General features: G+C 54.2%; 52 protein-coding genes. 12 read left to right on the top strand and 40 right to left on the bottom strand.

Features of this window, described 5'->3' with window-relative positions; translation table 11 throughout:
- Positions 1–152: 152 nt before the first annotated feature.
- From B4O97_RS17405 to B4O97_RS17355, 11 genes are all read right to left on the bottom strand, one after another.
- The gene (locus B4O97_RS17405; RefSeq protein ID WP_158084378.1) at positions 153–1,283 is read right to left on the bottom strand and encodes a uroporphyrinogen decarboxylase family protein; all 1,131 of its coding nucleotides are present in this window, start codon (positions 1,281–1,283) and stop codon (positions 153–155) included.
- A gap of 22 nt (positions 1,284–1,305) precedes the next feature.
- On the bottom strand, positions 1,306–2,595 hold the full coding sequence (locus tag B4O97_RS17400) for a TRAP transporter large permease (RefSeq protein WP_083052787.1): 1,290 nt from the start codon (positions 2,593–2,595) through the stop codon (positions 1,306–1,308).
- Positions 2,592–3,104: a TRAP transporter small permease gene (locus B4O97_RS17395; protein ID WP_083052786.1), complete on the bottom strand. Its 513-nt coding sequence runs from the start codon at positions 3,102–3,104 to the stop codon at positions 2,592–2,594. The genes B4O97_RS17400 and B4O97_RS17395 overlap by 4 nt, the downstream gene beginning before the upstream one ends.
- A gap of 127 nt (positions 3,105–3,231) precedes the next feature.
- The gene (locus B4O97_RS17390; protein WP_083052785.1) at positions 3,232–4,230 is read right to left on the bottom strand and encodes a TRAP transporter substrate-binding protein; all 999 of its coding nucleotides are present in this window, start codon (positions 4,228–4,230) and stop codon (positions 3,232–3,234) included.
- A 127-nt stretch (positions 4,231–4,357) separates the two neighbouring features.
- Positions 4,358–5,476, bottom strand: a complete 1,119-nt coding sequence (locus B4O97_RS17385) for a uroporphyrinogen decarboxylase family protein (RefSeq protein ID WP_083052784.1) — start codon at positions 5,474–5,476, stop codon at positions 4,358–4,360.
- Between the two features lie 103 nt (positions 5,477–5,579).
- Entirely contained in the window at positions 5,580–6,212 is a 633-nt protein-coding gene (locus tag B4O97_RS17380) for an SGNH/GDSL hydrolase family protein (protein ID WP_083052783.1), read from the bottom strand.
- Between the two features lie 66 nt (positions 6,213–6,278).
- Positions 6,279–7,478 (bottom strand): [FeFe] hydrogenase H-cluster maturation GTPase HydF, encoded by a 1,200-nt coding sequence (hydF, locus tag B4O97_RS17375; RefSeq protein WP_083052782.1) that lies wholly within the window; start codon positions 7,476–7,478, stop codon positions 6,279–6,281.
- A gap of 16 nt (positions 7,479–7,494) precedes the next feature.
- Positions 7,495–8,817 (bottom strand): lyase family protein, encoded by a 1,323-nt coding sequence (locus tag B4O97_RS17370; RefSeq protein ID WP_083052781.1) that lies wholly within the window; start codon positions 8,815–8,817, stop codon positions 7,495–7,497.
- A complete protein-coding gene (gene hydE / locus B4O97_RS17365) occupies positions 8,814–9,845 on the bottom strand; it encodes a [FeFe] hydrogenase H-cluster radical SAM maturase HydE (protein ID WP_083052780.1) in 1,032 nt (343 codons plus the stop codon). Before hydE ends, B4O97_RS17370 begins: the two co-directional genes overlap by 4 nt.
- A complete protein-coding gene (gene hydG, locus B4O97_RS17360) occupies positions 9,838–11,247 on the bottom strand; it encodes a [FeFe] hydrogenase H-cluster radical SAM maturase HydG (protein ID WP_233143108.1) in 1,410 nt (469 codons plus the stop codon). The genes hydE and hydG overlap by 8 nt, the downstream gene beginning before the upstream one ends.
- On the bottom strand, positions 11,222–11,503 hold the full coding sequence (locus B4O97_RS17355) for a TM1266 family iron-only hydrogenase system putative regulator (RefSeq protein ID WP_083052778.1): 282 nt from the start codon (positions 11,501–11,503) through the stop codon (positions 11,222–11,224). Before B4O97_RS17355 ends, hydG begins: the two co-directional genes overlap by 26 nt.
- Positions 11,504–11,748: 245 nt before the next feature.
- On the opposite strand from B4O97_RS17355, the gene B4O97_RS17350 reads away from it, so the two are divergent.
- The gene (locus B4O97_RS17350; RefSeq protein WP_083052777.1) at positions 11,749–12,780 is read left to right on the top strand and encodes a zinc-dependent alcohol dehydrogenase; all 1,032 of its coding nucleotides are present in this window, start codon (positions 11,749–11,751) and stop codon (positions 12,778–12,780) included.
- 28 nt (positions 12,781–12,808) lie between these two features.
- The gene (locus B4O97_RS17345; RefSeq protein ID WP_083052776.1) at positions 12,809–13,594 is read left to right on the top strand and encodes an SDR family NAD(P)-dependent oxidoreductase; all 786 of its coding nucleotides are present in this window, start codon (positions 12,809–12,811) and stop codon (positions 13,592–13,594) included.
- A 33-nt stretch (positions 13,595–13,627) separates the two neighbouring features.
- Here the strand turns inward: B4O97_RS17345 and B4O97_RS17340 are convergent, their stop codons facing one another.
- The 3 genes from B4O97_RS17340 to B4O97_RS17330 are packed head-to-tail and all read right to left on the bottom strand — an operon-like array spanning position 13,628 to position 17,055.
- On the bottom strand, positions 13,628–15,235 hold the full coding sequence (locus B4O97_RS17340) for a mannitol dehydrogenase family protein (RefSeq protein ID WP_083052775.1): 1,608 nt from the start codon (positions 15,233–15,235) through the stop codon (positions 13,628–13,630).
- Between the two features lie 21 nt (positions 15,236–15,256).
- Positions 15,257–16,267: an aldo/keto reductase gene (locus B4O97_RS17335; protein WP_083052774.1), complete on the bottom strand. Its 1,011-nt coding sequence runs from the start codon at positions 16,265–16,267 to the stop codon at positions 15,257–15,259.
- Positions 16,268–16,308: 41 nt separating this feature from the next.
- Positions 16,309–17,055: a phosphotransferase gene (locus B4O97_RS17330; protein WP_143305799.1), complete on the bottom strand. Its 747-nt coding sequence runs from the start codon at positions 17,053–17,055 to the stop codon at positions 16,309–16,311.
- A gap of 114 nt (positions 17,056–17,169) precedes the next feature.
- On the opposite strand from B4O97_RS17330, the gene B4O97_RS17325 reads away from it, so the two are divergent.
- On the top strand, positions 17,170–18,165 hold the full coding sequence (locus B4O97_RS17325) for an AEC family transporter (RefSeq protein ID WP_083052772.1): 996 nt from the start codon (positions 17,170–17,172) through the stop codon (positions 18,163–18,165).
- A 16-nt stretch (positions 18,166–18,181) separates the two neighbouring features.
- Here B4O97_RS17325 and B4O97_RS17320 read toward each other — a convergent pair whose 3' ends face one another.
- The 8 genes from B4O97_RS17320 to B4O97_RS17285 form a co-directional block, all read right to left on the bottom strand.
- On the bottom strand, positions 18,182–18,934 hold the full coding sequence (locus tag B4O97_RS17320; RefSeq protein WP_083052771.1) for a LytR/AlgR family response regulator transcription factor: 753 nt from the start codon (positions 18,932–18,934) through the stop codon (positions 18,182–18,184).
- Positions 18,931–20,223: a histidine kinase gene (locus tag B4O97_RS19545; RefSeq protein WP_158084377.1), complete on the bottom strand. Its 1,293-nt coding sequence runs from the start codon at positions 20,221–20,223 to the stop codon at positions 18,931–18,933. The genes B4O97_RS17320 and B4O97_RS19545 overlap by 4 nt, the downstream gene beginning before the upstream one ends.
- Before the next feature lie 812 nt (positions 20,224–21,035).
- Positions 21,036–22,103 carry a uroporphyrinogen decarboxylase family protein gene (locus tag B4O97_RS17310; RefSeq protein ID WP_083052769.1) on the bottom strand — a complete coding sequence of 356 codons (1,068 nt, stop codon included), beginning with the start codon at positions 22,101–22,103 and terminating at the stop codon, positions 21,036–21,038.
- Between the two features lie 52 nt (positions 22,104–22,155).
- Positions 22,156–23,436, bottom strand: a complete 1,281-nt coding sequence (locus B4O97_RS17305) for a TRAP transporter large permease (protein WP_083052768.1) — start codon at positions 23,434–23,436, stop codon at positions 22,156–22,158.
- Between the two features lie 3 nt (positions 23,437–23,439).
- Positions 23,440–23,943 (bottom strand): TRAP transporter small permease, encoded by a 504-nt coding sequence (locus B4O97_RS17300; protein WP_083052767.1) that lies wholly within the window; start codon positions 23,941–23,943, stop codon positions 23,440–23,442.
- 91 nt (positions 23,944–24,034) lie between these two features.
- Positions 24,035–25,033, bottom strand: a complete 999-nt coding sequence (locus B4O97_RS17295) for a TRAP transporter substrate-binding protein (protein WP_083052766.1) — start codon at positions 25,031–25,033, stop codon at positions 24,035–24,037.
- A 116-nt stretch (positions 25,034–25,149) separates the two neighbouring features.
- Complete coding sequence (locus tag B4O97_RS17290) at positions 25,150–28,878, bottom strand: hybrid sensor histidine kinase/response regulator (protein WP_233143104.1); 3,729 nt, start codon at positions 28,876–28,878, stop codon at positions 25,150–25,152.
- A gap of 135 nt (positions 28,879–29,013) precedes the next feature.
- Positions 29,014–30,423, bottom strand: coding sequence for an HD domain-containing phosphohydrolase (locus tag B4O97_RS17285; protein ID WP_158084376.1), 1,410 nt, complete (start codon positions 30,421–30,423; stop codon positions 29,014–29,016).
- A gap of 78 nt (positions 30,424–30,501) precedes the next feature.
- Here B4O97_RS17285 and B4O97_RS17280 point away from each other — a divergent pair, with 78 nt between their 5' ends.
- Positions 30,502–31,278, top strand: a complete 777-nt coding sequence (locus B4O97_RS17280; protein WP_083052764.1) for a hypothetical protein — start codon at positions 30,502–30,504, stop codon at positions 31,276–31,278.
- 12 nt (positions 31,279–31,290) lie between these two features.
- Here B4O97_RS17280 and B4O97_RS17275 read toward each other — a convergent pair whose 3' ends face one another.
- The 12 genes from B4O97_RS17275 to B4O97_RS17220 all read right to left on the bottom strand — a co-directional run bounded on the left by B4O97_RS17275 (position 31,291) and on the right by B4O97_RS17220 (position 37,655).
- Positions 31,291–31,692 (bottom strand): fibronectin type III domain-containing protein, encoded by a 402-nt coding sequence (locus tag B4O97_RS17275; protein WP_083052763.1) that lies wholly within the window; start codon positions 31,690–31,692, stop codon positions 31,291–31,293.
- A 1-nt stretch (position 31,693) separates the two neighbouring features.
- Positions 31,694–32,695, bottom strand: a complete 1,002-nt coding sequence (locus tag B4O97_RS17270) for a hypothetical protein (RefSeq protein ID WP_083052762.1) — start codon at positions 32,693–32,695, stop codon at positions 31,694–31,696.
- A gap of 148 nt (positions 32,696–32,843) precedes the next feature.
- Entirely contained in the window at positions 32,844–34,511 is a 1,668-nt protein-coding gene (locus B4O97_RS17265; RefSeq protein WP_083052761.1) for a complex I subunit 5 family protein, read from the bottom strand.
- Complete coding sequence (locus tag B4O97_RS17260) at positions 34,504–34,842, bottom strand: sodium:proton antiporter (protein ID WP_083052760.1); 339 nt, start codon at positions 34,840–34,842, stop codon at positions 34,504–34,506. Before B4O97_RS17260 ends, B4O97_RS17265 begins: the two co-directional genes overlap by 8 nt.
- Positions 34,842–35,258 (bottom strand): MnhB domain-containing protein, encoded by a 417-nt coding sequence (locus B4O97_RS17255; RefSeq protein WP_233143102.1) that lies wholly within the window; start codon positions 35,256–35,258, stop codon positions 34,842–34,844. Before B4O97_RS17255 ends, B4O97_RS17260 begins: the two co-directional genes overlap by 1 nt.
- Positions 35,236–35,538 carry a hydrogen gas-evolving membrane-bound hydrogenase subunit E gene (mbhE, locus tag B4O97_RS17250; protein ID WP_083052759.1) on the bottom strand — a complete coding sequence of 101 codons (303 nt, stop codon included), beginning with the start codon at positions 35,536–35,538 and terminating at the stop codon, positions 35,236–35,238. Before mbhE ends, B4O97_RS17255 begins: the two co-directional genes overlap by 23 nt.
- A complete protein-coding gene (locus B4O97_RS17245) occupies positions 35,535–35,768 on the bottom strand; it encodes a hydrogenase subunit MbhD domain-containing protein (RefSeq protein ID WP_083052758.1) in 234 nt (77 codons plus the stop codon). The genes mbhE and B4O97_RS17245 overlap by 4 nt, the downstream gene beginning before the upstream one ends.
- A complete protein-coding gene (mnhG, locus tag B4O97_RS17240) occupies positions 35,761–36,090 on the bottom strand; it encodes a monovalent cation/H(+) antiporter subunit G (RefSeq protein WP_083052757.1) in 330 nt (109 codons plus the stop codon). Before mnhG ends, B4O97_RS17245 begins: the two co-directional genes overlap by 8 nt.
- On the bottom strand, positions 36,087–36,353 hold the full coding sequence (locus tag B4O97_RS17235) for a monovalent cation/H+ antiporter complex subunit F (RefSeq protein WP_083052756.1): 267 nt from the start codon (positions 36,351–36,353) through the stop codon (positions 36,087–36,089). Before B4O97_RS17235 ends, mnhG begins: the two co-directional genes overlap by 4 nt.
- Complete coding sequence (locus B4O97_RS17230) at positions 36,344–36,856, bottom strand: Na+/H+ antiporter subunit E (protein ID WP_083052755.1); 513 nt, start codon at positions 36,854–36,856, stop codon at positions 36,344–36,346. The genes B4O97_RS17235 and B4O97_RS17230 overlap by 10 nt, the downstream gene beginning before the upstream one ends.
- The gene (locus B4O97_RS17225; protein WP_083052754.1) at positions 36,853–37,317 is read right to left on the bottom strand and encodes a PTS sugar transporter subunit IIA; all 465 of its coding nucleotides are present in this window, start codon (positions 37,315–37,317) and stop codon (positions 36,853–36,855) included. Before B4O97_RS17225 ends, B4O97_RS17230 begins: the two co-directional genes overlap by 4 nt.
- Positions 37,317–37,655 (bottom strand): hypothetical protein, encoded by a 339-nt coding sequence (locus tag B4O97_RS17220; RefSeq protein ID WP_083052753.1) that lies wholly within the window; start codon positions 37,653–37,655, stop codon positions 37,317–37,319. Before B4O97_RS17220 ends, B4O97_RS17225 begins: the two co-directional genes overlap by 1 nt.
- Positions 37,656–37,825: 170 nt before the next feature.
- Here B4O97_RS17220 and B4O97_RS17215 point away from each other — a divergent pair, with 170 nt between their 5' ends.
- The 5 genes from B4O97_RS17215 (at position 37,826) to B4O97_RS17195 (ending at position 41,645) form a co-directional block, all read left to right on the top strand.
- Positions 37,826–39,079 (top strand): ABC transporter substrate-binding protein, encoded by a 1,254-nt coding sequence (locus B4O97_RS17215; protein ID WP_083052752.1) that lies wholly within the window; start codon positions 37,826–37,828, stop codon positions 39,077–39,079.
- Positions 39,076–39,783, top strand: a complete 708-nt coding sequence (locus B4O97_RS17210) for a GTP-binding protein (RefSeq protein WP_083052751.1) — start codon at positions 39,076–39,078, stop codon at positions 39,781–39,783. The genes B4O97_RS17215 and B4O97_RS17210 overlap by 4 nt, the downstream gene beginning before the upstream one ends.
- Complete coding sequence (locus tag B4O97_RS17205; protein WP_083052750.1) at positions 39,770–40,792, top strand: ATP-binding cassette domain-containing protein; 1,023 nt, start codon at positions 39,770–39,772, stop codon at positions 40,790–40,792. The genes B4O97_RS17210 and B4O97_RS17205 overlap by 14 nt, the downstream gene beginning before the upstream one ends.
- 11 nt (positions 40,793–40,803) lie before the next feature.
- Positions 40,804–41,046 (top strand): hypothetical protein, encoded by a 243-nt coding sequence (locus B4O97_RS17200; RefSeq protein ID WP_083052749.1) that lies wholly within the window; start codon positions 40,804–40,806, stop codon positions 41,044–41,046.
- An 83-nt stretch (positions 41,047–41,129) separates the two neighbouring features.
- Positions 41,130–41,645, top strand: coding sequence for a hypothetical protein (locus B4O97_RS17195; protein ID WP_083052748.1), 516 nt, complete (start codon positions 41,130–41,132; stop codon positions 41,643–41,645).
- Positions 41,646–41,654: 9 nt separating this feature from the next.
- Here the strand turns inward: B4O97_RS17195 and B4O97_RS17190 are convergent, their stop codons facing one another.
- From B4O97_RS17190 to B4O97_RS17175, 4 genes are read right to left on the bottom strand one after another with little or no spacing between them, the layout of a single operon-like run.
- On the bottom strand, positions 41,655–42,497 hold the full coding sequence (locus tag B4O97_RS17190; protein ID WP_083052747.1) for an EamA family transporter: 843 nt from the start codon (positions 42,495–42,497) through the stop codon (positions 41,655–41,657).
- Positions 42,494–45,580 (bottom strand): efflux RND transporter permease subunit, encoded by a 3,087-nt coding sequence (locus tag B4O97_RS17185; RefSeq protein WP_083052746.1) that lies wholly within the window; start codon positions 45,578–45,580, stop codon positions 42,494–42,496. Before B4O97_RS17185 ends, B4O97_RS17190 begins: the two co-directional genes overlap by 4 nt.
- A gap of 6 nt (positions 45,581–45,586) precedes the next feature.
- Positions 45,587–46,501 carry an efflux RND transporter periplasmic adaptor subunit gene (locus tag B4O97_RS17180; protein WP_083052745.1) on the bottom strand — a complete coding sequence of 305 codons (915 nt, stop codon included), beginning with the start codon at positions 46,499–46,501 and terminating at the stop codon, positions 45,587–45,589.
- A gap of 17 nt (positions 46,502–46,518) precedes the next feature.
- Positions 46,519–47,712, bottom strand: a complete 1,194-nt coding sequence (locus B4O97_RS17175) for a pyridoxal phosphate-dependent aminotransferase (protein ID WP_083052744.1) — start codon at positions 47,710–47,712, stop codon at positions 46,519–46,521.
- Positions 47,713–47,918: 206 nt separating this feature from the next.
- Between B4O97_RS17175 and rbr the strand changes: the two genes are divergently transcribed.
- The 3 genes from rbr to B4O97_RS17160 all read left to right on the top strand — a co-directional run bounded on the left by rbr (position 47,919) and on the right by B4O97_RS17160 (position 49,713).
- On the top strand, positions 47,919–48,440 hold the full coding sequence (rbr, locus tag B4O97_RS17170; protein WP_083052743.1) for a rubrerythrin: 522 nt from the start codon (positions 47,919–47,921) through the stop codon (positions 48,438–48,440).
- A gap of 119 nt (positions 48,441–48,559) precedes the next feature.
- Complete coding sequence (locus B4O97_RS17165) at positions 48,560–48,976, top strand: outer membrane protein assembly factor BamD (protein WP_083052742.1); 417 nt, start codon at positions 48,560–48,562, stop codon at positions 48,974–48,976.
- Positions 48,976–49,713 (top strand): LysM peptidoglycan-binding domain-containing protein, encoded by a 738-nt coding sequence (locus B4O97_RS17160; protein WP_083052741.1) that lies wholly within the window; start codon positions 48,976–48,978, stop codon positions 49,711–49,713. The genes B4O97_RS17165 and B4O97_RS17160 overlap by 1 nt, the downstream gene beginning before the upstream one ends.
- Positions 49,714–49,758: 45 nt before the next feature.
- Here B4O97_RS17160 and B4O97_RS17155 read toward each other — a convergent pair whose 3' ends face one another.
- Positions 49,759–50,955, bottom strand: coding sequence for an anaerobic nitric oxide reductase flavorubredoxin (locus B4O97_RS17155; protein WP_083052740.1), 1,197 nt, complete (start codon positions 50,953–50,955; stop codon positions 49,759–49,761).
- Positions 50,956–51,240: 285 nt separating this feature from the next.
- A partial coding sequence (locus tag B4O97_RS17150; protein ID WP_083052739.1) for an SDR family NAD(P)-dependent oxidoreductase occupies positions 51,241–52,157 on the bottom strand: 917 nt, incomplete at its 5' end.

The raw sequence follows: 52,157 nt of genomic DNA, 5'->3' as shown, positions 1-52,157 counted from the left end.
CCGAGCTCTATCATGAACGGGACGACACCCGTCTCCTTCATGAGCCAGGTATCCCTGAGGAGGCTGCGTTTTTCTTCCGGGGTATAAGTGTTTTTCACGTACTGTCTCCTTTTATTAACAAATTATGAAGCGCGAAGGAAGGCTTTCCTGAACTAAGGTACGATCTTTGAATCGCGGTTCAGTTTTTCCTTCAGCCGGGAAAAAACTTCCCTGGTTGATTCAACAGGCTTACGAAAACTATCCGATGTGAGGGCGTGTTCCTGAATGGTCCTGTAAAGAGCCTGAATATTCCCCGTAGGGGTATCCTCCTGGAAGTGATGGGCCCCGCCCAGGATAAATCCGCCGTCTTTCCCGCATCCGCGCATGAGCCGCAGGACCTCGTCTTCAACATCCTTCGGATTCCCCTTCGGCATCAGGAGCTGGATATCCAGCCCCCCCATCAGGGTCAGACGGTCGCCGAAACGCTGCTTCGTCTCAATCGGATCGATAGCCTGGGGCTGGACAGGATGAAGCACATCCAGACCTATTTCTATCATCTCCTCCACGATGGCGCCGCAGTTCCCGCAGCTGTGATAGGCAATCTTTATTTCGGGATTGGCGTCCTTGAAATCCCTGAACAGGCTGGCATAGCGCGGTTTCAGATACTTTCTCCACAGTTCGGGAGATATCATCATCCCCTGCTGGGACGCCACATCGTCTCCCATCCACACCATATCGACGCCCATGCGGATGTATTCGAGCAGCACCGCCCGGGGGAATTCCATGATCTTGTCCAGAAGTGTGTTGACGTATTCTTCGTTCAGCAGCATGTCGAGCATGAACTGATCCAGTCCGCGCAGGTACCAGGCGGTTTCGAACAGGCTGCAGCGGCAGGAGCCTGCAATCCAGTACTCATCTCCGTACAGGTCCAGAATCCGCTCCATTTCGCCGTAGAGTTTTTTCTCCGACGGATCAGGGACACTCCATGTATCGAGCTTTGCTTCGTCACCGGCAAGCGGGTTCTCGATGATAGTTGTATAGTATCCGAAATTGTTTTTGATGTTGCGCCAGGTTATCCCCCAGGGACACACATATTCGGGGTCGGTGGAATAGTTATTGCTTTTTTCTATACCGATACCGACCTGGACCATATCATTTCCGAAATAAATCCCCACATCCTCCTCCCGGATACTCAACTCCCCTCGCAATTTCTGTGCCAGCCTGGGAGTGAAGGAGGAGAAGGTGGGGAGCTGCTCAGTTTCGATATGCGCTATGGCTGCACGCACCCGTTCTTTGGGCTTCATATACAGGTTCCCTGAGCAGCAGCTATCTGCCCGCATAAAGCAGGTTGGGAAGCCCGATTACCAGATCCGGAAAAATCACGATAAGAACAAGGACTATAAAAAGCGGCAGCAGAAAGGGTGCTGTCGCCTTCACAACCCGTCCGTAGGAGAGCCCTGAAACCTGCTGCATGACGAAAAGGACAATCCCGAAGGGCGGCGTCAGAAGGCCGATCATCAGGTTCAGGACCATCACGACCCCGAAATGAACCGGATCTATTCCGACTCGCTGGATAACGGGCATCAGGATCGGCGTAAGGATCAATATCGCTACGGTGGGATCCAGAAAGCATCCTATAACGAGAAGGAAGAGATTCACCACCAGAAAGATAATCAGGGGATTATCGCTCAGGGTCATTAAGGAGTTTGCTATACGAACCGTAAGCCCGGAGCGCATAAGTATCCAGCCGTAGAACCCGGAAGCAGCTACGATGATACCGATAACTGCCGTCTCCCGGGCCGTATCGATAAATACCTGCTTTATCTCCTTGAACCCGAGCTCCTTCAGGGCGATCTTACCGATTACCAGGGCGTAGAGGACGGCGATGGCCGCAGCTTCAGTTGGAGTAAAGGCACCCGACCAGATTCCGCCTAAAAGAATAACCGGCGTCAGAAGGGGGAGAATCGCATCCATGAGGCTCTTTGCCAGCCCCTTGACGGACAGCAGTCCCAGACGGGGGTAGCCTCTCCGGTGGGCATACCAGCTTACCAGCAGCATGAGTATCGCCGTCATTATCAGGCCCGGAACGACACCTCCAAGAAAAAGACGGCCCACCGATACCCCGGACATAAAACCGAATACAACCATGGGCAGACTGGGGGGAAAAATAGGCCCGATCGTTGAAGAAGCGGCTGTAATGGCAACGCTGAAATCCTTGTCGTACCCGCCGTCCTCCATGGCCTCAAGTTCGATCTGGCCAAGCCCGGCGGCGTCGACAACGGCGGCACCGGACATTCCGGCAAAGATAAGACTGGCCACGACATTGGCGTGTCCAAGTCCGCCGGGGAGAAAGCCGACGACAGAATGGGCGAACCCGAAAATCTTGGAGGTTATCTTTGAGCTGTTCATTATTTTCGCAGAGAGAATAAACAACGGAATAGCCAAAAGCAGAAAATTATTCAGGCCGAACATCATTCTGCGGGATATTACCGACAGAACCGCGTTGGGCCCAGCGTTGTATAAATATCCGAAAAGAGCTGAACCTCCCAGGGCAAAAGCAACGGGCACCCCCAACGCAAGCAGGCCGATCAATCCGAAGGTAATAAAAAAGATCATTCTGCATCCTCCTCACCCGCAGAATCGTGATGTGTAAGCTCATCAATACGAGTTATGGGTTTGTACAAACCGCGAATATCCAGTATCAGATTGTGCAGCAGGTAATAGGACATAATTATTCCGGAAATCAGTACAATAAGATAAATCACACCCATCCTGAACCATGGAACAGTGGGAAGATAGTTGTTCCAGGTCGCCCCGATATTGGGGAAACTGCCTGCAACCAGGACATACAGAAAAGGTGCAATCAAAAGACGACCGATTATCCTTACAATGCGCTGTGCCTTTTTCGGCAGCAGGATGGTTACCGTATCGATTCCGATGTGCTCCTCGTCCTTCATAACAGCTGCGGATCCAATGAAAACAATAAATACGAAAATGTACTCAGACAGTTCCTGCGACCACGAAGATGGAATCTCCAGAATATTTCTGAAGATTATGGTGGTCATTACAAGCAAAAACATTATCAGCAGGACGAGAGCGTTAACCAGTTCAAGCACCTTCTTCATTTTTCAGCTCCTCTTTGGACATTGCCTTAAGCGGCAACATCAAAAAAAGTACGCCACAGCCAAAAACCGTGGCGTACCAGAAAAGGTTCACAACATTACTGAATGGAACCGGACGATAAAGACGGCCCTACAGTTTCTGCAGCTGCTCGTAAAGTCCCGGTTTCCACTCTTCGCGGCCAAGTTTTTCCAGTACCGGCTGAACAGCTTTCTGGAAAGCATCCTTGTCGACTTCGATCAGTTCCATGCCGAGATCGTTTACAAGCTGTTTGACATACTGGGCATCGCCATCGCGGGTAAGATCGTTGGCATAGTCGGTGGCTTCCTTCATGGCATCCAGGAACATCTTCTGGTCTTCCGCAGACTGCCGGTCGAACCAGATATTGGACATCAGAAAACGGGCTGCAGAGAAGATATGCTCTGTTTTAACCAGATATTTCTGAACTTCGTAAAATTTGTAATTGAGAATGGTCTCGGGGGGATTCTCCTGTGCTTCCACCGTACCGGTCTGAAGTGCCAGGTATACCTCGGAAAAATTGATGGGTGTAGGAAGTGCACCGAGTTCTTCCCAGGCCATCATCCAGGACTCGAGCTGGGGAAGACGGATCTTCAGGCCCTGAACATCGGAGACCCTGCGGATGGGTTTGTTGGCGGTCAGATAGCGTGCACCCCGCAGAACGACACCTACAGTCTTGACACCCCGTTCCTTTTCGATAAGATCGGAGATCTCTTTTCCAAGAGGGCCGTTCCAGTAAGCCCAGAACTGATCAACATTCTTGAAGATATAGGGAACCTCGGAGCAGAAATATTCAGGATAGAACTGTCCGATATCGCCGGAGCCGTTGGCGCCGAACTCGACGGAGCCGTCGATCAGCTGTTCGAAGGTCTCGCGTTCATTACCCATTGCCCCGCCGGTGTGTATAATAACCTCAAAGCGGCCGTTGCTTTTCTCTTCCACGATCTTCTTGAAAAGATCGAGTCCCTTATCCTGGGGTGAATCATCCGGAAAGGTCGACGCAACGTTGACGATTTGAGTCTTCGCTGAACCTTCCTTGGCCCCTTCCGCCAGAACCGGAACGGCGGCGAGAAAAGCCACAATCACACACAGCAATAACAGTTTCTTTAACATCTTTTCCTCCCTCGATACTACAGTACAATCTTGCACTTCAAAAAATTGTACTATCGCTAATATCAGGTGTCAAGAAATAGTTCCTTCGATACAGCATATTGTATATAACAATAGGGAATATTGTTGATCAGTACTGTGAATGTTCACGATATGCTTCATACATGGCGATAACATTCTCCACCGGCACATCCGGCTGAATATTATGAACCTGGGCGAAAATGTATCCTCCCCCCTTCTTGAAGATTTCCATATTGCGCCGGACCTCTTCCCTAACCTTGTCTGGAGTAACGGCGGGGAGTACAGCCTGGGTATCGATTCCGCCGCCCCAGAAAACGATCCTGCCGCCGTACTCTTCCTTCAGCTCCCCGGGATCCATCCCTGCGGCGGAGATCTGAACAGGATTCAGCGCGTCGATGCCGATCTCAATAAAATCCTCAATAAGCGGTCGGACTGCACCGCAGGAATGAAGGAGTACCCTGCATCCGTATTTCTTTATCTCTTCCACATATCTGGCATGACGGGGTTTTATGAATTCCCGGTAGGTATCCGGAGATATCAGCAGGGACTCCTGGGTGCCCAGATCGTCCGCGAATTTGACGACATCGATGGAGTCGCCTATCCGGTCCATCACAAAACGCAGAACCTCCAGGTTCCATTCCAGCACGCGGTCGAGAAATTCGTGAGAGAATACCGGATCGGTAACCAGGTCCATGTAGAAGTCCGTGATTCCCCGTATCCACGACGGCAGGCCGAAACATACCTCCCTCAGTCCTTCCAGAACCAGGGTGTACCTGCCGGCATAGCTGCTGATACGCTCTTCCAGTCCCGCCACCCTGTATTCGGAACGGGGGTCAGGCCACTGATACAGGGACAAAGCCTCCCGGGGATTATCAACCCGGAGAGGATGGGTCTTCATGGTGTAGTATTGTCCGTCGAAAACCCTGCCGATTCCCCACTGATCGTAGAAGAGACCGTCGCCGCCCTCCTTCCACGGACCGGATTCCCGGATATAGATTGTACGCGTGTCAGCGCCGAAATATTCCAGAATACGTTCATCAGGCACGACTACCTGCTGATCAACGGCTATTATGTTGTTCCCGGCGCAGGGGAACCCCAGGGCTTCGCACAATTTTTTTTCAATCTTCCAGTGCATTGTGGAATTGTTTATACCGCCGATATCAAGGGGGACTCTGTCGGGAAGATCTCCGCTGAAGACCTTCTGAATACGCCTCTTTCCGTCTGACATATGACACTCTCAAAGTTAAACTGGCTGACTGTGTGCAGCTTCTTTTCAGAGTATCACCGTTTCAGGGCATCGTCAAAAAACTTCTTTATCCTTCCGGAAGGATTCAGGACTGAAGGATCTGCCCGATCTTCTGTACAAAGGCCTCAGCCAGAATCCCATGGGACTCCTTTTCCAGATGGATTCCGTCGACAGGGCTCGATTCGATCAGCTCCGCGGCATCCAGAAAATGACACCCCCGTTCAAGCGACACCTGACGATAATGCCTGCCCAGCAGCAATGACTTCTCCCGGGCCCCGGCAAACATCTCTTTAAAGTCCGATAAAGGGCCCACCCTTGCCGGACTCACAAGGAGCACCTGGGGGCTTTCTCCTGCAGGCCCTGCAGTGCTGCCAAGTACGGTTGCGACAAGCCTGTCCATTGCCCGTGCGATATCATAGGCGGACAGGGAAAAGCGCAGCTTCAGATCGTTTGTGCCCAGCATCATGATTACAAGGTCGATGGGTCTGTGGGTTTCCAGGCAGGGGATCAGATAGCTCAATCCTTTTTTACCGCCTCCGGAGACGTGATCATCGAAGGTGGTGGTCCGTCCGTTGAGGCCCTCCTCGATAATCTCATGCAGGGTTCCGAACATCTCCTGCAGTCTCCCGGTCCAGCGGGTCTCCTTTCCGTAGCGGGATTTGTCGTGAGGATTCCACCCCCAGGTATTTGAATCGCCGAAACAGAGAATACGAGCCATGGCATACTCCTCCGGTAAACCATACTCCATGGGATATGCGGGGTCAATCTTTACAGATACCCGGCCTTATTGCTCCAGGGGCTCCAGAGCCCGGGGGAAAAGCCCGTTTGCCCAGGCCAGAAACAGACCGTAATTCAGCACCGGAACTCCGGCATCCCTGAAGGCGTCGAGGCGTGTCATGACCTTCGTACGGGTGAGCATACAGGAGGCGCACATTATTACGAGATCCAGATCCTTCAGTTCATCTTTCTCCGGCATCCGGCGGCTGAAGATGAACTCCGCATCCCGGCGGACCATCTGGCGAAAGAGACGCGGAATTTTAACCGTTCCGATATCATCCGCCTGCCGGTGGTGTGAACAGCTTTCCAGCATGAGAATTCTGGGCGCCGGCTTCATCTTCTCGAGAGCCGCAAGTCCCGGATTGTACCTGTCCAGTTCCCCCTTTTTACGGGCGAAGAGGATGCTGAAACTGGTAAGGGGCTGGTCCTCGGGAATGTCCGCGGCTACTTTATGGAAGGCCTGGCTGTCGGTAATCACCAGCTTTGGAGGCTCCTTAAGAGCCTGATAAAAACGGAAAAGCTCCCGTTCCTTTACCACCAGGGAAGCGCAGTCCCGGTCCAGGGCATCTCTGAGGGTCTCCACCTGGGGCAGGATGAGGCGCCCTTTGGGGGCCGCCAGATCGATGGGGGTTACCAGGAGTATCAGGTCGCCCTCGCTGACAAGCCCCTCCAGGGGTGTCGGTTCGGCCGCCGGGGCGATTTTTCCGATGGCCGCAATCAGTTCGGCAATTCCCTTAGCTTCGGGGTTCTCCACGCAAAAGCCACCGGTGCTTTCAAGCCAGCCTCGTTTCTTTTTGTCAAGGTTTTCCCTGCCATGGGTCAGCACGAGCAGGGCCGGGGCCTTCCCATTTTCAGCTGCCCGGCCGAAGAGCCGGGAGTAGAGCTGCTCTTCTGCTTCCGTAGGGCTCAGGTGGCCCGGACTTACCATGATCACCATGTCGGCGCTTCTGGTCCGTTCCATGGCAGCCTTTATACGCAAAGTCCCCAGCTCTCCTTCGTCGTCGATACCTGCGGTATCCACTATCGCCGCGGGGCCAAGGCCGGGAATCTCGAAGCTTCGGGTCACCGGGTCGGTGGTGGTGCCGGGCTGCCCGGAAACGATGGCGACCTTCTTTCCGAAAAGGGCGTTCATCAGTGAGCTTTTGCCGGCGTTTCGGATTCCAAGAAGTACGATCCGGGACTGTTCCGCCAGGGGTGTTGATTTCATATTCCTGCCTCGTTCTTTAAAAGGATTGGCCGATAAGCTCTTCCGGACTGAGCCACCCGTCCAGAAGAGCCGGATCCAGGTCCAATACTGCAGCCGCCCGACGCCGGAATTCCTCAAAGTCCCGGGGCGGCTGAGCCGCAAACTCATTGATCAGGGGTTTCAGCCGGTGATAGCCCAGCTTCGGCAGAAGGGCGTTAAGAAGTGCCGGGGAGGAGGCGAGATTGGCTTCCATGCGTTGGGTGTTGATCTTCACCTCGTCCAGAAAGCGACAGAGGGCTTTCAGGGCGGCGGAAAGGGCTGACTCCTGGCGGAAGATGCTCTCTGCAAGAAAGGGAAGCATGGAGTTCAGCTGAAGCCGGGATTCCCGGGCATAGACACATGAGGTCCTCCCATCCCCTTCTACCCGCAGTGCAAGTCCCTGGACAAACTCCAGGAGCACCGGGTTCACCTTTACCGGCATTATGCTGGAACCCCACTGAAGATCCGGATGCTGAAACTCCCCCACAGGGCTGCTGGTGTAATAGAGAAGGTCTCCGGCAATCTTCAGCAGATTTCCGGCGGCCAGAGCGTAACCTGAAGCCAACTCCCCCAGGGAATCCTTGTGGGCCACCGCGTCGGGAAGGTTCTGACTCCGCGCCAGGGGAAGCCCGGTAATGGACCGCAGGGTCCGGAGGGCATCGTTCATGTAATCCCGGGGAGCATTGAAGCAGGTCCCGATGGCCGTTCCCCCCAGGGGGACTTCCCGTATCCTTTCTGCAAGCTTGGAGAGGCGCCAGCGGTCCCGTTCCGCCATTCCTGCCCAGGAACCGAAGAGCTGTCCCAGACCGAGGGGCAGGGCATCCTGCATCTCCGTACGGCCCGTCATCAGAACTGCGTCATATTCTGTCTCCATCCGGACGAGCTTTTCCTGCAGAGCGATCACCTGCTTTTCTATCTCCGCCAGTCCCCGGAGCAGGGCCACATTGACGGCTGTCGCAAAGGTATCGTTGGTGGATTGAAACCTGGCCAGATCCTCCAGGGGATCAAGACTGCAGCCGCAGGACTGTTCCACCAGGGAGGAGATAACCTCATTCACGTTAAGGTGAATACTGGTCCCCGCCCCGCCCTGGGACAGGGAGATGGGAAAGGCGTCATCGTGGTCTCCCCTTATAATCGCGGTACAGGCTCCGGCAATGGCTGCGGCGGCCTCTTCCGTCCAGAGTTCAGGATCATGGCGGTGTACCGCCGCCAGTGCAGCCCGCTTGACTTCGCCATAGGCCCGGATCAGCTGCCGGGGAAGCCCGCCGGGTCCGAAGTTCTCCAGGGCCTTCGCAGTTTCCTGTTTCCACAGCCTGCTCATACGGATGCAGATTCCTTTGCTCCGGCACGCTCATGGATAACACGTCCGTCCGCCCGGTCAAAATCCAGCTTCCGTCCCACCAAGGCCACTCGTCCTGCCAGACAGCCGATGCAGTGCAGGCCGTCCTCATCCAGACAGATCTTCCCCGGATAGAGCATATAATGGGGCTTTACCTCCACGGGGCTGATGTTCGGCATGAGCACGTTGGCGCCGCAGCGGAGCATTCTTTCCCTGCCGTCGGGTTCCAGGCTTCCGGCTGCGGTGGTGGCCGGAATGTGGGCTTTGGGGCAGGTTATGCGCAGCATCGCCGTGGCAAGGAGGGTCTTCTCCAGGGGAACCTGGGGAGACTCGGCCAGGGGTGTCTGGGGGTGAGGGATGAAGGGCCCGATACCGATCATGTCCAGCTCGAGTTCCCGGGCAAGGCGGATATTCCGCAGGACAAGCTCGTCGTCTTCTCCGGGGAGTCCCACCATAAAGCCGGAACCCGTCTGAAACCCGAGGTTGCGAAGGTCATCAAGAGCCTTCAGCCTCCGCTCCAGACTGACGCCATCCCTTAAGTTACGATGCAGTTCCGGATCCGAGGTTTCGAAGCGCAGCAGGTACCTGTCCGCCCCGGCGGATTTGAGGGCCGCATAGTCCTCCCGGGAGAGGATGCCGCAGCTCAGGGTTACAGCCGCCATCCCGCCGGTCCGCTTTTTTATTTCCCGGACAATGCGACACATCCGATCGGTACCGAACTCGGGGTCCTCCCCGCCCTGAAGTACGAAGGTGCGCAGTCCGCGCGAAAATCCTGAATCGACGGCGGCGTAGATCATCCGGTCATCCAGACGGTAGCGTTCAACCCGGGAATTGTCCCTGCGGATTCCGCAGTAGAGGCAGTTGCTGCTGCAGTGGTTGCTGTATTCCAGGAGTCCCCGCAGAAATACTGAATCGCCGAAGTGCGTCCGGGTCAAGTCCATAGCTGCCGCACTGAGCTCATCGAGCCTGCCCTGCAGGAACAGTTCCTCCCAGCGGGAGATATCAGACATAGATATCCCTCTCTCCGCCAGCAACCCGGGCGCTGTTCTCCCTGATCATGGAGGCTATGGATTCCTGCTGGTCCGCGGCTATTCTCTCGATAAGGGTGAGGCCCTTCTTTTTCAGCTCTTCCGGAGCATAGTCCTCCAGATACTCCGCGAAGGTGGCAAGTCCGTTGGGCAGGCAGAACTGCCTGATGAGCCCCGGCTTTGCCAGGTCCATAAAATCGCTTCCCGTACGCCCCATCCGGTAACAGCCGGTACAGAAGGATGGAACCAGCCCGTAATCCGCCAGGTTGTCCACCACCTCCGCCAGGCTGCGGTGGTCCCCCAGGGAGAACTGGCTGTGGCTGAACTCCTCTTCCCGGGTCTGTTCTTCGCCGTAGCCGCCTGGGTTGGTCCGGGACCCGGCAGAAACCTGGCTTACACCATAGCGGAAGAGTTCACTTCGCAGCTGTGCCGATTCCCGGGTGGAGAGAATAATCCCCGTATAGGGCAGGGTGAGCCGCAAAACCGCGACGAGCTTTTTGAAATCCAGGTCGGAAACGGGATACGGAACGGATTCGCTCACCGGGGCGCCCAAAGCCGGTTCAAGGCGGGGTACGCTCACGGTATGGGGTCCGCAGCCGAAGCGTTCCTCCAGATGGGCGGCGTGCATCAGCATGGAGAGAACTTCCTTCCGGTAATCCGCAAGCCCGAAGAGGACTCCAAGGCCCACATCGTCTATCCCCGCCTCCATGGCCCGGTCCATTACCTCGAGGCGCCAGTGGTAGTCTGCCTTGGGCCCCGCAGGATGGTACTGCCGGTACAGGTCCGGATCATAGGTCTCCTGGAAACAGGTATAGGTCCCGATTTTTCCTTCCTTGAGGCGCCGGAAATTGTCCACCGACATGGGGGCGAGTTCGACGTTTATGCGCCTGATGGAGGAACCCTTTCTGTCCCTGACCGAGTACATGGTCTCCAGGGCCATGAGGGTATAGTCCATGGTGTACTCGGCGGCCTCGCCGGTCAGAAGAAGGAGCCGCTTGTGACCCTGTCGCAGGAGTTCCAGGGTCTCTGCCGCAATCGCCTCCCGCGTAAGGGTCACACGGGTCAATTCTGTATTGCTTCTGCGAAAACCGCAGTAGAGGCAGTCGTTGCAGCACTTGTTGCCCGCATAGAGGGGGGCGAACAACACCATCCTTGGACCGTAGATCTCCTGCTTTACAAAGGCTGCCGCAGAAAGCAGGTCCTGTACCGCTTCCGGGCTGGAGCAGGCAAGCAGTTCTGCGGCTTCATCCAGATCGAGTCCCTTGAGCTCCCTGGCTTTTGAGATGATTTCCTGCCGCCTACCCTCGTCAGGCTCATTGAGAGAGCCCAGATGTTCAAGCTTTTTCCTGTCGATAAAATCAGGCTTTGTCTTCAGTTTCGTCACTATCGTCCTCCCGATACCTGGTGAGAACGGATTTTACCTGGACTTTTTCCAGACGCCCAAGCTTTCCCGTCAGCGCACCTATCTCGTCGGTTGTGCCTTCCACAACCAGAGATATGACGTGAATACCCTTGTGCCGCAGGGGAAGCCCCTGACGAGCCAGGATTAACTCGCCAAAGTCGGAGAGGATCGTGTTCATGGTCCGCACGGAATCTCTGGATTCAAGCAGAATAGAAACGACGCCCAAACGCTTTTCCATCAGATTAGTACCTCCGGATCAGGAATGGAAAGATTGGAAGCCTTGAAGGACCTGGGTCCGATCTCAGCATTCGATATATTTTTAGCGAATTATCCCTGCTCTGTCAATACCGGAATTTATTTTTTCCCGATATTGAGATTGTATGCTGCATCCATTAAACTTGTATGGTATCATACATATGATCGTATCTTTGTATGCAAGATCAACAGTTCATAGGTAATATCAGGATATAAAAGGAGCACAGAATGAAAGCCCTGCAATTGAAAGAGTACAATCATCAGGAAATAATCGATGCGCCGAAACCCTCCCCCAAGGCGGGAGAGGTCCTTATAAAGGTAAAGGCCTGCGGTATTTGCGGAAGCGACATCCACGGCCTTGACGGCAGCACCGGACGGCGGATTCCCCCGCTGATCATGGGGCACGAGGCCTCAGGTGTAATCGAAGAGCTCGGCCCCGGGGTAAAAGGGTATGCCAAAGGCGACCGGGTGACCTTTGACTCCACCCTCTTCTGCGGAGAGTGCCGCTACTGTCGGGAAGGAAACTTCAACTTCTGCGAAAACCGCCAGGTCCTGGGGGTCGCCTGCGACGAGTATCACCGGGATGGAGCCTTTGCCGAATATGTGGTGGTTCCCGCCATCGTGCTGTATCCAATGCCCGATGAGGTAAGTTTCGTCCAGGCCGCCATGATCGAACCCCTGGCGGTGGCTGTCCACGGGGTCAGCATAACCCCCATAACCATCGGTGACACTGCCCTTCTGATGGGCGCAGGTATTATCGGGCTTCTGACCCTGCAGGTCCTGCGCACCGCGGGCTGCGGACGCATATACGTGGCCGACGTGGATGAGGGGCGCCTGAAGCAGGCCATGGATTTCGGCGCCACCGGCACCTTCAATCCAAAAAAAGACGACATACCCGCAGAAATGAAAAAACTGACCGGCGGCCTGGGCGCCCAGATTGCCCTGGACGCGGTGGGTATGGAGAGTACCGTGCATGCCTGTCTCTACAGCGTCCGTAAGGGCGGCAACGTTACGGCCATCGGAAACCTGGCGCCTGAGATCAAGCTGCCCCTGCAGCATATAGTCTCCCACCAGATTACCCTGAGGGGTTCCAACGCCTCTTCCGGGGAGTTTGCCTCGTCTCTCCAGCTGATCCAGAGCGGACGCGTAGATGTGGATTCGCTGATTTCCAAGGTAGCACCTCTGGAAGAAGGGGCCGACTATTTCACACGGCTCTACAATCGGGAAGCCGGACTCATGAAGGTTATTCTGGAACCCTGAACCAAACACAACAAGGAGAACGCGGTTTATGACAACATCCATGTTTGATTTAAGCGGAAAAATAGCCCTGGTAACCGGCGCCAGCCGGGGACTTGGCCTGGCGATTGCGAAAGCCCTGGCAGAAGCCGGAGCGGACCTGGCGGTTACCAGCCGGAAGGAATCCTCCCTGGAAGGTACCTGCAGAGAGATAGAAGCCCTGGGAAGACGCGCATTGCCGGTGGCTCTGGATGTCCGGGACCTGGACAGCATCGACAAGGCCACCGACAAAGTGATGGCGGAATACGGACGCATCGACATCCTGGTGAACAACGCGGGCTGCAACGTACGGAAGCCCACCATCGAGATGAGCGGCGAAGAGTGGGACATGGTGCTGGACACCAACCTCAAGGGCGCTTTCTTCATGTGCGCCGCGGTGGCAAAAAAATCGATGCTGAAGCAGAAGTACGGACGCATCATCAACATCGGTTCCGGAACCAGCAAGTTCGGGTCCGGCGGCATCGGACCTTACTGCGCGAGCCGGGGCGGAATCCGCCAGCTGACCCAGAGCCTTGCGGATGAGTGGGGCAACGACGGTATTAACGTCAACACCCTGGGTCCCGGCTGGTTCAAAACGGAGCAGACCAGGGTCCTCTACGAAAACCAGGCCTGGGTGGACTACATCGTGGACCGCATCCCCAAAAAGCGGGTGGGAAAACCCGAAGACCTTGCGGGTATGGCGGTCTTCCTGGCCTCCGAGGCCTCGGAATATGTGACAGGACAGCTTATGATGGTGGACGGCGGGCTTACCACCGGAGCCATGAAGGTGACTGTTTAGAAAAAAGCCGGCGTCTTCGCGACGCCGGCTTTTTTATTCCCTGCAATACTTTTCAAGGGTCCGGGTCACAGCCCCCGGGCCTTTTACCATCTCCCCGAACATTACAGAGATCTTCTCGGCCAGACCGCTTTCAACCAGGTCGATGCCGAAGAGCTTTTCATCCGACAGAATCGGCTTGAGGTTTTCCGTATAGGGACCTGAATTCCCCAGGGAAATTCCGGCAAGCTTCTCCTGCAGCACCGGCCCCAGGGGGTCGGGACTGATCTCGAAGGGTTTTCCCTCATCATTGACCCCCAGCAGATAGCGCAGCCAGCCGGCAATGAAGAGGGGAATGTAGACCAGCCCCCCAAGGGCATCGGCGCCCCGTGCTGCGTAGGCCTTCAAAGTGACCCCGAAGCGCACCGGAACCTTCTGGGAGGTGTCCCAGGCGATACGCTGGGGCATATCCGGGACAAAGGGATTGGGAAAGCGCTTTGTCAAAACCTCGTGAACAAACTCTTCCGGATCGATTATCCCCGGATGGGCCGCCACCGGCAGTCCCTCATCATAGGCCAGGCGGGTGACAAAACGCCGCAGGAGGGGATTCTTCATCTCTTCATAGATTCTGTCGTAGCCCAGCAGGCAGCCGAATATGGCCAGGGTAGTATGCAGGGGATTCAGACCGGTGCAGACCTTCATGGTCTCCACCTTGTCCACGGTATCCCGGTCGGTAAAGATAACCCCCGCCTTATCCAGGGCGGGTCTGCCGTTGGGAAAAGAGTCCTCGATGACCAGGTACTCAGCCTCCTCGAGATTGACGAAGGTGGTGGCCTTTGAGCCCCTGGCCGTGGTGATGATATCGCCGCTCTCGTAGCCGTCATCAATCAGCATCTCCCTGACCTGTTCCGAAGGCTTCGGCACAATCCTGTCTATCATTGACCAGGGAAAGGAGACCCTTGCCGGGTCACCGATATATTCCAGAAAAGCCTTTTCCACACTCCCCGTCTTTACCCAGCTTTCTGCTATTTCGTGAACGGAACTGAAAAGCTTCAGGCCGTTATGGGAAAAGTTATCCATGCTCACCAGAGCGAGGGGAGCAGCCCCCGCCAGGTAGCGGCGGTACAGAAGGAACGCGATCAGTACCATCAGGTGCCCGGGTTGTCGAGGGGGGGCTTCCAGAGCGGAAGCGAGCTCGGGGGCATAGCCTCCGGAAGCATCCCTCAGGGAGTAGGCCTTCTCCGTAGCGGCCAGGCTGGCCATCTGCAGTGAGGGGTTCTCGAAAATCCTCAGCAGTTCAGGCAGTTCGGAATTCGTTTTAATATAGGCCGCCACGCTTGCCAGAACCTGCTTGTCCACACTCCCGTCGGCATGCAGGCTTACAGCCACATTCAGGTTGTCATGGGGCCGGAAGACCCTGTCCACCACCTCTTCGTCCCAGGATGAACAGATGATCATACCCCGGTCCGAGTGGCCGGCATCCAGCAGCCTCTGCTGCAGCATCGCCAGATACCCCCTGGCGATATTACCGGAACCGAAGTGAACCCAGACCGGAGAGGCCAGGGTTGCAGCCCTGACCTTCTCGATATCGTATTTCGGCAGCTGATACCCGCCGGCCTTCCATTGCGGGATATCCTTTGTAAGTCCTTCCAGAGTCAGCTTCATGTACTGCCCTCATTCATCTGTTTAGAGCTTCAGACCCGGCAGGTGTTTATCCAGAACCTGCTTCATAAGGCTCAACTCTTCCTTACTCAGGCTTACATCTCCGGCGGCGGCGTTTTCGGTAACCTGCTCTTCGTTTCTGGCCCCCGCGAGCACATGGGTACAGCCGTGCTGATGAAAAGTCCAGGCGATGGCGAGCTGGGCCAGGTTGATCCTATGGGCATCGGCGACAGGCCGGAACTCATCCAGCATGGCCATAACCTTTTTGCGGTTCTCAACACTGAAGCGGGGGTTGTCCAGGCGCTGGTCGCCCGGGTTGAACTGCCGGTCAGGACCAACCTTACCGGTGAGAAGCCCCTGTCCGATGGGAGAATAGGCCAGGTACGCCAGCCCCTCTTCGGCGGCGAACTGCCTCTGCTTAGCGGCGTGCTCCTGGTCGAGCATGGAGAACTTCTCCTGGTCGGAAGCCAGGGGACCCACGGACTGGTACTGTTTCATCTCCTCCGGGTCGGCATTACAGACCCCGATGGCCCGGATCTTTCCCTGATCCTTCAGTTTGATCAGCATCTCCATGGTGTCCTCGATGGGAGTGGAGACCCGTTCCTGCCAGTGTGTCTGCATCAGGTCAATGTAATCGGTCTTCAGACGCTTAAGGCTCTGTTCCACCTCGTTGCGAACCGATTCGGGATCAAGGTAGATGTGAATGTCCACCGGCTGAGGGCCCTGGGGGGTATCCATCTGGTGGGAGAAGAAGTAGCGTCCCACTTTTTCGTCCCAGCGCATACCGCACTTCGTTGCCAGAACAACCTTGTCACGGCGATCCTGGATTGCCCGGCCGACTACCTCTTCGGAATGGCCGAACCCGTAAATAGGCGCGGTATCAACAAAGTCCATACCCCGGTCAATGGCCGCGTGGATCGCCCGTACCGCGACATCGTCATCAGTCCCGCCCCACTTCCAGCCGCCTATGGCCCAGGCACCGAAGGCGACAACAGAGGCCTCTATTCCGGAATTTCCTAATGGTCGTTTCAACATATACATGACTCCTTATCTATGTATTCGTATATAACAGGATACTAACTTAGTCTCTCCTTGGCAAATCCGCGGAACCTGATGGCCGTTATTTCCATCCAGATTGTGATATCTTGCCGGGGAATTTCCTCTTTTCCGAAATACCCCTTCAGATACCAGCGAATCAGCCTGTCCCGCAACAGAGGCTCCAGAACGGGAGAGCGACGCCCGGCCCGGGAGGAGGAACGCAGATGATAGACGGTGGCCGCCACATCAGCCAGGGGGTCCCCGGAAAATGCATATTTCCAGTTGATCAGGCGCCAGCCGGAGTTTGTCTGGACTATGTTTCCCGGATGAAAACAGCCATGACAGAGTCGGTCATCCCGCCGCTCCCGTAGAAAGGAGAGGCAGTTTTTCCGTTTGCCTTCGGGAATACCCGGGGAATCCAGGATTACCGGTTCAAAAACACTCTTCGCCGGGGGCAAACCCTCGGAGGGCCGTACATGCAGGTCCCGATGCATTATACCGAGACTCATCCCGACTTCCCGGGCATCCCCGAAACGCAGGATTTTCGCCAGCCCCTGTCCTTGAATCAGTTCGAGGGGCAGGGTAATTCTGCCCTCCCGCTGTCCCGGCTCCTGTACCCAGGGAGCCTTTTCATATACCCGGCGGACAAAACTGGTATTCTCGTACTCCCGGACAACCTCGAGCAGACTGTAGCCGGGATAATAGAGCTTGAAGGCTTCCGTATCGGAGGCTTTAAAAACTTCAGAGCTGGAACCGCTGCCGGTCCGAATAAGTCCTTTATCCATCCGAAAAATCTTCCCCCTCAAAGGTTTCCGGCGTAACTCCGGATTGGCTTTTATCAGTAATTAGTCTACACTGAAGAGCAGAAAAATGAATACCAGAAGAATACAGAGGACTCAATGGCAGCAGCGTTTTTACGGTTGATCGGGCTTGTTGTATCAGGATATATCATCTTTCACCCCCGGTGGATGCGCAGAAAGCTGCTGCCCTGGCTTTCCGCGGCTATTGTGAATGTCCTGTTTCCCCTCTACTATATCTCCCGCTACGGAATCTCCTGGGATGACGCCTTCTCCAGGGGTGCCCACTGGATGCCCCTCTTCTTTGTCATGTGCGTCGTTACCATCTATCTGCAGTACCTTCTGGTCCTCTGGCTGCTCAAGCACACCAGGATATTCTCCAGCCTGCAGGAGGAAAACAAGAGCGAGTTCATTCTGCTGTTCGCCATCCACAATGTTGGGTATGTACCCCTCCCCATCCTGGAGGCCATTGCCCCGGAGCCGATTCTGATATTTCTCTTCACCTACGTAATGGCCTACCAGCTGATCTTCTGGAGCTTCGCGGTCAACATCATCAAGAGGGTTCCGGGGGAACCCCTGCAGATGCGCTTCAGGCTGACCATCCCCTTTGTGGGCATCGCCTCGGGGATAGTCCTGGCCGCCACCGGGCTCTACGACCATATTCCCAGGATTATCGCTTCTCCGGTGGAACAGTACTCCCGCTTTGCCATGGACGGAATCATGATCGTGCTGGGAGGAATCCTGGCCGGGGTACCCCATGAGAGCCTGACCCGTCACAGGGAGTTCGGTCCCTTTCTGCTGGTGAGGCAGGTACTCTATCCCCTGGTCGTACTCCTGGCCATGCTGTCACTGCGCCTGCTTTTCGGCGGCCCCTCCCTGCTTCCGGGAGAACCTATGACCATGGCAGATACCTGGCGATGGATGCAGCTCTTCCTGGTAATCGAGGCCGCCGTACCGCCGGCCACCAACATCATGATCGCCATCCAGAACTACGGCCGACCGGAGCAGCTGCCCTACTCTGGCAGCGGCATTATTTTAAGCTACCTGGGAGCCGCGGTTACCCTGCCCCTCTTCGTTGTGCTGGGATACTATCTGTAGAACCTGCGAAACTGAATCAGACTTTCAGACCGACCCGGGACTTGAACTCCTGCAGCCGGTCCCGGGAGATATGGAGGGAATTCCCATTTTCCAGCACAAGGGCAAAACGTCCCTGCCCCCAGGGTAGAATCTTCTCGATCCTTTCCAGGTTGACTATCGCCGTTCGATGTATGCGCATGAACATGGAAGGATCGAGGCGCTGCTCAAACTGGTTCAGGGTCGTATCCGTCTGAAACTCCCGCTCCTTTGTCTGAATATATACCAGCCCGCCGGCGGTTTTTATACACTGAATATTCTGCACAGGGATAATGGAGTATACATGTCTGTCCTTCACCGTGACCCGTTCAAGATATGCATCCCCTGAAGCGATCTGTCCGACAGCGCTGCGTACCCGCTCCTTGTAGTCCATGGGGTCCAGCAGAATTTTCCTGATCAGAGCGGCAGTACTGCTGAACCGCTCCTTGCTGAAGGGCTTGAGAAGATAATCCAGGGCATGGACATCGAAAGCCGCAATGGCGTACTCATCATAGGCCGTGGTGAATATTATTACAGGGTCGCAGGTCAGCTGCTGGAGGACTTCGAATCCGTTATTCTTCGGCATCTGGATATCGAGAAACAGTACATCAGGCTCAAACCGGTTCACCTGGGCAACAGTCTCCTGTCCGTCGGAAGCCTCTCCGAGAATCAGGAATTCCGGATACTCGGAGATAAAAGAGACTAAACGTCCCCTGGCAGGTTTTTCATCATCCGCAATAAGTACACGTATCATCCTGTTCCCTCCCCGTCCAGGGGAACCCTGATCCTGACCATGAGACCACCTGTATTCCTCCTGATGAACTCGAGATGCTTTCTGTACAGGGTCATCAAACGCCGGTTTACATTCTGCAGGCCCGTGCGGCTGTTGTCCAGCAGACCTGCAATATCGACTTCCGAATCGCCGGCGTCCGAAATGTCTATACAGAGATCATCCTGTTCCCTGCAGGCTTTCAGCATGATGCGGATTATTCCGTTTTTATCCGCTCCGTGTTTTATACTGTTTTCCACAATCGGCTGCAACAGCATGGGAGGAATACCGGATTCTTCAACAGACCGCTCAATTCTGAAATCGACTTCCAACCGGGAGCCGTGGCGGATTTTCTCTATGGCGAGGAACTCCCGCACATGCAGGAGCTCTTCGTGCAGTCGTACAGTTTTATGCTTTGTGGACAGCAGGGTGTAACGGAACATCCCGGCAAGTTTTTCCACAACCCCCACCGCTGTGGGGGAATCCGTTTCGATAAGATGGGCTATGGTGTTCAGGGTATTGAAGAAAAAATGGGGATTGATCTGGGCCCGCAAAGCCCTTAATTCAGCCTCCAGGGCCTGGGCTGCCAGGGTTTCCTGTTCGCGCTTCATTCGTACCCGCAGGGATTCATTTGAAATCAGCATCATTACGCTATTACCCCCGTCGGAAGCCGTATTCAGGGGACGCACGTTCACTTTGACGGGAATCCGCTCATTCTTACGATTGAAGATGGTGCAATACAAATCATACACGGGCAGTCCCTTTCTGATCTGCCCCTGGATTTCCTCCTCGGGAATAATCAGAGTAAAGATGTCGATAGAATCGAGTTCTCCCGGATCTCCCACCTCCATGAGGGAGAGGAACTTCTGGTTTGCCTCCAGGATCCGGCCCTCGCAGTCGGCCAGAATAATCCCCTCATCTATAGCCTCAAACATGCTCCGCAGGGTGCTGATCTTCTCGGCAATCTCCCTGGACATAATATTGAAACTCCGGGCAAGTACATCCTGTTCCGACTTCTCCTTGACCTGGGCGCCGTATTTTCCGTCCCGGATCCAGTCTGCGGTCTTTGCCAGCCCTTTAAGATAGGAGGCGACCTCCTTGAGGGCCTTTCCGACCACTCCCTGCCGGGGGAGCGAAAGGAGGGAAGTCTCTATATGACCCCGGGAGAGCCGGCCGGCCAGTCTTGCCAGGTGAGTATAATGCTCGATCAGGTCATCCACACTCGCCTCCAGCATGGCCACCTCGTCATTTTGACCATTATATTCGCTTTCCACATTTCTACCAATAAAGGTGTTTAATTTATCGCTTACTTGCATAATAGGTGAAGAAATGGAGTTAGTAAAATGATGAGAGATTGTCACAAAGCTCAAGAGGAAAAGAATAAAGAAAATAGCACTCAAATAATTCTGAATGACTATTATATGATTATATTGAATCCCCATTTTTTGCAGTGCAATTGAAAATCCATAGTCGACAGCATTACTGTAGATAGGAAAAAACTCAACTGCATCAGTATATTTCTTTAGAATAATTATATGTGGATCGTTCTCATTATCGGCATTTTCCATAAGCCTAATAAAAAAATGATAAAGCCTTTGAGGACCGGGGATTTGAACAAGCGACTTCTCCATCTTATGGAATTCAAGACTTTCTCGTGTCTCTATCAGGCTGTCAACATTTACCCGCGCCATCAGCCACACAGAGTATAAGTTATCGATGTACCGATTGACCTGTCGCCAATACCATACATTGCGGTTATCTGATTCTACCAGTTTGTTTATTCTTGCCTCAAACTGTATACTCTTCTTTATAAACTCTTCATATGTTTTACCGTCGTTCCAATCGGCTGTTGTCTCATTCACCAGGACACGCAACTCTTCCCAAGTTGTTTTTACTTCAAGAATAGAAATTTTATCCTTTTCAAGCTGCAAACGAAAAGAACCTAAAAGGAATGAACAGCATAAGTACAGAAGAACCAGGAGAATCAATATCATATAAGAACGAAAAATACGAACTCGGATGCTCATCAAGAACCCTGATCCCCCTGGATAAAGTAACGCAAACTCACTGTCGAATAAATATACTTTTACATATTCCCTGATGCATTATGAGCAGTTTCTACCATCATTTTCAAGTTTACCTCAGGACTCTTTGGCACCACCTCACAACCTGACCCAAGGATGAACCCACCTTGAGAGCCTTCCATTGCCCGAATGCATTTCAAAGATTCATTTTGCACATGTTCTGGTGTCCCAGCAAACAAAACTGTTGTGGGTTCAAGATTTCCCATAAGTGCAATTTTATCCCCAACAAGAATCCGAGCATCAGCAAGAGTAACCTTTGCGTCAATTTCAAGAATATCAGCACCTGTTTGGGCCATGTTGGGAAGAATATCCCGGGTATCGCCGCAAATATGTAAAATAGTTACTGCATCACGCTTTTTTACATCCGCCCTGATGCTCTGGAAAACCTTGCATTCGTAAGGGAAGACATATTTCTCATAAATCTTTGGTGAGATCATACTCAATGAAGCAAGAGAATCTCCAACCATTGCAGTATCAGAACCTGCAGATAGCTGAGCTTTTAAAAAGACTATAAGAGCATCCGAAGAAACATCCATCAATTCGAATAATTGTGACTCTTTTACAGAATCATTGTCGGCTTCACAATATGCAATCTGCATCAGGAACTCGGTAGTCCCACCCATCAAATAGCTGGCTAGTGAAAATGGTCCTGTTCCCGGACCACGTATTGCAACTTCATTACCAAACCTTTCGCGCAACAAAGAAATTGCTTCGAGATATACAGGCATCCGTCCGTCTCTGTACGGATCCGGCACCTTGAGTTTTTCAACTTCATCAAGTGTCGCAACGGCTGGTTTAACCAAATTTGGGGTTGTATCGTACGGCTGTTCAATTACACATCCGAATCCTTCAGCAATATAGTAATTATCAGACTGCGCAACGATTACATCCTGCCCAATCTTTTCCCAAGCAAGAGTCTGGGCATCTGCCATCTGTTTTCCATCAGTGTTATAAACTGATATCGGTATACCGGCCAGAGCCGCTCCAAAATTACCATTATATGGTGCTGCCGGAATGCAATCAGTATACAGTCCCCGGGCTGCAGCAAGAAATCGTTCACGAGATGTCATATTTTCACCTTTCCTTCAATATATATGATTTTTTTTCAGATCCATTACTGATTTAGCTGAAATAGTTGGGAATGAACATGACCAATTCTGGAAAAAGAATAAGTAATAACAGAACTACAAGCAGAGTAAACAAAAACGGAAGAAGAGACTTTACCAAACCCTCCATTCTCACATCTGCAACACCGCATGCCACATACAAAACAGTTCCCACTGGTGGTGTAACTAACCCAATCCCAAGGTTAATACACATTATTACCCCAAAGTAAACCGGATCGATTCCGATATTCATCATTAAAGGTGTGAGTATGGGTGCAAGGATAAGAATTGCAGGTGTCAAATCCATGACAAAGCCAACAAGGAATAAAAGCATGTTACAAAATAGAAGAATAAGCAGTTTAGATTCTGTAATAGCTGTCAGAAGATTTGATAAAGCAACCGGGACTCTTGCCCTTGTCAACAGCCAGGCAGAAACCATGGCCATTGCACTGAGAAACAGAACAATTGCAGTTGTCTTGGCAGTAGATAGAAATATTCCGGGAAGATCTTTAATCTGAATTTCACGGTAATAGAAGAGACTAAGAAGAAGTGCAACAAAAGCTGCTACTGCCCCAGCTTCGGTTGCAGTAAATATTCCACCGAGAATACCGCCTACAATGATCACCGGTAGAGTCAGAGCCGGCCAAACTGCCTGAAATGCAGACCAGACCTCCTTTAGGGAAAAAGACTTGCCTTTCTCTCTTTTCCCATAACCATAACGACTGCTTGTAATATAGGTAGTTACCATCAGAGCAAAACCGACGATAAGACCTGGAACTATACCACCCAGAAAAAGCCTTGCTATTGATGTACTTGTTACTATTCCGTATAAAATAAAAGGAATACTGGGGGGAATTATTATGCCAATTACCGCAGAACTTGCGGTAACTGCAGCGGAATATGATGGTGTGTATTTCTGTTGTACCATAGGCGGAACCATCAAGCCTCCAATAGCAGCCGTATCAGCAATTGCTGATCCACTTATACCGCCAAAGAACATGCTGGCAAGAATATTTACATGACCAAGCCCCCCTGTAATGTGTCCAACAAAAGCATCTGCCAGTTTGACAAGTCTGCGAGCTATACCACCACGACTCATTACCTCCCCAACGAACATAAAAAATGGGATCGCGAGGAGTGGAAAACTGTTCATTCCCGATATCATCTTACTTGCAATAATAGTGAATGGAAGATCTAACAATTGCAACATGACTATGTTGGCTATACCGAGTGCAAAAACAATAGGAAGTCCAAGAATAACTGAGGAAAATAGAAAAAAGAGGAAAATCCACAACATACATTACTCCACCGAATTCCTGATATTAGTCTGTATTTCCGCCCCCCGGAAAATCGCGATGAGCTTTCCAATTCCAAGCAAACACATCATACCTCCACAAAAAGGTACAATGAGATACATTAAGGACATGGGGATGGATAATGCTGGAGATACATTCATGACAGTGGTTGAAGCCTGGTACCCGAAATAGGTAATAAACAACAGCACTACGAGGCTAAGGATCTGCTGTATAACGCTAATGATGCGCTTCCCCCTGGAGGACTGTATGGCATCAATCAAAAAACTAAGCCCAACATGTTCATCGTTTTTATATGCTAGTACAGCCCCAAGAAAACCTATCCAGATGAAAATGAAACGCGCCAGTTCATCCGCCCAGCCTAGGGACTGATTCATCACAAAGCGCATGAAAACATTGAATGCAACAATTATAAACATTGTTAATGTTAACAGTATGAGAAACATGGAATATGCCTTTTCAAGGGCTGCCTGGAAACGTCCGAAAAACATCTTATGTCTCCTCTGATAGATTAAAACCACCGGATCTTGACATTATGTGCCCTTGATCCGGTGACCAATTACATTATTTTAAGAATGCCCCTTACTTAAGTTCTTCCATCACTTCGTTGATCAAACCCCTTCCGATTGCATCAGCATATTGGTCATAAACAGATTGAACAGCAGTTTGAAACTGAGCTTTTTCTTCTAAAGTCAGTTCTGAAACAGTCATAACTTCCTTTAGTTTTGACATATATTCTTTGTTATATTTACGATTAAGCTCACGGTTCTTATCCCGGGATTTAACAGCTGCATCCATAACAACCTTCTGCAGATCGGCAGGAAGATTGTCCCAGTACTTCTGGCTGATCATCAAAACGAAGGGTGAATAAACATGACCTGTATCGGACGCAAATGTCTGGACTTCATGAAAGTTCTGAAGATAAATGGTACCCCAGGGATTTTCCTGGCCGTCCACAACCCCCTGCTGCATGGCGGAGAAAAGCTCGCCGAAAGCCATGGGCGTAGGATTAGCCCCCATGGTTCTCCAGGCATCCAGGTGCATTGGGTTTTCCATTGTACGGACTTTCATACCCTTAACATCTGCGGGAGTTCTCACCTCACGTACACTATTAGTGAGATTTCGGTACCCATTCTCCCAATAAACCAGTCCTTTAAGTCCGACATCAGATAGTTTGTCCAGAATCCTCTGTCCAATTTCGCCATCTAGAACCCGGTCTGCATCTTCGTGTTTAGGAAACAAAAAGGGGAGATCAAAGACACCGAACTCCGGAACAAAGGGGACAATCGGAGCGGTTGAAGGGACAGTCATCTCCTGTTCTCCCCGCTGCAGGGCTTCCATCATCTCCCGGTCGTCTCCAAGCTGACTTGAATGGTAAATTTCCATTACGATACGTCCGTCGCTGCCTTCTTCCACAAGTTCTTTAAAATACACCATGGCTTCATAGGCTGCCGACTTGTCATTCAAACCAAGACCAGCGGTAATTTTGTAGGTTTCCGCTGCCCCCTCCTGCCTGCCTTCGGCGAATAGCCCGGCAGTCAGTAACAGGACACACAGAACAGCAACGATTGTTTTTCTCATAACAATCCTCCTTGTTGATTTACCTCCAGTATCGCAGGAGACAAGGGAGGTTCAAGAAAAACCGTGTGAATCGCTGTATGGGGAGCTGAACGGGGGTATTCGTAGATGAACGGAACTCAGGTCTGCACCGGATTTTTTATCCACGTCCTGATTTTGCTGAGCAGGGTCTGTTCGTTTATCGGTTTGGCCACAAAATCGTTCATACCGGCCTCCAGGCAGCGCTGGATATCCTCGGAAAAGGTATGGGCTGTCAGGGCGAGAATGGGGGTGTTCATTCCAAGGGCCCGCAGCTGACCTGCGGCCTCCAGTCCGTTGATGCCGGGCATGCCGATATCCATCAGAATAAGGGAGTAGGCCCCTTCCCGGGCCCGGTCCAGGGCCTCATTCCCGTTGGTCGCCAGATCGACCTCATAGCCTTTGGACTGAAGGAACTTGCTGATATAGATACGGTTAATGGCCTCGTCTTCGCAGACAAGTACACGCAGTTGTCCATCCTTGGCCAGCGAAAACTGTTCTCCCTGATCCGGTTTTTCCTCCTGATACCCGGATCCCTCGGGAGCCGGCGAGAACAGGAGGGTTGCCAGGAAGGTCGATCCTCTCCCCAGCTGACTGCTCACAGACACAGTCCCCCCCATGGCTTCCGCCAGTTGCTTCACAATTGCCAGCCCCAGTCCGGCTCCCTTGGAAGCCTTGCCATAGCCCATATCCAGCTGGGAAAAGCTGTCAAAAATTCGATGGAGCTGGTCATCGGGCATACCGATACCCGTATCCTGCACTGTAACTTCGCAGCGGATTTCCTGATCGTTTTTCTTTTCTGTGGCCACAACGAAGAGGATGGACCCCTGCTCCGTATATTTGACGGCGTTTCCCACCAGGTTGCTGACAATCTGGATAAATCTGTTCCGGTCTCCCATAACAACGTCCAGATCCGAGGGAAGATCAAGCTTCAGTGTCAGATCGATCCCTTTTTCTGCAGCACCCTGTTCAAAAAGGGTCCTGACATATTCGGCAGCCTGGGCGACGGAGAACGGGGCGTTTTCGATGCGGATCTTTCCCGATTCAATTCTTTCGATATCGAGAAGATCGTTGATCAGGGAATTGAGGTTCCCCACCGCGCTTTTGGAGTTTTCCAGGTACTCCTGCTGGTCCGAATTCAGCTTCGTTCTCGAGAGAAGAGAGAGCATCCCGAAAATTCCGTTCAGGGGGGTCCGGATCTCATGGCTCATATTCGCCAGAAATAGACTCTTGGCCCGGGTGGCTTCCTCTGCGACCTGCTTCGCCCTTTCGATCTCTGCGGTCCTCTCCCTGACCTTGCGATCCAGTTCGCGGTTCAGCCGCGCCTGTTCCAGGTAACGTTCCTCCGCCTTTCTCTGTTTGATCTGGTTGAAATGCAGCAGAGAAAGGACTAAGAGCAGAAAGGTCAAAGCATAGAGCATCTTTGCCCAGACACTCAGATACCAGGGAGGCAGGACCCTCAAGGGGATCGAAATCCCCTGATGGTTCCAGTTACCCCTGCTCCCCGCTCCGATAACGCGCAGGGTATAGCGGCCCGGATCCAGATTTGTATAGGATACGTAGTTACGGGAGCCTGCCCGGATCCAGTCGGAGTCGAAGCCCTCGAGCTTGTAGGCATACTGGTTCCGCTCAGGGGCCGAGTAGTCCAGAGCGGAAAACTGGAAGGAAATAAGGCTGTCCGAGGCCTCCAGGGTACATTCGGTGAATACGCCGTCATCACCGTTTTCCAGGGATCGCTCTTCTCCCAGGACTTCAAAACGGACCAGCGAAATGGGAGGAATAAACATTTCCGATTCATCCGGGGTTTCCTGGATACTGGTAATGCCGTTGATGCTGCCTATGTAGATTTTTCCGCCGGGTCCCACATGCAGCCCGTTGGCAAGCTCGTCCGAGAGCAACCCGGTGGATGCATCGATGGTCCTAAAGCTTTCGGAGCTGATATCATATACCGAAACGCCGCGGGTCGTGTTCATCCAGAGTTCTCCCGGGCGGCCCTCAACCATATTGAGAATATGATTGCTTAAGAGCCCGTCCCTGCGGGAGACATAGGAAAAACTGTCAGTTTCAGGATGGTAGCGGTTCAAACCGCCCCCGGAGGTCGCAATCCAGAGAATTCCCGAGGTATCCCGAACCAGGGCACGGATATTGCTGTTGCTCAGGCCCGCGGGATCATCGGGATTATACAGATAGCGTTTGAACTGCCCGCCTGACGGATCAAGCCGGTTAAGTCCGTTATTCGTCCCGATCCATACGGTACCGTCAGGATCTTCGAGAATGGTACGTACCAGATTGTCGCTGAGACTGCCGGGGTCGTCCGGATCATGGGTGTAGTGACGATACAGCCCACTGGCAGGATCCATCCGGACCGCTCCCGCAATATTCGTACCGAGCCAGATACCCCCGCTGCTGTCTTCGTAGAGTTCGAAGATCGTATCCTCCGGAGGTGTCAAAGCGGTGCCGTCGGCCAGGACCCGTTTGAAATTATCATCTTCGGGAATGTATATGTTCAGTCCCTCGTTGGTTCCTACCCAGAGGGTTCCCCGGGAATCCCTCAGCAGGGCGTTTACAATGTCATTGCTCAAGCTGAAAGGGTCTTCAGGATCGTGTGTATAGCGCCGGATCTTTCCGCTTTCCGGGTACCTTCGGTTAAGGCCGCCGGAGTAGATGCCGCTCCAGAGGGTTCCGTCCGGATCCTGGAGAAGAGCCTCCACTTTGCCCGGTGCCAGAGACGAAGGAGATTCAGCATCAGGGATTATGGAAGCATACTGGTTCTTCCAGTCCTCATAGGTATTGATTCCCCCTCCATTGGTCCCGATCCAGATCATTCCGGAAGAGTCCTCCATAAGGGAGTAGACTACATTGTGTAGAAGGCCGTGACTGCTCTTCTGACTCGAGGCCGTCACATGAACCAGGTTTTCGTTCCGGGGATTCAGCACAATCAGGCCGCCGCCCCAGGTACCGATCCAGAGTCTTCCCCTGGAATCGTAGAGAATCCGGTAGACCTCCTTCTTTGGAAGATCAAAGTCCCGTACCGAACCTGAAGGTATGTGAAACTCCGAAACCCCGCCCCCCCAGGTCCCAACCCAGAAGCGTTCCGGATCTTCAGGATTCTGAATCATCGTCATTACATAGGGAGAGGGCAGAGAATCCGGATTATCCGGGTCGTGGCGATACACGGTAAAGTCATCTGAATCGTAGCTGTAGAGGCATAACCCGCCGTTCGTTCCTATCCATAAATTGCCCTCGAGGTCCAGCATAAAATCCCGGACCACCCCGTTCGCCAGGGATTTCTCCCGGTCCTGACCCGGCAGATACCTGATAAAGAGTTCAGCCTCTTCATTGAAGCGGTTGAGCCCACCAAGGGTTCCGACCCAGAGCGTCCCCCTGGTGTCGCGGGATACAGCGGTAACAATGTTATTGCTCAGGGAGGTGTCATCCCCTGGCACGTTGATATAGCGCGTAAAGGTGTCGCTGACTGGATCGAAATGGTTCAGACCGCCGTAGGTTCCCACCCATAAGCTGCCGTCGCCGTCGAGATACATGGTCTGCACCAGGTTATGGGAAAGGGAGTTCTCATTGAAAGGGTCATGTTCGTAATGGGTAAAGGTATATCCGTCAAACTTGTTCAGTCCCGCCTGGGTGGCTATCCAGATTATTCCATCCCGGTCCTGAATGATCCTGGATACCGAAGAATTAGCGAGGCCGTCCTCCGTTGTAAAGGAGTCGAAGCGGAAATGCTCCGGTATGGGAACAGCCCTCAAGGGTGAGAAGCTGAAAAACAGGGAGAAAACGAGAACTGAACATAGAGAAACAAGGGCTCTGGACCTCACGATCATGCTCCTGAAAGGGGTGTGAAATCCGACACACAACTTTCAACCTGAAGTATAGTACCAAAACTGCATACCTGACAAGAAAATTGCAGATAAATAATTTTTTGTTGATAAGAGATTATTTAGAGATCTGCCTCAGGACTCAAGGGAAAAATCAGGCAGGCCCAGCATGGTACGAAAGGCCGGGAAGTTCTTTTCAAAAAGATCCACAAGCGCCGGATCAAAGTGTTTTCCCCGCTGCTCCAGAATCAGCGCAAAGGCATCCTCCGGGGGCCAGGCCCTTTTATAGGGCCGTTCGGAGATGAGGGCGTCGAACACATCCACCAGGGCGACGATCCGTCCGGGAAGGGGAATGTCCTCCCCGGCAAGACCTTCAGGATACCCGCTGCCGTTCCATTTTTCATGATGGGTAAGGGCTATCCGGGCCCCCAGGGAGAGATACTCACTCTCGGCATCCTTGAGTATGTTGTAGCCGAAAAGAGTATGAAGCTTCATCTGTTCAAACTCTTCGTCGGTAAGCCGTCCGGGTTTCAGCAGGATTGAATCGGGAATCCCGATTTTCCCGATATCGTGAAGGGGAGCGCTGTAAAAAATGAGATCCTGCTCCCTCCCGGTCTGCCCCAGGAGGCGGGAAAAAAGAGCGGAAAAAGAACCAATACGCCTCAGGTGCTCCCCGGTATCCTCGTCCCGAAAATCCGAGACCCTTCCCAGCAGATTGAGGGTCTCCAGTTCACGCTGGACTGCTGTCTTTCTTGATGACTCCTCCGCATCCCGGGCATGCTGCAGATCCATATAGCTCCTCTGCATGGAGGAAATCATGGAGTTGAATCGGTCAGCCAGAAAACCTATCTCGTCGGTGGACTCGATCTGTGCCCGCATGGACAGATCCTGGGAGCTGCTTATATGCTGCATCGTCTGAGTAAGATGCTCCACCGGACGAATGATGTATCCCAGGTAGACGGCGATAAGAATACTGATAAGAACAATAGTGGAAGCCAGAATCCAGAAATAGGTATAGCGGATCTCCTGAATTTCCGTAAAATAGGCCTCCTCCCCCTCGCTGATCAGCACGGTCCAGCCGAAGGCCTCCAGATCGAAGGCAACCCCCACCCGCTTTTCTCCGTGGAGCGTTCCGGAAAACCAGCCCTGGTGTAAAGATTCATAATTCTGAGCACCGCTCCATGGCTCGGGGTCAGGAAAATCACCGTACCCGATCCTCATCTGGACATTGCCGTCTCCATCGAAGGCGATAATGTTTTCCGTCTTTCCCCGCAGCAGAGATACAGCATAGGATTTGAGGGACTCTTCGGCGATGATCCGGTATTCCTGCTGTGCATCGAGGTCCAGCTCGTTGAGGATACCCCATTCGCTGGTAACATAATCCCTGAGCTGTTCTGCTTTATAGACCATGTGACGATTAACGACACGGACGAGGGCCTTTCGGGCCTCCAGGGAAGCGAAGATGCCGCTGCCAAGGATTACAGCCACAACCAGGGGGATAATCAGGACAATCAGGCGAATGCGCAGGCGGTTCCTGTTCAGCATGGCAGTACCATAGCATTTGCCGATGCTAAATGATAGACTGAATACACAGTAAGGCATATGCAGGATAATCATCAAAACATGAAGCCGAAAATCCGGCGGAACCAGCTCTTCTTGCCCTTAATTGTAAACAGCCTTCTGATTGCCCTGACTGCAGGATTCATCTGGATCATGCACAGCGAGGCGGAGAACCAGATACGGGCGGTGACCCTGCGGGAGAACCGCTTTCTGACCAGTGAGTGGCAGCTCCTCAAGACCCTCAAAGCCCAGACGGATCGGCAGCTCCGGGAAAAGGAAGAGGAGATTATCGCCCTGCGAAAGCAGTACGAAGAACTGAAAAGCAGCGGCCAATCCGGCGAAGAGCTGAAGGAACTGGAAAAACTTCTTAAATCCGCGGAAGCCGAGCGGGAAGAGATTATATCCCGGCGAATGGAGGATATGTCCGCTCCCGCCTCCGCTCCAATACTGGACTCGGAAACAGTGCCGGACGCTCGGGAACAAGCCCCCCCCTCGCAAAACAGTACACTGATACGACAAATCAAGAGCCTGGAGCAGGAAAATCTTCAATTGGAGCTGGATCAACGGCAGCTCCGGAACAACCTGGCTGCCGCGCTGCGGCAGATACGGGAGAAAGAGCAGCTTGCAGCGAACAGCAGGGCCCTCAGAATGGAGGACCTGAGTACCAGGGCGCTGCTGCGGGCCCTGATTGCCTCTCCCCGGGTACGCTCCGAATACCCGGGCCTGCTGGACTCGGCGGACCGCTTCTTTTCCAACTATGGCCTGCAGGAACGTCTTTCAGGACGCCGGGAGGCGTACACTGAGATGGAGAGAATTCTGGAACAGATCGTTGAAGACTGAGTCGAGAGATAATCAAGGATTTGAAAAACCACTTTTAGGTTCAGTTGCATAGGAGCGATACGTTCCGGATACGGCATACATATAGTAAATATACCAGACATTTGGCGCCAGACCAGTATCCACATACGAGGTCTCATTGCTACCAAGCTGACCTTCATCCGCGATAATTGTTGATCCCCCGGCAGTATCCATACGTGCGATCCGGAAACCGTCGATCAGGGAGGTATCGGGATATGACCAGTTTATGGAAATATTTCTGCTGCCACTACTGCTGACAGAAAAATTCTCCGGAACAGGAATCCAGTCTGCTACTTCCACATCGAGCTGATACTGTTCCAGCAGGGCGTACTCGTCGCAGCCTCCAAGAAAAAAGAAGAACGACATCATGATCAGAAGGAATAATCTCTTCAGCATGTTAAAACTCCAGCCCTGCAGCGAGGGACGGCAGAATCCCGCTTATCAGAAGGTCATCGTCAAAGATACAGAGCAGAGCCAGGTCGGGCTTCAGGTAGAGCCGTGCGCCCAGGGGCACCCTCATTGCCAGGTTTCCCTCGGCATAAGGCACTGTCTTGGTCATGATGCCATCTAAATCAGCAACGCTGATGAGGGCGGCGCCGCCGGTGATCCCGGCAAAAAAAAGGTTTGACTGCTCCGGACTGCTTCCAAGAACAAGGTTGACCCCGGCGGTAGTAAAGTAGAGGGGTGCTCCGTTGGTCTGCTGATCATTGAAGACCCTGATCAGGTTGACCCGGGCTCCCAGTTGTACTGTTCTTTTCGGACTCGGCCACTCCAGTCCGGCGGAAACTGTTCCCGCCAGGCCGTAATGAAAATATTCGGTGATCTCGCCCAGGAGCATAAGAGCTCCGGTTCCGGCGCTGCCGTAGATTCCGGGACCAGAGCTTTTTTCTGAAGCGGGATTTCCCGTTACTGTTGAGCCTTCCGGGGAAGCCCTGTTTCCTGCGGCTTTCTCTGTTCTTTGCTCCGCTTTACTGTCGATATCCTTTTCTGATGGTTTCTCCCGGAGAACTGTTTCCGTACCCCCGGATTCAGGGTTTTCCGGAAGAATTCCTTCAATCCTGGCTTCCGGAGAACTGTGGCGTTCTATTTCGGCAGTGTTGAGCAGATAGTTGACGGTAGAAGCGATTATCTGATCAAAATAGTGATTTATCCGCAGATTGATCCCGGTTTCTGCAAGACTTTCCTCTGATCCTCTCCTGAATCCCTTCCGGGAGAGCTTATACTGGAGGATAAGATTCTCCCCGTCACGCCGATAACGGGTATGCAGGATATAGTCGGGATTCTCGGCACTCCGGCTGCTGGAAAGACCCGCGCCGGTAAGCTCCACTCCGGCGGCGAGATAGAGAAGTTCTTCTATTTCCGTCTCCCGCTGTTCCGAATAAAAGCGGTGGAGCACCATGGTCTCCCCATTCAGCTGCGGAGAGAACAGCAGTATCCAGGAGATAGAAATGAGAAGAGTTAATAAAGATCGTACTCCTGGATGCGGAAACCCATGATGCATACTTTCTCTAGTATACTCACAAATATCAGAAAATCCATTTTTTTCATCAGTAAGCCACCGCCGCAAAGGCAAGAAGACCGATAAAAAAGAAAATCAGCACCGTATGCAGGTCCGGGGCAAGCGCCTTGAGCCGGGCGGAGAGGCCTTTTCCCCATGAAGTTGTCACCAGACGAAAGGCCGCGAAACCCAGAATTACCGCCGGCAGCAGGGAGAGCATCTTTTTCCAGCCGAAGAGGGATACTGTGTAACTCAACTCCTCATGATAGAGCATAACATTCAGGAAACCGGCCACCTGGACGCCAAAGACCCCGCTTCCCAGACAGAGAAGGGCCAGCACAATGACCACCAGATGCTCCAGTTTGCCGGGAAGATAATCCCGAACCAGTACCGTATCCGGCTGGACCGCGGGGAACGGCTCCTTTGGTCCGGGAAAGTAGATCCTGCTGAGTTTGACAAAGCTTGCGATGGTAAGAAAACTGGTTATCCATAGAAGCACATAAGCCGGTGACCCGCTCATTCCGGAGGATATATAGGCTTTGCTGGCGAAGCCGTTAAAAGGGGGAATTCCTGATATCGAAAGAGCCCCCACAAAAAAGGCCAGCCCGAAAAGGGGAATCCTGCGGCCCAGGGCCGAAATTTTATAGAGGTTCCGTACCCCCCTTAAGCCCACCGCGGTCCCGACGGTAAGAAAAAGAAGGCTCTTGAAAAGAGCATGGTTCAGGGCATGGAAAAACGAGGCGCTGAGGGCAAAGGAGGATCCCGCACCGAAGACAGCCAGGATGTATCCCATCTGGGATATGGAGTGGTAAGCCAGAAGGCGCTTGGCATCGCTCTGGGCCAGCGCACTAACAACGGCGCTGATGGCGGTAACAGCCCCGATCCAGAGAAGCAGCTCCCACATATAGGAACCGCCGAATTCCAGAAGGATCCGAACCATGGCGAAAAAGGAGACCTTTATAAGCACCCCGGAAAGCAGGGCCGATACCGGATGGGGCGCATAGGCATGGGCCTCGGGAAGCCAGGTATGAAAAGGGATAAAGGCAGTTCGCACCCCGATTCCCACACAAAGGGAGGCCAGGGCAAGGTGCATGGTAGGGGTGTTCCGAACCCCGCCGGCGCTCTGGAGCAGGGTCGAGATTCTGTCTATGGAGAGGACCCCCAGGTCCCGGTAGATCAGGAATATGCCGAACAGAAAAAAGAGGATCCCCGTGGTACTGAGCATCAGGTACTTGAAACTCGCCACCAGACCCGTTGGGGTACCCTCCCAGGCTATCAGCACATAGGCGGAAATAGCGATGATCTCGAAGCCCACGAACATGGTAAAGAGGTCCCCCGTCAGGGCGACCCCGTACATACCGCCGGAAAGAAGCATTAAAAAGAAGAAGAAACGGGCTCCGTATTTTCTGTTTCCCAGGGCAAAGAGGGCGATCAGGGGTGTAATCAGGCTGATAAGGGCCGCGGAAATCCAGGCAAAACCGTCCAGCACCAGACTGATACCATAGGGCTCCGCCCAGCCCCCCAGGGGGTAGAACAGAGCGGCCCCTCCGGCCACCGGTTCCAGCAGATGCAGCAGAGAAAAGATCGGTCCCGCAAAACTGAGAACAGAAAGCAGACAGAAAAATCCTTCCGCTCTTTTGAAGATCTTTCCGAAAAGAGCCAGGGCCCCGCCGAAAAGGGGAGAAACAAGGATCCAGATTATCAGGTTTTCAGTCATGCAGTTCCCAGGCCTTCTTTTCTATTCGCCGCATATCCAGAGTCCCGAACTTAAGATATAAGCGGTAGACCAGGACCAGGGCCAGGGCTACCACGCAGATTCCGACCACTATTGCCGTCAGCATCAGAGCCTGCGGCAGGGGGTCCACCATCCGGGCCGAAGTTCCCTCGATGGGCGCTGTATCACCGGAAAAGGAGCCGTAATAGATAAAGAGCAGAATGACAGCACTGTTGGCAATACTCAGGGCCATTACCTTTTTGATCATGTTCGCCTTGTTCATGATGCCCCAGAGACCGACGAGAAAGATTGCGCCGATAAGAAACCAGACCATTACTCCTCCCTGAACAGGTGCATGCAGATCAGGCTGACTCCGGCGCCGACCTTGATGCCGATCAGCACATTGAAAAGCAGGATCATTCCAGCCCGGGGAACGGCCTGCACATCCGCCCGGACAACGGGATTCCCGAGAAAGCCGATACCTGCGACCACCCCGGCAAGTCCCGCGGCCAGGAGGAGAAAAAAAGCAAAAGCTTCAGCCTTGGTGAGGGCAAGAACCGGAAAGAGGGACTCCGCGGCTTCCACCCCACGGCTGATGGCCAGCAGGATAACACCGGAGGCGATAACAACGCCTCCCTGAAACCCCCCGCCCGGGGAGAGGTGTCCGTAGGTCAGCAGATAGAACCCGAAGAGCAGCATGAAGGGAGCAAGCTTGCGGGCCACCAGGTCAAGTATGGTCGTCTTCTTCACTTTCTCTCCCTCCTTCGGCGGAAAAATCGGTAAAGTAGATTACCCCCGAAACTGCCAGGAGCAGGACGATTGTCTCACCCAGGGTGTCGAAGGCCCGGTAGCCCAGGTAAATAGCGGTCACCAGGTTCAGAGCCCCGGTCTCCCGGCTTCCGTTCGCGACGATATAGTCCCGGATTCCGGAAGATACCGGGTGCTCCCCCTTAAGGGCAGTAAAAAGAAAAAGTGCGGTCAGGGAAAGAACAAGTATTTCAGCGAACATGAGCCAGTGCTTCCTCTTCATGTCTCATCCCGCCTCTCGGTCTTGTAGACGATCCAGATCATCACCACCGTCCCTACCCCGGTTCCCACGGCAGCCTCCGTAAGAGCGACGTCCGGCGCATGGAAGAGAAAAAAAACCAGGCAGCTGAGGAGGCTCAAGACGCTCAAGGTAAGGACCGCCGCCAGCATGTCCCGTACCTGGAGGGAGATTACCGCGGTAATCAGCATTAACGCCAGCAGAACCTCAATCATCATCTCCTCCCAGTTCCCGCCGTTTTGTGTAACTCTGACGCCAGGGAACGATCCCGTTCTGCCAGGCGAAACGGGCTATTATGTGGGCGGAGATGGGGTTGGTAACAAAGAAGAAGATGGTTATTACAATAAGCCGCCCTGTCATGGGCCCCCAGCCGGCAATGAACATGCAGCCGATAAAAAAGGAGAGTACCGAGGTGGTGGCGCAGGTCGACGAGGCCTGCAGGCGGGTATAGACATCGGGAAAAACCAGTACGCCGATGTTTCCCATGAGATTGAAAATGATCCCCAGTCCGAAAAAGATCGCCGCCGCAATGGTCATATCTCCCCCTTTTTCCCGGAAAAGTAACGGGTCATGAGCAGGATGCCGATAAAGCCGAAGATATCGTAGACCAGAGCGACATCCAGGTAAATGGAGCGCTCCAGGGCCACCGAAACGAGAACCAGCAGGGTAAGGATCTGGGAAGCCACCAGGTTCAGTCCGATCATGCGGTCCGCCACGGTGGGGCCGATTACAACCCGGACCAGACTGATTACGCTGGAGGCGACGAGAAAGTAGATTGTAATTTCCAGCATCAGAGCCATATGCGTCTCAGGAGTTTTTCGTAGATGCCCTTGATCAGCTCACCGGCATAGCGGGAGTGGGTTGTCCGTGCATCGAGCCAGTGCACGACCAGGTGGTCGTCCGTCAGATCCAGGGTTATGGTGCCCGGGGTCAGGGTAATGGAGCTGGTCAGGGCGACTCTGGCTATGTCGGTTTTCAGCCTTGTCCGGAAATGTACGATCCCGGGGTTGATCTTTCCCCGGAGGATCTGCCAGAGGACCTGGAAGCTTGCCACATACATGTTGAAAACCAGGACAACCAGGTAGACGATAAAGTAGTGCGGCCGCGGAAGATGGGCCCTGCGGGCGGCTTCGGACTCGTCCACGAAGATGGAATAGGTAAACCAGGCCACCACCAGGCTGGATACAATTCCCGCCACGAGAGAACCGGGATCCAGAGACCAGGTAAACAGCATCCAGCCCGGGAAAAGGGACAGAAAGGTAATGAGAAACCTGACAAGGGCCCAGCGGGTCTCGAGTCTCATTCCGATTCCTTGCGCCTGAAAGCGGCAATGACCTCCTCAGGGGACGAGGCGGTATGAAGCTCCTGACAGAAGGCCGGATCGTGAAGGTAGCGGGCCAGTCTGCTCAGTATCTGGAGATGCCTGGAATGGGCGCCCTCCGGACCTGCAAGCAGAAAAAAGAGGCTGACCGGCTGATTGTCCACAGCGTCGAATTTGGCGCCTTCGAGTTTGCGCCCGAAGGCGACGTGCATCTCCTTTACCTGGGACGAGAGGCAGTGGGGAATGGCGATGCCGCTCCCGATTCCGGTACTGGTCATCTTTTCCCGCTTTAGAAGCTCCTTGTAGAGCTTGTCCTGGTTCCCCACGTCCCCGCAGCGGGCCAGCACGGAGCTGAGCTCCCGCAGGATATCGGGTTTCTTTTTCGCCGAGAGATCCAGTTCGATACAGGCCGGATTCAGCAGTTCGCTAATATTTATTGCCATTACTCCTCCTCCGCCAGTCCTGCGGCCCAGTCGACCGGGACAGTAAACAGAATACCGGTGCCGGGATCACGCAGATCCCCGCAGACCTCCGTCAGCAGCTTGTGAAACCTGGGAATCAGGCTTTCGTCCCGGATGACGGAAAAAATCGTTTTATTGTAGGGCTTGTTCCCCTTCATGAACTCCTTGAAGCCGGCAAACAGGGGGACCTCGTAGGTAAGAAAGCGTCCCATCCCTTCGGAATCCAGGATCGTTCCCCCGGGTATTCCCACCTCGGCATAAGCCTCCAGCACCTGTTCCAGGAGTTCTTCGCGGTTCAAGACAAAAACCATCAGTTTCATGACTGCCGCCTTTAATGCGAGGAATATCGCAGAACCAGAGTACCGGCACTTTAACTCGAGGTCAAGGTTTTTACCAGCAACTTCATATAATGATCCTTTTTCGTATCCTATGTTACCGAAGTCTCTTCTGTATTATATTACTGTATTGATCATGAAAGCGAGGTTCCAGCATGAACTACATTGATATAAACGATACCATCTACACCATCACGGAAAAATATCCCGAAACCGTGGATATCTTCGTTGCCCGGGGCTTTCCCCGGATGGCCGAATATTCTCAGCGCGCCGGATACGGCAAGCTGGTCTCCCTGAAAACGGCCCTGGAGATACGGAAAATCAATTCAGAGCTCTTCGTTAGTCTCCTGAACGAGGCGATCGCTGAGCACCGTGACGGAGCTGACCTTAGCCTGAGCGGGACGCCGCAGAACGGGCAGGAAGAGTCGGTCAGCATGACCGGACTCCTCCCCTGCCCGGTGCGGATTCCCATCCTCGAGGAGTTCAACAACTTCAGCAGCGCCTACCGGAGGCAGCATGGCAGGGCAATCGAGGCGGAACTGAAGGCCGCCAGCGTGGGCACCCAGTGGGTGGAGGAACACATCGACAGTTCCACCTCCATCGAGTCCCTGCCGGATATCTTTATCTCCGCCGGCTTCGACCTCTTCTTCGACCGCCAGCGCATCGGACGCCTCCGGGAGCAGAACGCCTTTACGGACCTGCTGGACTGGAAGGGCGAGAATCCCGCCTTCGCCGGCCTCGACCTTAAGGATCCCGCAGGTGTCTACTCCATAATCGCCGCGGTCCCGGCGGTATTCCTGGTAAACACCCAGGAGCTTGCGGGACGTCCTGTACCGCGGAGCTGGAAGGAACTCCTGAGCGGCGACTTCGGTCAGTCCGTCTCCCTGCCGGTGGGAGATTTCGACCTCTTTAACGCCATTCTGCTCACCCTCCGCAGCCGCTACGGCGATGCCGGGGTGGAGGAGCTCGGCCGTGTCATGCTCCAGGCCCTGCACCCCTCCCAGATGGTCAAGAGCGACCGCATGAAGAACGCCCGGCCCGCGGTCACCATCATGCCTTACTTCTTTACCAAAACCGTGCGGGAAGGCGGGCCCATGCAGGCGGTCTGGCCCGAGGACGGAGCCATTGTAAGCCCCATCTTCATGCTCAGCAAACGGGGCAAGGAGAAGGATCTCAAACCGGTGGTCGACTTCTTCGGATCCCAAAAGATCGGCGAGGTCCTGGCCCACCAGGGACTCTTCCCCTCCCTGAACCCGGATGTCGACAACCGGCTGGCTGAGGGAACCCCCTTCATGTGGCTGGGCTGGGACTACATCAAATCCCACGACCTGAGCCGGGAGATCGCTGTAAGCGAAGAAATCTTCAACCGGACCAGCAGCCTGGCTGCCATGACGGAGGAGAGCGCATGAACCTGATAACCGTTTCCGGCCCCCCGTCATCGGGAAAAACAGCGGTCATCCTCAAGACCGCCGAATCCCTCAGGCGGAAGGGCTTCAAGATCGGCGTTGCCAAATTCGACTGCCTCTCAACCGAGGATGATCAGCTCTACGCGAAGGCGGGAATTCCCGTGCAAAAGGGGTTATCCGGCAGCCTCTGTCCGGACCACTACTTCGTCAGTAACATCGAAGAGGTTACCCAGTGGGGAATCCGTGAGGGTCTGGACATCCTGATCAGCGAATCAGCCGGGCTCTGCAACCGCTGTTCCCCCTACATCAAGGAGATCCGGGCGATCTGCGTGATCGACAACCTGAGCGGCATCAACACCCCCAAAAAGATCGGTCCCATGCTCAAGAGCGCAGACATCGTGGTCATTACCAAGGGGGATATCGTCTCCCAGGCCGAGCGGGAGGTCTTCGCCAGCCGCGTGGGCATGGTGAATCCCCGGGCGACGATTATCCATGTAAACGGCCTCACCGGACAGGGGGCCTTCGAACTGAGCACCCTTATGCACGACAGCGACAACGAGATCGATTCCGTCAAGGGGAAGGAATTGCGCTTTCCCATGCCCTCGGCCCTCTGTTCCTACTGCCTGGGAGAGACGCGCATTGGCGAACAGTTCCAGATGGGAAACGTACGGAAAATCAAACTGGAGAACCAGCATGAGCAAAATTAAGCGCGACATCGAGACCCTGCCGGTAGCGGCACTTCTCGAAGAATACCCCTTTATAGACTCCTACTTTTCCTCCGCGGGGCTGGAGTACTCTCCCAGGGAACAGCTCCCCTTAAAGGAGTACCTCCACTCCCTGGAAGATGAGTTCAGGGAAGACAAGGCCATCGACGTCGATGAAACCGTATCCGGCGCCAGGGCCTACATAGAACAGATGCTGGAGTTCCTGGGCCTGAACAGCGGGACCCGTGTCCGGAGCGTAAGCATTCTGCCGGGGACCACCAAGAGCGGAGAACCCGAGGGTTTCGAGGCCCTGGAAATACGGCCGGGAGAGATTGTCTCCATAGTCGGCCCCACGGGCTCGGGAAAAAGCCGTCTTCTGGCGGACATCGAGTGGATGGCCCAGCGGGACACGCCGACGGGCAGACAGGTCCTGGTCAACGGTACTGAGCCGGATAAAAAGTGGCGTTTTTCCACCTCCGACAAGCTGGTGGCACAGCTCAGTCAGAACATGAACTTTGTAATGGACCTGACGGTCCGGGAGTTCGTTACCCTCCACGCGGAGAGCAGACTCATAGAGAACACCGACGAGGTAACGGAGAAGATCATCGCCAGGGCAAACGAGCTGGCGGGGGAACAGTTCAGCCCTGAGACCCCCATCACCTCCCTCTCCGGCGGACAGTCCCGGGCCCTGATGATCGCCGATACCGCGATCCTGAGCAAGTCTCCCATCGTATTGATCGACGAGATCGAAAACGCCGGGATCGACCGGAAAAAGGCCCTGGAGCTGCTGCTGTCGGAGGAGAAGATCGTCCTGATGGCGACCCACGACCCCATCCTGGCCCTGATGGCCGACAAGAGGATCATCATCAGGAACGGCGGTATCGCCTCGATCATCGAAACCAGCGATGGCGAACGGGGAATACTGCACGAGATAGAGGCCCTGGACAGGAGGATTCAAACCCTCCGGGGCGAACTCCGGGCGGGTAAACGCCTGGACCAGATTACCATATAAAGGAAAGAGCAATGCACGAAGGATGTTCCGGAAGCTTTGAAACAGGACGGCAGATAGTAGACAAGGTACGCATGATGGGATTCTCCTCCCAGTTCATGCCGGTACCGCTGCAGGTAAAATGCGGACAGTGCGGTAAGGAGTTTGAAATGGAGACCTTCGAGGCCAGCTGCACCCAATGCGGCTCGGTCCACGGAGTAACCCCCTGCCACGCCTTTGACCCGGAGAGCGTTATGAACGCAGGGGTCGGGTACTGACAACATCCCGGTCTCTGCTGTTGCAGAAAGACCGGGATACACCATAGTATGGACTGATATCAGGATTGATCAAGAGGAGCAGCATGAGTTACGAAAACCGGGATTACGAGGGTGAATACAAAATCAGCCGCCTTGTGGCTTCAATCCAGCCGGTGACGGCGATTATTTTCCTCCTGGTGGCTGAATTGCTGCTGTCGGGACTGATCCGGGTCGCGCTTACACCTCTTTTGACTGCCGCAAATTATTCGATATTCCGGTCCGTGGTCTATCTTTTGTCCGCAGGGCTGATTGTGCTGGCCTTTTTGTGGAAAAAAACAATCAGGAAACCCGAGCCCGGGATCATGCTTTCTTTTTTAAAATGGCTTATCTACCAGAATCATCACCGTGCCCGGCGGTCTTCCGCCGTTGCCCTGCTGATTCCCCCTTCGGCCATGTGCGAAATGTGTGCGGTTCTGGGCTTCGTCCTTTTTATTCTTTCCGGGGGCAGCAGGCTGGATGTCTACTTCCTGGTGCTTCTCTCGCTGATGTCGATGTACTATCTTTTTCCCACCGAGGCGGAACGGGACACTCTTATCCGCCTGGATAAGGAAGTCCCGTAAAATCACCGCTTAGCCGATTCCCATGCAGGCTACCCCCGCGGCCGCCGCGGCAAGCCCGGCCCAGCGCAGGGGGTGGACCTTCTCGCCGTTGATAAGCCGGGCAAGCAGCACCGTCGGGGCCGGATAGACCGAGGTTACAGCGGTAACCAGAATGATCCGCCCGCTCTGGACCGCCAGCATAAAGGCGATGTTGGCGGCCATATCGAAGGTACCGGCCATGATTGTCGCACCGATTCCCTGTCCCCGCACAATCAGCGAGCGTCCCCTCAGGATGCTGTAGCAGGCAACCATGGCCAGGGAGGTGATCCTTGCTCCCGCCAGGGGCCATAAGCCCGCCGCCGGACTGGTCTGGGCAATCAGAATAAAGAAGAGACCGAAACCGGCCCCCGCACCGATCCCGTAAAGGAAGGCCCGCCGTCGTTCCTCCACAGTGGTACCGGCTTCCAGGTGTTCATAGCTTAACAGAACAACCGCCGGCAGGATGAGACCGATACCGATCCATCCGATCGGCGAGACGGCATCCCCGATCAGGAGGCCGAACACCAGGGGAAGCAGGGCTCCCACGAGGGCAGCGGTGGGAGAGACGATGGCAACCACGGTGTGGGCCAGGGCGTGATAGAGAAACAGAATACCAACGGCCCCGCCGATACCCGCGGCGGCTCCCCACAGCAGGTCTGCGGCCCTGGGTACTCCCTCGAGCAGGAGGGGCGATACAAGACTCACCAGCAACAGCCCGAAGAGCTGGGAGGTAAACAGCACCGCCCCCACGGGCTGGCGCCGGGAGGCAAAACCACCGGAGAAATCGCCTACTCCAAAAAGCAGGGCAGCGGATAGGGAGAGAAGGAAGATCATGTCTCTTTTTGCTCCTTCGGAATAAAACTCAAAATCGCAGGAACGACAAAAAGAGTAAAGAGGGTTGAGATAAAGAGCCCTCCGGACACGGCGATTCCCAGGGGCTGAACAATATTCGACCCTTCCCCAAGACCGATTGCCAGGGGAAGCATCCCCAGTATGGTGGTCAGCATGGTAATGATTATGGGCGGGAAACGCAGCCCCGCAGCAATGGTTATGGCGTCTGTCTTTGATTCATGATGGGAAGATATGCGCAGATAAAAATCGATCATGATAATCGCGTTGTTTACCACCACCCCGGCCAGCAGGATCGTCCCCAGAAGGGAGTTCAGATTCAGAGATGATTTAAACACAAACAGACTCAGCACAACCCCGATAAAGCCCAGGGGAACGGTAACCAGGATGACCAGGGGCAGGCGCAGGGAATTGAACTGAAAAGCCAGCACCAGGTAGATAAGGGCAACCGAGGCGGCCAGGGCGATAAAGAGAGAACGGATCGCCTCGTCCAGCTCCTCCTGGGGATTGTCAAAGGCAAGCGTATAGCCCGGCGGCAGAGCAAGTTTTTCCCGCAGAATGCTGCGGATGCTCTCCTCATTTTTTACCCGTTCCGCCGCCGGCGTCCCGGGAAGCATTCTGCCGTAGAGCCGGAATATATGCTCTCCGTCCTCACTGGCGATTCCCGCCACGGCGGTATCCCGGGAAAAGTCATAGAAATGCTTTAAGGGCACAATCCCCGCGCTGGTATGAATCAGGAAGTTTTCCAGCATCTCGATGCCGTCCAGGCTCGCTTCAGGGAACTCCGCCGCCACGGTAATTGTCTCCTGACCGTCCTCGAAATCCATGGAGGCCGTCCCCCGGAGGATCCTGCCGGTAAGGGTATTCAGGGAGCTCTCGGTCAGGTTTCCGAATCCTTCGATTATCTCCCGCCGAAGGCGAAGGGAAAGCTGATTGCTCACTCCCGTCGCAGGGTCGGTGAATACCCTTCCGTACAATTCAGACTGATTAACCAGGTCCCGGATCTCTTCCAGAAGATTGACCTTGACCGCCTCTTCCGGTCCGTGAACGCTCAGCTGGAGATCATTGGTCCGCGGCAGGGGCAGCTGGGCAGGGTCCCACATGTTTACATTGTAGTAGAACCTGTTGTCGGAAACGAAGACCCGCTGCAGAGCTGCCAGGGACTCTTCGGCATGTCCGGAACTCACCAGATCGATAAAGAGAATGTTAAAACGACCTGAAACCTGTGCAAAGGTCCGGTCCACCGCATCACCCAGGCTTTCATGGACCATGGATTCCAGCCGCGGCACTATATTTTCAACAATCTCCACCCGATCTTCAGTTTCCATGCTGCGGAAGAAAACGATGATCCGGTTGCTTAAGGGAGAGGAGATAATCTCCTTCGGAATCAGCGGCAGGAGCAGGGAAACGGAAAGAGCAAGAAGAACGAAGGAGCCCGCTATAAGGCCTCCTGCCCTGACCCGGGTTTTTATCAGGAAAGATAAAAGTCCGCGATAGCCCCTGGTCAGGCCGTGCATGAAGGCCAGGGAAAAACGGGTGAGTCCCCGGGGCTTCTCCGTATTGCCCGATAACTTGAGCGGGTGGAGGCGGAAAGCAACCAGGGGAATGAGACTAAGGGAGATCAGCAGGGCAAAGGCCAAAGCAAAGATTACCGTACTCGCCTGGTCGCCCAGGATCGCGTTGGTCAGGGGAGCGGTAAATGAGATAGGCAGAAAGACCAGGACGGTCGTCAGGGTCGAGGCGGTAACGGGAACCGCCACCTCTCCTACAGCAGTGATGATAATGTGCATCAGGTGCCGGGGCTCCCGGATCTCCGGGGTTTCGCTATAGTGGCGGTGGATATTCTCCAGGACCACAATGGATGGATCTATCACCATCCCCACCGCCAGGGCAATTCCCCCCAGGGAGATAAGGTTCAGACTGACGTCGAAAAAGTACATCAGGATAAAGGAAAGGATCATGGTCACGGGAATCGATATACCGATGAGCAGGGTATTCCGCAGTTCCCCCAGGGTCAGAAGCACGATCAGCATGGCAAGGCCTGCTCCCAGGAGGGCCGCGGATACGACGTTGCGGATTGAGCGGTTTATGTATTCCGCAGGGTCTACATAGAGCTGAAAGGCAGTATCCTCCGGGAGAACCCCGTCCTGAATGGCCGTTTCCAGGATCTCCAGCACATCCTGGGACATCTGCCGGATATTGCCGCCGTCCTTGGGGGTGGCATTGATCCGCACCGCCGGAGCGCCATCGAGAACCAGCGCCTGCCCGGGGAGGGTGTACCTGATGCGAATATCCGCCACATCCTTGAGGCGGATGGCCACATTACCCCTGTCGGCGATAATCAGGTTCTCAAGATCGTAGATAGTATTGATATCGGTCAGATTCCGTACCGAGAAATCTCTCTCTGTATCCTCTATGCTTCCCAGGGGCCTGGGAAGGTGTCCCCGCCGGAAGGCCGCATCAACATCGTTGATACTCAGGCTGTAGGCAAGAAGGGCGGCGTTGTTCAGCAGGACCTCCACCTCCTTGTCCTCGATATTGACGATCTCCACCAGTTCCGCGTCCTCCACCTGGGAGAGCTGGTTTTCAAGGTTTGATTTGATCAGTTCGTAGAGAGCTTTTGGTGAGATCCCGGGGGCCCGCACCCCCATGAGGAGAAAACCCGCGTTCTCCCCGGTAAAGAAACGTACCCAGTAGTCATCCCGGACATCCTCCGGAAGCAGGCTGCGTATGGTGTTCATGACCGCCTCGACGTCCGCCTTGGCGGTGTCGCTGTCGGTATTCCAGTCAAAGGTCAGGGTAAAATCTCCCGAGTCGTTGCGGTACTCCGCCTCCAGGGTGCTCACCCCTTCGACGGTCAGAAACTGGGCTTCCACATCCTCACCGTACTGGCGGGAAAAATCGACCGCCGAGTATCCGGTGTAGTTTATCCGTACCCGCACCCGGGGGCGCTGGGTCTGGGGGTAAAGCTGTACCGGCAGCTCGGTGACCAGGATAATTCCCAGTACACAGAGGAGCAGAAAACCAAGTATAAGGACCTTTTGACGCTTGAAAATCAGCCGCAGCACGGTGTTTTAACGTCCTCCTGCCGGAAGAGGAGCGCCTTCCTGTTCCCGGCCGCTCAAGACCCGCAGGTAGCGGTCGCCCTCGGCCAGTCCGGCGTTTATCAGGGTTTCATCCCCCAGAGAGGTTCCCAGTTCGACTTCACGCCGTATAAGGGTACGGGTGTCGGGATCCACAAGCCAGAGGAAATTCCGACCGTAACGCCGGTCTATGGACTCCGAGGGAACAAATATTCCCCGGATAAGCTCGGTGGGAAGATCTATAAGTACAAATGCTCCGGCAAAGGTCTGCGGCCCCGCGGGAAACTCGAAGGTCAGCTCGAAGAGACCGGTATCGTAGTCGGGTTCGGGGGAACGAAGGCTCAGACGACCCGTCAGATCTCCTCCGTCCACCCTGCGGCCTGAAACCTGCTGCCCCAGGGCGACTTTGAAGGCGTCCTTGTCGCTGATTTTGGCCTCCAGAATATACTCCCGACGGCCGATTACCGTCACCCCCGCACCGTTGGCGCTGACCTCTTCCTCCGCCAGCAGATCGACTTTTGAAACAATACCGTCGATACGGGAGCGCACGGTATGCAGCTGAAAGGTCTGACCCGCCTCGTTGCGGTCCACGGTAAAGAGGAGCTCCCCGGTGCTTACGGAATCCCCGGGTTCCACGGGGATATCCCGCACAACGCCGGTAAAGGTGGAGGTATGCACAATGCTGGTTTTGGGTTTCAGCCTGCCGCCGACCTGGATTACCCTTCCCCGGGATTCAACCGAGGCGGTGCCGATCAGGGCCGATTCCCCTGCTCCGGGACCTCCGGCTCCTCCCCGCCCTGCTCCGCCCCCCTGCTGTGCCTCGAGGGGAAAGACCAGCCAGAAAGCCAGAACCAGGGCGAAAGCGGCGACATGCCGGGCCGCTGACGGTGTACGGTACCGTTTCATGCGCTTTCCTCTACCGTTTACTTCTGAGAATACTCTTTCAGGAGACCAAGTCCTTTGCGTATAAGATCAGCATCTATACCGGAATAGGCAAGGCGGATATATTTCCGTTCTTCCCCCGGAAGGGCCCTGCCGAAATGGAGGCGCGTACAGAAGCTTACACCGGTTTTGTGGAGCACATCCTTTCGAAAGGTCTCATAATTATCAAAGCCCTTCTTTTCCATAAGCTCCGTTACATCGGGGTACAGATAGAAGCTAGCATTCGGCCGGTAGCAGGAAATCCCCGGGATGGAGTTCAAAATGTCCACCCCCAGGTCCCGCCGTTCCTTGAGAACTTCAAGAATTTTCCGGGGTCCGCTCTGGTCCCCCTTGAGGGCTTCCACGGCGGCAACCTGGATAAAGTGGTTTGAGCAGGATTCGTCGTTCAGATTGATCCGGGCAATAACGTCGATAATATCCACCGGTCCGATGGCAGCACCCAGGCGCCAGCCGGTCATGGCGAATTTCTTGGAGAAGGTATAGAGGATTACGCAGCGTTCCTCCATGCCCGGAAAGGAACTCAGGGATACGGACTCCCCGCCGTAGCGGATATCGAAGTAGGCTTCGTCGCAGAGAACCTTAAGGTCATGCTTTACCGCAAAACGGGCAACAGCCTCCAGCTCTTCCCGGGAGGATTCCGCTCCGGTGGGATTCTGAAGGTCATTAAAAATAAGCAGCCGTGTTTTCGTGGTCACTGACTTTTCAAGGGCGTCGAAATCAAGGCGGAAGTTCTCATCTCCGGGAACGTATCCGTAGGGAACAGCCCTGCCGCCGTAGTACTCAATCTGGGATTCGTAAATGGGATATCCCGGGTTCGGATAGAGGACCTCGTCACCGGGATTCATCACGGCCTGGATAAATTTGCCTATGACGGGTTTTCCCCCGGGCTGAATGGCCACATTGGCCGCAGTATAGGAGCTTCCCCGTGCCCTGTTCACATCTTCAGCGAGGGCTTCCCTGAGTTCAGGGATCCCTGCATTGGGAGCGTATCCGGTCTTCCCCGCCAGCATGGCCTGATGAGCTGCGTTGATAATATTATCCGGGGTACGGATATTCATGTCCCCCAGGTGAAAGGGATACACCGTGTTTCCCGCAGCGGCGAAAGCCCTGGCCTCTCCGGATACGGCGAAGGCGGTTTCCGTTCCAAGATTGCTGATCCGTTCGGCTATCTTCATATTTCCTCTCCTTGATTCTTGAAAGCTTATTATGCAACGGATAGGTACCGAGATCAACACAGGTTTTTCAGCAGCGGACATTACTAAAAACGCGAGATCTCTAAAAGAAGAGGTATACTAATCCCCGCATATTATTCAGGAACGATTCTTGACAGCGAAGATCACCCATTCTATTATGGGGTAAATACCTCAAGGAGAGAATGAGAATGGGAAAGACTCAAGAGAACCTGATGGCGGCTTTTGCCGGAGAATCACAGGCAAGAAACAAGTATACCTTCTATGCCCAGGTGGCACGAAAGGAGGGATATCACTATATCGCCAGGATTTTTGAAGAGACCGCCGACAACGAAATGCGCCACGCAAAGGACCAGTTCAAGCTTGCGGGGCACCTGGGAGACACAGCATCCAACCTGAAGGACGCCCGGGACGGAGAAGACTACGAAACCAGCGACATGTACCCGACCTTCGCAAAAGAGGCGGAAGCAGAAGGCAATAAAGAAGCTGCAACCCTCTTCAGCCAGATCGCAAAGGTTGAAGCCCATCACCGGGACCGCTACGACCGGCTGCTGGAAATGGTAAAAAACAACACTGTATACAAGCGGGAGACCCCGATTGCCTGGAAATGCGGCGTATGCGGCTATATCTACGAAGGCACCGAGCCGCCTGCAAAATGTCCCTGCTGCAAACACCCCAGGGAGTACTACGAGCCGGCCAATCTCGATATCTAAAAGAGCCTGGAAATTCTGTACAAACCCGTTTCCGTGAGCCCGGAAACGGGTTTTTTCTTGCATTTTCCCCTCATAAGGGGGTAGTCTATTATAAGAAGAGAAAAAATGAGGATGGAATTATGAAAAAGCTCATAGCAGCATTACTGATGGTGTCCCTGCTGGCAGCCTGTGCTTCGGCGCCGGAACCGGAGCCGACCCAGGTGGAGACTGTCGACCTCAGCGCTTTCAGGCAGAGGGTGGAAGACGCCAAGGCACAGGCGGATTCCCTGAAAGCAGCAAAGGGTGCCCCCGAAACCTATGCCCAGGCACAGGAGCTGTACTCGGAAGCCCGGAGCGCTGAGCAGAGCAGAGAATGGGATACGGCTAAAGAAAAATACGAAGAAGCGGAACAGACCTATCGTGCCGCCTTCGAAGAGGCGAAAGCCAACAGAGAAGCGGCTATCGAAGCCCTGGAGAAGGCCCAGAGCGCCCTCAGCACTGTTGAACAGAACGCAGCAGAAGCCCGCAGGGAAGCAGGCCTGGAGGAGGAGGAATAATGAAACACGGAATAATCTTCATTCTGGTACTTGTCCTCTCTGTTTCTGCCGTGTCCGCCCAGAGTCTGCGGGATAACCCCGACTACCGCGAGTCCCTGCGCTACAAACAGCTTTCCGAGGAAGCCCTGGAAGACGGAGAATACCTGAAGGCCAGGGAATACGCCGAGCTTTCAGCGGAGTATGCGCAAAAATCGGATGAATACGTGGCCCGCATGCTTGCCCAGTACCGTGCGAATCAGCTCCTGCAGAGGGCAGTCGGTCTTCGGGGGCAGGTGGAGCGCTCGGGAAGATCCAGGGAGAACCCGGCTGATTTTGCCAAAGCCGTGGGATTCATCGAAGCCGCCGGTGAACTCTACAACAACGGTTCCTACAGCCAGAGTTCGGAGAGCAGCCGTGAGGCCATAGCACTGCTTGAAACCTTCGGCGGGGCCAGAACTGTTCAGCCCCAGGAACCGAAAGAGGAACCCTCGAAATCGGGACTCCCTGCTGCATACCTGGTACGGAAACTCCCCGGTGCAGAAGACTGCTTCTGGCGCATTGCGGGATACCCCTTCGTATACGGGGACACCTCCGCCTGGAAACCTCTCTACGAGGCCAACAAGAACAAGCTGCCCCAGCCTGACAACTGGGACCTGATGTACCCGGGAATGGTGATGGACATACCCTCCCGTCCCGGTGAGGAACGTTCGGGAATCTGGGTAAACGGCGAAATTAAAAGCCAGGTACCCCGGGATTAAACGAAAAAGGCGGCCCCTCGGGCCGCCTTTTTTACAGTGCCTGTATTATCTTACCAGCTCCGCCACAAACTTTCGTCCGTATTCCTTTGCAGCATTCAGACTCTCCTCATCGGGATTCCAGAGAGCCTTTACGCCCTCACCGATTAACTCAAAACCGGCTTCCTTCAGCTGTTCGTTCAGAATCCCCACGGACTCTCCGCTCCATCCGTAACAGCCGAAGGCGGCGGCCTTCTTGTTTTTGAACCTCAGGCCCTTTACCTCTTCTATCAGGGATGCCATGGCCGTAAGGATACCCTTGTTGATGGTGGGGGAACCCAGAAGCACCGCCCTGGATTTGAATATTTCTGTGATGACATCGTTCTTGTCCCGCTCCGCCATATTGAAAAGACGAACGTCCACGGTATCATCGGCGGCATGGATCCCCTCGGCAATCGCCTCGGCCAGACGCCGGGTCCCGTTCCACATGGTGTCGTAGATAAGTGCTATCCGGTTTTCCTGATAGGAATCCGCCCACTCCAGGTATTTTTTTACAATCTGGGTGGGATCCTCCCGCCAGATTACCCCGTGGCTTGTGGCAATCATCTCCACCGGAACATTCAGAGCAAGAACCTCGTTGATCTTTTTGGTAACAAAACCGGAGAAGGGGGTCAGGATATTGGCATAATACTTTATCGCCTCTTCATAAAGCTCCGTCTGGTCCACCAGGTCGTTGAACAGGTACTCCGATGCATAGTGCTGTCCGAAGGCGTCATTGCTGAAGAGTACGGCATCTTCTGTCAGATAGCAGAACATGCTGTCCGGCCAGTGGAGCATGGGGGCCTCTATAAAAATGAGCTGTTTGCCGTTTCCCAGATCCAGGGTGTCTCCGGTTTTTACGGTCACGAAGTTCCAGTCCTGGTGGTAATGCCCTTTCAGGGACTTTACCCCGTTGGCGGTACAGTAGATCGGCACATCCGGAATCCTTGCCATCAGCTCCGGCAGAGCTCCGCTGTGGTCCACCTCGGCATGATTCGCGATTACATAGTCGATCTTGTTCAGATCGATTACCTTTGCCAGGTTGTCCACGTACTCCCGGGCAAAGGGAGCCCAGACTGTATCGATGAGCGCGGTCTTCTCTTCCTGGATAAGATAGGAGTTGTAGGAACTCCCGCGATGGGTCGAATACTCATCGCCATGAAATCTGGTCAGCTCCCAGTCGATCTTTCCCACCCAGGTAATATTGTTCCTGATATTCCGTTCCATGCATCCTCCTCTTGTACGGTCGCCATCGGACGAAACCGTCCTCCGGCTCCGCTCTGCCTCGTTCGGGACCGGCAAAGCCGTCCCTTCACTCTTGTACTGTACGGTCGCCATCGGACGAAATCGTCCTCAAGCTCCGCTCTGCCTCGTTCAGGACCGGCAAAGCCGGCCCTTCACTCTTGTACGGTCGCCATCGGTCTTGCACAGCCCCCGGCTACAGGTACAAGTGTACGGCGCAATCCTGATACAGTAAGTAACATTTGTTACGGAGGGCAGGAAACAGCGGTCCTATTCCCCTCCGTCAACCCGGTTCATCATGCGGCCGTCCATGCTGCGGTAGATAATACTGCGGGGAACGAGTCTGTGAATCAGGTAGAGGAAGCGGTAAAAGAGGCCCGGCACGACAATAACAGGGGGTCTCCTGCGATTCAGGGCCTTGAGGGAGGCACGGACCAGCTGCTGCGGTTCCATCCAGCGGAAGATTCCGGAACTTTTTCGGTTGAACTCCTTGCCAAGACCAAGACGCTCATGAAATTCCGTACGGATAAATCCGGGACAGAGGGCCTGCACACGGATACCGGTACCGGACTGTTCAAGCTGCAGGGCCTCGGAAAAGCGGGTCAGAAAGGCTTTGGTACCGCTGTAAAGGGCGTCCAGGGGGGCCGGAAAAAAGCTTGCCAGGGACGATACATTAATAATGGTCCCCTCTCCCTCTTCGCGCATTCCGGGAAGCACGGCATGGCACAGTCGGACCACAGCCTCGACGTGCACCTTGATCATCCGCACCTGGTTCTCGTAGGTATCGACACTGAAGGCCCGGGGACTGCCGAAACCTGCATTGTTGACCAGCACGGAGATGCGTCTGGCAGCGATATTTCCGGCAAAAAGCTCAAGCTCCTCAGGGTCGGAAAGATCGAATATCGCCGTCTCCACGGAGGTATTCCACCGTTCCCTCAGCTCAGCGGAAAAGGAATCCAGCACCCCGGTACGTCTTCCGGTCAGAATAAGATCATAGCCGCGGCGGGCATACTCTTCGGCAAAGGCACGGCCGATTCCGGAACTCGCTCCGGTAACAACTGCTATATGTTTTTCCATGACAGTCAGTATACGCTTCAGAGGGAGTAATGAAAACCGGAATATGGCCTGATGCCAGGGCGAACGCACATAGATATGCATGAACAGGCGGCGGTCGATAGGCTTTTCTG

This window comes from Marispirochaeta aestuarii (genome assembly GCF_002087085.1).
Classification (GTDB): domain Bacteria; phylum Spirochaetota; class Spirochaetia; order JC444; family Marispirochaetaceae; genus Marispirochaeta; species Marispirochaeta aestuarii.
This window is presented reverse-complemented; position numbering and strand designations above follow the sequence as displayed.

Bases quoted from the DNA above. Each gene is read 5' to 3' on its own strand.
- B4O97_RS17405 (WP_158084378.1), bottom strand. From the start codon at position 1,283: ATGAAGCCCAAAGAACGGGTGCGTGCAGCCATAGCGCATATCGAAACT.
- B4O97_RS17400 (WP_083052787.1), bottom strand. From the start codon at position 2,595: ATGATCTTTTTTATTACCTTCGGATTGATCGGCCTGCTTGCGTTGGGG.
- B4O97_RS17395 (WP_083052786.1), bottom strand. From the start codon at position 3,104: ATGAAGAAGGTGCTTGAACTGGTTAACGCTCTCGTCCTGCTGATAATG.
- B4O97_RS17390 (WP_083052785.1), bottom strand. From the start codon at position 4,230: ATGTTAAAGAAACTGTTATTGCTGTGTGTGATTGTGGCTTTTCTCGCC.
- B4O97_RS17385 (WP_083052784.1), bottom strand. From the start codon at position 5,476: ATGTCAGACGGAAAGAGGCGTATTCAGAAGGTCTTCAGCGGAGATCTT.
- B4O97_RS17380 (WP_083052783.1), bottom strand. From the start codon at position 6,212: ATGGCTCGTATTCTCTGTTTCGGCGATTCAAATACCTGGGGGTGGAAT.
- hydF (WP_083052782.1), bottom strand. From the start codon at position 7,478: ATGAAATCAACACCCCTGGCGGAACAGTCCCGGATCGTACTTCTTGGA.
- B4O97_RS17370 (WP_083052781.1), bottom strand. From the start codon at position 8,817: ATGAGCAGGCTGTGGAAACAGGAAACTGCGAAGGCCCTGGAGAACTTC.
- hydE (WP_083052780.1), bottom strand. From the start codon at position 9,845: ATGTCTGATATCTCCCGCTGGGAGGAACTGTTCCTGCAGGGCAGGCTC.
- B4O97_RS17355 (WP_083052778.1), bottom strand. From the start codon at position 11,503: ATGGAAAAGCGTTTGGGCGTCGTTTCTATTCTGCTTGAATCCAGAGAT.
- B4O97_RS17350 (WP_083052777.1), top strand. From the start codon at position 11,749: ATGAAAGCCCTGCAATTGAAAGAGTACAATCATCAGGAAATAATCGAT.
- B4O97_RS17345 (WP_083052776.1), top strand. From the start codon at position 12,809: ATGACAACATCCATGTTTGATTTAAGCGGAAAAATAGCCCTGGTAACC.
- B4O97_RS17340 (WP_083052775.1), bottom strand. From the start codon at position 15,235: ATGAAGCTGACTCTGGAAGGACTTACAAAGGATATCCCGCAATGGAAG.
- B4O97_RS17335 (WP_083052774.1), bottom strand. From the start codon at position 16,267: ATGTTGAAACGACCATTAGGAAATTCCGGAATAGAGGCCTCTGTTGTC.
- B4O97_RS17330 (WP_143305799.1), bottom strand. From the start codon at position 17,055: ATGGATAAAGGACTTATTCGGACCGGCAGCGGTTCCAGCTCTGAAGTT.
- B4O97_RS17325 (WP_083052772.1), top strand. From the start codon at position 17,170: ATGGCAGCAGCGTTTTTACGGTTGATCGGGCTTGTTGTATCAGGATAT.
- B4O97_RS17320 (WP_083052771.1), bottom strand. From the start codon at position 18,934: ATGATACGTGTACTTATTGCGGATGATGAAAAACCTGCCAGGGGACGT.
- B4O97_RS17310 (WP_083052769.1), bottom strand. From the start codon at position 22,103: ATGACATCTCGTGAACGATTTCTTGCTGCAGCCCGGGGACTGTATACT.
- B4O97_RS17305 (WP_083052768.1), bottom strand. From the start codon at position 23,436: ATGTTGTGGATTTTCCTCTTTTTTCTATTTTCCTCAGTTATTCTTGGA.
- B4O97_RS17300 (WP_083052767.1), bottom strand. From the start codon at position 23,943: ATGTTTTTCGGACGTTTCCAGGCAGCCCTTGAAAAGGCATATTCCATG.
- B4O97_RS17295 (WP_083052766.1), bottom strand. From the start codon at position 25,033: ATGAGAAAAACAATCGTTGCTGTTCTGTGTGTCCTGTTACTGACTGCC.
- B4O97_RS17285 (WP_158084376.1), bottom strand. From the start codon at position 30,423: ATGCTGAACAGGAACCGCCTGCGCATTCGCCTGATTGTCCTGATTATC.
- B4O97_RS17280 (WP_083052764.1), top strand. From the start codon at position 30,502: ATGAAGCCGAAAATCCGGCGGAACCAGCTCTTCTTGCCCTTAATTGTA.
- B4O97_RS17275 (WP_083052763.1), bottom strand. From the start codon at position 31,692: ATGCTGAAGAGATTATTCCTTCTGATCATGATGTCGTTCTTCTTTTTT.
- B4O97_RS17270 (WP_083052762.1), bottom strand. From the start codon at position 32,695: ATGGTGCTCCACCGCTTTTATTCGGAACAGCGGGAGACGGAAATAGAA.
- B4O97_RS17265 (WP_083052761.1), bottom strand. From the start codon at position 34,511: ATGACTGAAAACCTGATAATCTGGATCCTTGTTTCTCCCCTTTTCGGC.
- B4O97_RS17260 (WP_083052760.1), bottom strand. From the start codon at position 34,842: ATGGTCTGGTTTCTTATCGGCGCAATCTTTCTCGTCGGTCTCTGGGGC.
- mbhE (WP_083052759.1), bottom strand. From the start codon at position 35,538: ATGAAGAGGAAGCACTGGCTCATGTTCGCTGAAATACTTGTTCTTTCC.
- B4O97_RS17245 (WP_083052758.1), bottom strand. From the start codon at position 35,768: ATGATTGAGGTTCTGCTGGCGTTAATGCTGATTACCGCGGTAATCTCC.
- mnhG (WP_083052757.1), bottom strand. From the start codon at position 36,090: ATGACCATTGCGGCGGCGATCTTTTTCGGACTGGGGATCATTTTCAAT.
- B4O97_RS17235 (WP_083052756.1), bottom strand. From the start codon at position 36,353: ATGGCTCTGATGCTGGAAATTACAATCTACTTTCTCGTCGCCTCCAGC.
- B4O97_RS17230 (WP_083052755.1), bottom strand. From the start codon at position 36,856: ATGAGACTCGAGACCCGCTGGGCCCTTGTCAGGTTTCTCATTACCTTT.
- B4O97_RS17225 (WP_083052754.1), bottom strand. From the start codon at position 37,317: ATGGCAATAAATATTAGCGAACTGCTGAATCCGGCCTGTATCGAACTG.
- B4O97_RS17220 (WP_083052753.1), bottom strand. From the start codon at position 37,655: ATGAAACTGATGGTTTTTGTCTTGAACCGCGAAGAACTCCTGGAACAG.
- B4O97_RS17215 (WP_083052752.1), top strand. From the start codon at position 37,826: ATGAACTACATTGATATAAACGATACCATCTACACCATCACGGAAAAA.
- B4O97_RS17210 (WP_083052751.1), top strand. From the start codon at position 39,076: ATGAACCTGATAACCGTTTCCGGCCCCCCGTCATCGGGAAAAACAGCG.
- B4O97_RS17205 (WP_083052750.1), top strand. From the start codon at position 39,770: ATGAGCAAAATTAAGCGCGACATCGAGACCCTGCCGGTAGCGGCACTT.
- B4O97_RS17200 (WP_083052749.1), top strand. From the start codon at position 40,804: ATGCACGAAGGATGTTCCGGAAGCTTTGAAACAGGACGGCAGATAGTA.
- B4O97_RS17195 (WP_083052748.1), top strand. From the start codon at position 41,130: ATGAGTTACGAAAACCGGGATTACGAGGGTGAATACAAAATCAGCCGC.
- B4O97_RS17190 (WP_083052747.1), bottom strand. From the start codon at position 42,497: ATGATCTTCCTTCTCTCCCTATCCGCTGCCCTGCTTTTTGGAGTAGGC.
- B4O97_RS17180 (WP_083052745.1), bottom strand. From the start codon at position 46,501: ATGAAACGGTACCGTACACCGTCAGCGGCCCGGCATGTCGCCGCTTTC.
- B4O97_RS17175 (WP_083052744.1), bottom strand. From the start codon at position 47,712: ATGAAGATAGCCGAACGGATCAGCAATCTTGGAACGGAAACCGCCTTC.
- rbr (WP_083052743.1), top strand. From the start codon at position 47,919: ATGGGAAAGACTCAAGAGAACCTGATGGCGGCTTTTGCCGGAGAATCA.
- B4O97_RS17165 (WP_083052742.1), top strand. From the start codon at position 48,560: ATGAAAAAGCTCATAGCAGCATTACTGATGGTGTCCCTGCTGGCAGCC.
- B4O97_RS17160 (WP_083052741.1), top strand. From the start codon at position 48,976: ATGAAACACGGAATAATCTTCATTCTGGTACTTGTCCTCTCTGTTTCT.
- B4O97_RS17155 (WP_083052740.1), bottom strand. From the start codon at position 50,955: ATGGAACGGAATATCAGGAACAATATTACCTGGGTGGGAAAGATCGAC.